This is a genomic window from Ornithinimicrobium flavum (assembly GCF_004526345.1).
Lineage (GTDB): Bacteria > Actinomycetota > Actinomycetes > Actinomycetales > Dermatophilaceae > Ornithinicoccus > Ornithinicoccus flavus.
Genome location: NZ_CP038213.1, coordinates 3,622,125 through 3,679,492 on the forward strand (window position 1 = coordinate 3,622,125; position 57,368 = coordinate 3,679,492).

At 72.0% G+C, this 57,368-nt stretch carries 46 protein-coding genes and 5 pseudogenes (1 of these 51 only partly in view); 21 read left to right on the forward strand and 30 right to left on the reverse strand.

Annotation, left to right across the window (positions count from 1 at the left end):
• Positions 1–434: 434 nt before the first annotated feature.
• The gene (locus E3Z34_RS17140) at positions 435–746 is read right to left on the reverse strand and encodes a putative quinol monooxygenase (RefSeq protein ID WP_003941073.1); all 312 of its coding nucleotides are present in this window, start codon (positions 744–746) and stop codon (positions 435–437) included.
• Positions 747–854: 108 nt separating this feature from the next.
• On the opposite strand from E3Z34_RS17140, the gene E3Z34_RS17145 reads away from it, so the two are divergent.
• Positions 855–1,796, forward strand: coding sequence for a GlxA family transcriptional regulator (locus E3Z34_RS17145; RefSeq protein ID WP_134774582.1), 942 nt, complete (start codon positions 855–857; stop codon positions 1,794–1,796).
• A 442-nt stretch (positions 1,797–2,238) separates the two neighbouring features.
• Here the strand turns inward: E3Z34_RS17145 and E3Z34_RS17150 are convergent.
• From E3Z34_RS17150 to E3Z34_RS17175, 6 genes and pseudogenes are all read right to left on the reverse strand, one after another.
• Positions 2,239–2,743 (reverse strand): annotated as a pseudogene (locus E3Z34_RS17150) (HAD family hydrolase); the annotation flags it as partial.
• A 358-nt stretch (positions 2,744–3,101) separates the two neighbouring features.
• Positions 3,102–4,745: an apolipoprotein N-acyltransferase gene (gene lnt / locus E3Z34_RS17155; RefSeq protein WP_134774583.1), complete on the reverse strand. Its 1,644-nt coding sequence runs from the start codon at positions 4,743–4,745 to the stop codon at positions 3,102–3,104.
• Positions 4,738–5,673, reverse strand: coding sequence for a cation diffusion facilitator family transporter (locus E3Z34_RS17160; RefSeq protein WP_134774584.1), 936 nt, complete (start codon positions 5,671–5,673; stop codon positions 4,738–4,740). Before E3Z34_RS17160 ends, lnt begins: the two co-directional genes overlap by 8 nt.
• Positions 5,670–7,664, reverse strand: coding sequence for a heavy metal translocating P-type ATPase (locus E3Z34_RS17165; protein WP_134774585.1), 1,995 nt, complete (start codon positions 7,662–7,664; stop codon positions 5,670–5,672). The genes E3Z34_RS17160 and E3Z34_RS17165 overlap by 4 nt, the downstream gene beginning before the upstream one ends.
• Positions 7,661–8,089, reverse strand: coding sequence for an ArsR/SmtB family transcription factor (locus E3Z34_RS17170; protein ID WP_134774586.1), 429 nt, complete (start codon positions 8,087–8,089; stop codon positions 7,661–7,663). The genes E3Z34_RS17165 and E3Z34_RS17170 overlap by 4 nt, the downstream gene beginning before the upstream one ends.
• Positions 8,090–8,142: 53 nt before the next feature.
• Positions 8,143–8,514 carry a signal peptidase II gene (locus tag E3Z34_RS17175; RefSeq protein ID WP_134774587.1) on the reverse strand — a complete coding sequence of 124 codons (372 nt, stop codon included), beginning with the start codon at positions 8,512–8,514 and terminating at the stop codon, positions 8,143–8,145.
• Between the two features lie 394 nt (positions 8,515–8,908).
• Between E3Z34_RS17175 and E3Z34_RS17180 the strand changes: the two genes are divergently transcribed.
• The 5 genes from E3Z34_RS17180 to E3Z34_RS17200 all read left to right on the forward strand — a co-directional run bounded on the left by E3Z34_RS17180 (position 8,909) and on the right by E3Z34_RS17200 (position 14,549).
• Positions 8,909–9,505 carry a TlpA disulfide reductase family protein gene (locus tag E3Z34_RS17180; RefSeq protein WP_134774588.1) on the forward strand — a complete coding sequence of 199 codons (597 nt, stop codon included), beginning with the start codon at positions 8,909–8,911 and terminating at the stop codon, positions 9,503–9,505.
• Positions 9,502–10,248 carry a cytochrome c biogenesis CcdA family protein gene (locus E3Z34_RS17185; protein ID WP_134774589.1) on the forward strand — a complete coding sequence of 249 codons (747 nt, stop codon included), beginning with the start codon at positions 9,502–9,504 and terminating at the stop codon, positions 10,246–10,248. Before E3Z34_RS17180 ends, E3Z34_RS17185 begins: the two co-directional genes overlap by 4 nt.
• Position 10,249: 1 nt before the next feature.
• Positions 10,250–11,899, forward strand: coding sequence for a cytochrome c biogenesis protein ResB (gene resB, locus E3Z34_RS17190; protein WP_134774590.1), 1,650 nt, complete (start codon positions 10,250–10,252; stop codon positions 11,897–11,899).
• On the forward strand, positions 11,896–12,921 hold the full coding sequence (gene ccsB, locus E3Z34_RS17195; protein WP_134774591.1) for a c-type cytochrome biogenesis protein CcsB: 1,026 nt from the start codon (positions 11,896–11,898) through the stop codon (positions 12,919–12,921). Before resB ends, ccsB begins: the two co-directional genes overlap by 4 nt.
• A 221-nt stretch (positions 12,922–13,142) precedes the next feature.
• The gene (locus tag E3Z34_RS17200; protein ID WP_134772308.1) at positions 13,143–14,549 is read left to right on the forward strand and encodes an IS1380 family transposase; all 1,407 of its coding nucleotides are present in this window, start codon (positions 13,143–13,145) and stop codon (positions 14,547–14,549) included.
• Between the two features lie 161 nt (positions 14,550–14,710).
• On the opposite strand, the gene E3Z34_RS17205 is transcribed toward E3Z34_RS17200, so the two are convergent.
• Positions 14,711–15,985 carry an IS256 family transposase gene (locus E3Z34_RS17205; RefSeq protein WP_238695474.1) on the reverse strand — a complete coding sequence of 425 codons (1,275 nt, stop codon included), beginning with the start codon at positions 15,983–15,985 and terminating at the stop codon, positions 14,711–14,713.
• A gap of 125 nt (positions 15,986–16,110) precedes the next feature.
• Positions 16,111–16,425, reverse strand: a pseudogene (locus tag E3Z34_RS18040) (hypothetical protein); the annotation flags it as partial.
• Here E3Z34_RS18040 and E3Z34_RS17210 point away from each other — a divergent pair.
• Together E3Z34_RS17210 and E3Z34_RS17215 are read left to right on the forward strand one after the other, a co-directional pair.
• Positions 16,411–17,240, forward strand: a pseudogene (locus tag E3Z34_RS17210) (FAD-dependent oxidoreductase); the annotation flags it as partial. The pseudogenes E3Z34_RS18040 and E3Z34_RS17210 overlap by 15 nt on opposite strands.
• A 166-nt stretch (positions 17,241–17,406) precedes the next feature.
• On the forward strand, positions 17,407–18,378 hold the full coding sequence (locus tag E3Z34_RS17215; protein ID WP_134774592.1) for an arsenic resistance protein: 972 nt from the start codon (positions 17,407–17,409) through the stop codon (positions 18,376–18,378).
• Between the two features lie 58 nt (positions 18,379–18,436).
• Here the strand turns inward: E3Z34_RS17215 and merA are convergent, their stop codons facing one another.
• Positions 18,437–19,804, reverse strand: a complete 1,368-nt coding sequence (merA, locus tag E3Z34_RS17220; RefSeq protein ID WP_134774593.1) for a mercury(II) reductase — start codon at positions 19,802–19,804, stop codon at positions 18,437–18,439.
• Positions 19,805–19,889: 85 nt separating this feature from the next.
• Between merA and E3Z34_RS17225 the strand changes: the two genes are divergently transcribed.
• Complete coding sequence (locus E3Z34_RS17225) at positions 19,890–20,294, forward strand: MerR family transcriptional regulator (RefSeq protein WP_238695257.1); 405 nt, start codon at positions 19,890–19,892, stop codon at positions 20,292–20,294.
• A gap of 285 nt (positions 20,295–20,579) precedes the next feature.
• Here E3Z34_RS17225 and E3Z34_RS17230 read toward each other — a convergent pair.
• The 3 genes and pseudogenes from E3Z34_RS17230 to E3Z34_RS17240 all read right to left on the reverse strand — a co-directional run bounded on the left by E3Z34_RS17230 (position 20,580) and on the right by E3Z34_RS17240 (position 24,451).
• Positions 20,580–21,178: pseudogene (locus tag E3Z34_RS17230) on the reverse strand (cadmium resistance transporter).
• On the reverse strand, positions 21,175–21,534 hold the full coding sequence (gene cmtR / locus E3Z34_RS17235) for a Cd(II)/Pb(II)-sensing metalloregulatory transcriptional regulator CmtR (protein ID WP_066639548.1): 360 nt from the start codon (positions 21,532–21,534) through the stop codon (positions 21,175–21,177). The pseudogene E3Z34_RS17230 and the gene cmtR overlap by 4 nt, the downstream one beginning before the upstream one ends.
• A gap of 259 nt (positions 21,535–21,793) precedes the next feature.
• Positions 21,794–24,451, reverse strand: a complete 2,658-nt coding sequence (locus tag E3Z34_RS17240; protein WP_134774594.1) for a replicative DNA helicase — start codon at positions 24,449–24,451, stop codon at positions 21,794–21,796.
• Positions 24,452–24,823: 372 nt separating this feature from the next.
• Between E3Z34_RS17240 and E3Z34_RS20000 the strand changes: the two genes are divergently transcribed.
• The 5 genes from E3Z34_RS20000 (at position 24,824) to E3Z34_RS17260 (ending at position 28,610) form a co-directional block, all read left to right on the forward strand.
• Positions 24,824–25,258, forward strand: coding sequence for an MATE family efflux transporter (locus E3Z34_RS20000; RefSeq protein ID WP_338043753.1), 435 nt, complete (start codon positions 24,824–24,826; stop codon positions 25,256–25,258).
• Positions 25,147–26,193 (forward strand): MATE family efflux transporter, encoded by a 1,047-nt coding sequence (locus E3Z34_RS17245; RefSeq protein ID WP_338043817.1) that lies wholly within the window; start codon positions 25,147–25,149, stop codon positions 26,191–26,193. The genes E3Z34_RS20000 and E3Z34_RS17245 overlap by 112 nt, the downstream gene beginning before the upstream one ends.
• A 206-nt stretch (positions 26,194–26,399) precedes the next feature.
• On the forward strand, positions 26,400–26,909 hold the full coding sequence (locus E3Z34_RS17250; protein WP_134774595.1) for a flavin reductase family protein: 510 nt from the start codon (positions 26,400–26,402) through the stop codon (positions 26,907–26,909).
• 1 nt (position 26,910) lies between these two features.
• On the forward strand, positions 26,911–28,047 hold the full coding sequence (gene sfnG, locus E3Z34_RS17255; RefSeq protein ID WP_134774596.1) for a dimethylsulfone monooxygenase SfnG: 1,137 nt from the start codon (positions 26,911–26,913) through the stop codon (positions 28,045–28,047).
• Positions 28,044–28,610, forward strand: coding sequence for an OsmC family protein (locus E3Z34_RS17260; RefSeq protein WP_238695258.1), 567 nt, complete (start codon positions 28,044–28,046; stop codon positions 28,608–28,610). Before sfnG ends, E3Z34_RS17260 begins: the two co-directional genes overlap by 4 nt.
• A gap of 56 nt (positions 28,611–28,666) precedes the next feature.
• Here the strand turns inward: E3Z34_RS17260 and mnhG are convergent, their stop codons facing one another.
• From mnhG to rpsF, 10 genes and pseudogenes are all read right to left on the reverse strand, one after another.
• Positions 28,667–29,017 (reverse strand): monovalent cation/H(+) antiporter subunit G, encoded by a 351-nt coding sequence (gene mnhG, locus E3Z34_RS17265; protein WP_134774597.1) that lies wholly within the window; start codon positions 29,015–29,017, stop codon positions 28,667–28,669.
• On the reverse strand, positions 29,014–29,400 hold the full coding sequence (locus E3Z34_RS17270; RefSeq protein ID WP_134774598.1) for an MrpF/PhaF family protein: 387 nt from the start codon (positions 29,398–29,400) through the stop codon (positions 29,014–29,016). Before E3Z34_RS17270 ends, mnhG begins: the two co-directional genes overlap by 4 nt.
• Positions 29,397–30,029, reverse strand: a complete 633-nt coding sequence (locus E3Z34_RS19610; protein ID WP_134774599.1) for a Na+/H+ antiporter subunit E — start codon at positions 30,027–30,029, stop codon at positions 29,397–29,399. The genes E3Z34_RS17270 and E3Z34_RS19610 overlap by 4 nt, the downstream gene beginning before the upstream one ends.
• On the reverse strand, positions 30,026–31,546 hold the full coding sequence (locus tag E3Z34_RS17280) for a Na+/H+ antiporter subunit D (RefSeq protein WP_238695528.1): 1,521 nt from the start codon (positions 31,544–31,546) through the stop codon (positions 30,026–30,028). The genes E3Z34_RS19610 and E3Z34_RS17280 overlap by 4 nt, the downstream gene beginning before the upstream one ends.
• A gap of 29 nt (positions 31,547–31,575) precedes the next feature.
• Positions 31,576–32,184, reverse strand: a complete 609-nt coding sequence (locus E3Z34_RS19310; protein ID WP_238695259.1) for a Na(+)/H(+) antiporter subunit C — start codon at positions 32,182–32,184, stop codon at positions 31,576–31,578.
• A 61-nt stretch (positions 32,185–32,245) separates the two neighbouring features.
• Positions 32,246–35,125: pseudogene (locus tag E3Z34_RS17290) on the reverse strand (Na+/H+ antiporter subunit A); the annotation flags it as partial.
• A 134-nt stretch (positions 35,126–35,259) separates the two neighbouring features.
• Complete coding sequence (rplI, locus tag E3Z34_RS17295; protein WP_134774601.1) at positions 35,260–35,706, reverse strand: 50S ribosomal protein L9; 447 nt, start codon at positions 35,704–35,706, stop codon at positions 35,260–35,262.
• A gap of 24 nt (positions 35,707–35,730) precedes the next feature.
• Positions 35,731–35,967, reverse strand: coding sequence for a 30S ribosomal protein S18 (rpsR, locus tag E3Z34_RS17300; protein ID WP_134774602.1), 237 nt, complete (start codon positions 35,965–35,967; stop codon positions 35,731–35,733).
• Between the two features lie 81 nt (positions 35,968–36,048).
• Positions 36,049–36,690, reverse strand: coding sequence for a single-stranded DNA-binding protein (locus tag E3Z34_RS17305; RefSeq protein WP_134774603.1), 642 nt, complete (start codon positions 36,688–36,690; stop codon positions 36,049–36,051).
• Between the two features lie 71 nt (positions 36,691–36,761).
• Positions 36,762–37,049 (reverse strand): 30S ribosomal protein S6, encoded by a 288-nt coding sequence (gene rpsF, locus E3Z34_RS17310; RefSeq protein ID WP_134774972.1) that lies wholly within the window; start codon positions 37,047–37,049, stop codon positions 36,762–36,764.
• Between the two features lie 218 nt (positions 37,050–37,267).
• Here rpsF and E3Z34_RS17315 point away from each other — a divergent pair, with 218 nt between their 5' ends.
• The 4 genes from E3Z34_RS17315 (at position 37,268) to E3Z34_RS19615 (ending at position 42,954) form a co-directional block, all read left to right on the forward strand.
• Entirely contained in the window at positions 37,268–39,406 is a 2,139-nt protein-coding gene (locus tag E3Z34_RS17315) for an acyltransferase family protein (protein ID WP_134774604.1), read from the forward strand.
• Between the two features lie 119 nt (positions 39,407–39,525).
• Positions 39,526–40,695: a nucleotide sugar dehydrogenase gene (locus E3Z34_RS17320; RefSeq protein ID WP_134774605.1), complete on the forward strand. Its 1,170-nt coding sequence runs from the start codon at positions 39,526–39,528 to the stop codon at positions 40,693–40,695.
• 43 nt (positions 40,696–40,738) lie between these two features.
• Positions 40,739–41,386: a hypothetical protein gene (locus tag E3Z34_RS17325; RefSeq protein WP_134774606.1), complete on the forward strand. Its 648-nt coding sequence runs from the start codon at positions 40,739–40,741 to the stop codon at positions 41,384–41,386.
• Positions 41,362–42,954 carry a glycosyltransferase gene (locus E3Z34_RS19615; protein WP_134774607.1) on the forward strand — a complete coding sequence of 531 codons (1,593 nt, stop codon included), beginning with the start codon at positions 41,362–41,364 and terminating at the stop codon, positions 42,952–42,954. The genes E3Z34_RS17325 and E3Z34_RS19615 overlap by 25 nt, the downstream gene beginning before the upstream one ends.
• Before the next feature lie 22 nt (positions 42,955–42,976).
• Here E3Z34_RS19615 and E3Z34_RS17335 read toward each other — a convergent pair whose 3' ends face one another.
• Genes E3Z34_RS17335 through E3Z34_RS17355 form a run of 5 tightly spaced genes read right to left on the reverse strand, consistent with a single transcriptional unit; the run spans position 42,977 to position 48,478 of the window.
• Positions 42,977–44,245 carry a glycosyltransferase family protein gene (locus E3Z34_RS17335; protein WP_134774608.1) on the reverse strand — a complete coding sequence of 423 codons (1,269 nt, stop codon included), beginning with the start codon at positions 44,243–44,245 and terminating at the stop codon, positions 42,977–42,979.
• A gap of 10 nt (positions 44,246–44,255) precedes the next feature.
• Entirely contained in the window at positions 44,256–45,371 is a 1,116-nt protein-coding gene (locus E3Z34_RS17340) for a glycosyltransferase family 4 protein (protein ID WP_134774609.1), read from the reverse strand.
• Positions 45,372–45,376: 5 nt separating this feature from the next.
• The gene (locus E3Z34_RS17345) at positions 45,377–46,324 is read right to left on the reverse strand and encodes an ABC transporter ATP-binding protein (RefSeq protein WP_134774610.1); all 948 of its coding nucleotides are present in this window, start codon (positions 46,322–46,324) and stop codon (positions 45,377–45,379) included.
• Positions 46,311–47,222 carry an ABC transporter permease gene (locus E3Z34_RS17350; protein WP_134774611.1) on the reverse strand — a complete coding sequence of 304 codons (912 nt, stop codon included), beginning with the start codon at positions 47,220–47,222 and terminating at the stop codon, positions 46,311–46,313. The genes E3Z34_RS17345 and E3Z34_RS17350 overlap by 14 nt, the downstream gene beginning before the upstream one ends.
• Positions 47,219–48,478 (reverse strand): nucleotide sugar dehydrogenase, encoded by a 1,260-nt coding sequence (locus E3Z34_RS17355; RefSeq protein ID WP_134774973.1) that lies wholly within the window; start codon positions 48,476–48,478, stop codon positions 47,219–47,221. Before E3Z34_RS17355 ends, E3Z34_RS17350 begins: the two co-directional genes overlap by 4 nt.
• 88 nt (positions 48,479–48,566) lie before the next feature.
• Between E3Z34_RS17355 and E3Z34_RS17360 the strand changes: the two genes are divergently transcribed.
• From E3Z34_RS17360 to E3Z34_RS17370, 3 genes are all read left to right on the forward strand, one after another.
• The gene (locus tag E3Z34_RS17360; protein ID WP_134774612.1) at positions 48,567–49,631 is read left to right on the forward strand and encodes a glycosyltransferase; all 1,065 of its coding nucleotides are present in this window, start codon (positions 48,567–48,569) and stop codon (positions 49,629–49,631) included.
• Positions 49,632–50,255: 624 nt separating this feature from the next.
• Complete coding sequence (gene wecB / locus E3Z34_RS17365) at positions 50,256–51,356, forward strand: non-hydrolyzing UDP-N-acetylglucosamine 2-epimerase (RefSeq protein WP_238695260.1); 1,101 nt, start codon at positions 50,256–50,258, stop codon at positions 51,354–51,356.
• A gap of 7 nt (positions 51,357–51,363) precedes the next feature.
• Positions 51,364–54,168: a hypothetical protein gene (locus E3Z34_RS17370; protein WP_134774614.1), complete on the forward strand. Its 2,805-nt coding sequence runs from the start codon at positions 51,364–51,366 to the stop codon at positions 54,166–54,168.
• Positions 54,169–54,186: 18 nt separating this feature from the next.
• Here the strand turns inward: E3Z34_RS17370 and E3Z34_RS17375 are convergent, their stop codons facing one another.
• Both E3Z34_RS17375 and E3Z34_RS17380 read right to left on the reverse strand, forming a co-directional pair.
• Positions 54,187–57,252, reverse strand: coding sequence for a glycosyltransferase family 2 protein (locus E3Z34_RS17375; RefSeq protein ID WP_134774615.1), 3,066 nt, complete (start codon positions 57,250–57,252; stop codon positions 54,187–54,189).
• Positions 57,239–57,368 carry the final stretch of a hypothetical protein gene (locus tag E3Z34_RS17380; protein ID WP_134774616.1) on the reverse strand. Its footprint extends 221 nt past the window's final position, so only the last 130 of its 351 coding nucleotides appear in the window; the start codon falls outside the window, past its right edge; the stop codon is at positions 57,239–57,241. The genes E3Z34_RS17375 and E3Z34_RS17380 overlap by 14 nt, the downstream gene beginning before the upstream one ends.

A 57,368-nucleotide genomic window follows, 5' to 3' on the forward strand; every position in this document is an offset into this window, starting at 1 on the left:
CGGGCCAATACGCCTGACTGCCGCGTTCATCGACAGCGAGGGATCCTCACCATCGCCTCCGCGACCAACCGCTGCGCCCGATCACGCAGCTCCTGCGGGTACTTCCTCGGTGCTGGCATAACTCCACCCTTCCGTGGAATCAGACCGTCCACCAGACCCGGGGCGATTCACGGCTCCGGCGAACAGCCCCTGACCTGCGGAAACGCAGGGCAGGGGCGGTTCGGTTCTGGTGGTCGCGCGATGCGCTGGCCTCACGGCTCTGCCCGACACCGACGTCGCTCTCCTCTGCGACGGACCCCTCGCCGACTGAGCGCTCGCGGCCGGCATCCTGTCCGTGTGCCGATAGGCCTCGCACCGCTCGGCAACGCAGCGTGGCGTTGCGTCGCGACCTGGCGACGGCTCGGCGGGGCGCGATCGTCTCGTGCGTTGGCGGACTACGGGAGCTTGGACGCGAGGACGTCGGCCGCCAGGATCTCGGGTGCTGCGCCGAGGAGGTGCTGGTTGGCCATCAGGGCTGCGACGATGGCGCCGTTGGCGTGGGCGTCGCGAGCGGCCTCGTCGGGGAATGCATCGAAGATCCAGAAGGTGTCGGCGTGGGTCCTGACCGCGAACCAGACAATCGTTCCTACTTCTTCGTTGGCGAGCGCGACAGCGCCGGCGAGCAGATCGGCGAGCGCGTCGTGCTGTCCATCGGCCGCGACGATCTTGGCGACGAAGGCATACGGAAGTGATGCGGGTGTGGACATGAGGGGTTCTCCTAGGTGTCGAGGTTTCTTGGTGAAGCGAGTTCAGATTATGACGAGCAAGGGCACGTGAGAAGTGGCGTATACGACAGTATTGCTATTGTTCGCGCCATGCGTATCGGACTCATCGCGATCGACGGCTGCTTCGGTTCGGCTGTCGCGTCGGTCATCGACATCGTGCGGGTGGCCGACGGAGCCCGCGGCGATGTCGACCCGCGGATCGAACCGATCGAACTCGCCATCCTCGGACCGAAACGGAGAGTGACCACGACGGCATCGATGAGCCTGTCGGTGGACCACCCGCTGTCGGAGTCCGCAGAGTTCGACGTGGTCGTCGTCCCTGCGCTTGGAACCCTCACGGCCGCCGCTACCAACGACGCCCTCCAGAGCCGAGATGCTCGTTCGGTCATCGCCTCGCTCGGGCGCCTCGACGACGCGACCACCCGGATCGCCGCGGCGTGCACCGGCGTGTTCGCTGTCGCCGAGACCGGACGGATGCATCATCGGCGGGCGACGACCAGCTGGTTCCTGGGGCCGGAGTTCCTGAAGCGCTATCCGACCGTCGCCCTCGATCTCGACACCATGGTCGTGGTCGACGGGAACCTCGTCACCGCCGGCGCCGCGTTCGCCCACATCGACCTCGCGCTCTCACTCGTGCGATCGATCAGCCCCGACCTGGCCCAACATGTCGCCAAGCTCCTCATCATCGACGAGCGTCCGTCGCAGGCGGCCTTCGTCGCCTACGAACATCTCCGGCACGAGGACCCGATCGTCGTCGAGTTCGAACGCTTCGTGCGCGCCCGCCTGGACGAACCGTTCAACGTCGCCTTCGTCGCGCAGTCGCTCGGCACCAGCCGGCGCACCCTCGAACGACGAGTCCGTGCGGCGCTCAACCTCACTCCGCTCGGCTTCGTCCAACGGCTTCGCATCGAACGAGCTCGGCACCTCTCAGCAACCACGGACCTCACCTCCGCCGAGATCGCGCTACGGGTCGGCTACGCGAACGCCGAGACTCTGCGCTCCCTCCTGCGTAGGGAGCGACGCCGTTCCTGACCTATCGCCATGCCGTTCTTCCGCTGCACCCAGCGGCGCGCATCTGCGGTTCGAACCCCTCCGGGACGTAGGTACTCAACGTCGGAGTCGGTCACTCCTTAAGGTGGCAGGGAATGGTTCCTCACCGGGTTCGTATGTGTCATAAATCGGGTGTTATGGGTAACCGCGATTCTCCGTCGGTTTGTTATCCACGTTGACGGGGTGGATGATCGATGATCGTGATGCCGGCTGGGTCGGCAGACAACCCACGGGGCGGTTGGCGTTGTTCAGCGCGCGGGGGGCTCGTCGTGGTCCTCCGCACGTGCGGCCCCTGGTGATCTGGGGCCGCCGCGCGGCAGCTGGTGGGGTCAGGCGGGCTGGGTCGCCCGTGCCTCCTGGGGGCCCCGGTCCGGCCGGACCCGCCGGTGGCCTGGCGGGCGGCCGGGTCCTCCTTGCGGCGCAGCAGCCGCAGCAGGTTGTCCTTCATCAGGACGATGTCGGCCGTCTCGATGGCGACACCGGTGCCGGCGGCACCCATCGCCACGCCGATGTCCGCAGTGGCCAGCGCGGGGGCGTCGTCGATGCCGACCTGGGCACCGACCGCCCGGGCGACCGGCTCGATGTCACCGGTGAGCATGACGACCTTCTTGACACCGGCGTTGTGCAGCCTGCGCACCATCTCCGGGGCATCCTCGCGGATCTTGTCCGCGACGGCGACCACGCCGATCGCGCGGCGTCGCAGGCGACGACCCGGTCAGCTGCGGGCGACCCTTGGTCAGAGTGCCGGTCTTGTCCAGCGCGACGGCGTCGATCCTGGCGGAGGTCTCGAGGAACTCGCCGCCCTTGATCAGCATGCCGTCCTTGGCGCCGCGGCCGATGCCGGCCACGATCGAGACCGGGATGGAGATGACCAGCGCGCCGGGGCAGGCGATAACCAGCAGGGTCAGAGCCAGGACGACGTCGCGGGTGAACGGGCGCCCGCGCGCCGGCTAACCGTCGGCTAACCGGGGCTCGCCCCTTCCGACGCGCCGGATGCCCCAGTCACCGATCGAGCATGAGCATCAAGATCGGGACAAAGTACCCGGCCGCCAGCAGCGCCACGACCAACAACATCAGACGGGGCGCCCAGGACCGGCCGGTCGGTCGGTCACCCTTGCGCCTCACCATGTCCCGGTCGACGTGCCGTGAGCCGAAAGGGCCACTCGCGACGTCGCACTCTTGGTCATCTACCCTCTTCCGTAGCGCACTGTCCGTGAAGCAAAAGTATCCACCCTCGGGCGCGCCCAGCACCGGCTGGCCACCGCAGCAGGGTCACCTCACGCCTCTTCATCGACCGCCTGCTGTCCGAGGGACCAGCCCGGTCGACGACCCCATCTCTGCCGCCTGGCTCGGACCGGCCAGCTCCGGCCGACGCCTCGCCATCCACACCATGCCCAGGACCACGACGACCGCGGCGGCGGGCACAACCCAGGGGCCCGTGCGGACAGCGAGGGTCTGCTCGGTACGTAGCGGCAGCTGGGCGAGCAGGGTGGCCTGTGTGTACGGGTCGGTGCGTTGGTGCACGACACCGTCGGGGCTGATCAGCCCGGAGACCCCGACGTTGCTAACGTGCGCGACGGAGCGGCCGTACTCGACGGCGCGTACGCGGGAGATGGCCAGGTGCTGCACGGACTGGTCGCCGTCGCCGAACCAGGCGCTGCTCGTGGGAACCACGAGCAGCTGCGCGCCGCCGCCGGTGACGAGGTCGCGCACCGCCCGGTCGACGACGATCTCGAAGCAGATGGCCAGACCCAGGTCCACCGGCCCCACGTCGGACAAAGGAACCGAGATCAGACCGGGACGGTCGCCGGCGCGCAGGTCGACGATCCGGTCCACCCATGGGCTGAGGTGCTTCAGGAGTGGCCGCAGCGGCATGACCTCACCGAAGGGTGCCAGGTAGACCTTGCTGTAGGTCTGGTCGAGCCCGTGCCCGGGCAGGTAACTGAACATCATGTTCGAGGGTGGCCCGGCCCCGCCCTGCCGGGACAGGCCGCCAAGCACCAGCGGGGCTCCCAGGGCTTCCACGGCCGCCATGATCTGGTCGGTGGCGGCCGGGCCGGCCTGCGAGTCCAGGGGGTCCAGGTCGGTGGCGCCCTCGGGCCACACGAGCAGGTCCGCAGGTGCAGCCTCGCCGGCGGTCACACTGGCTGCTAACTCGTGGGTGGGGTCGGTGTACTGGTCCAGCATCGTCCCGGGCTCGGCGGTCAGGGTCCGGGAGTAGCCCTCGGGGATGTCGCCCTGGACCGCGGCCACGGTCACCGGCTCGCCCGCGGTCGGCCGCGGGACCAGCACCGGGGCGACCACCACAGCGGTGGCACCAGCCAGGGCAACGGCGGCCCGGCGCAGGTCGGTGCGTCCCGGTGCGAAGATCTGCTGGGCGGCGACGGCGAGGAGCCCGCCGGCGAGGGCGACCAGGAACCCCAGGCCCGCGACCGCGAGAAGGCTGACGGCGCCGAGCATCGGCGAGTCCGCCTGGCTGAAGCCCAGCCGGGCCCAGGGAAAGCCGCCGAACGGGGTGACCGAGCGTGCCCATTCCATGAGCACCCACGCCGCGGCACCGACGACCGGGCGGACGCTGCCCGTGCGCTGGACCAGCGTGAGCAGCACACCCAGAGCCCCCGGGTACAGGGCCGAGGCCGCGCTCATGGCCAGCCACGCCGGGGCACCAGCGTAGGTGCCGGCCCAGGTGAACATCGGCGTGAACCAGGCCAGTCCCAGCAGCAGCCCGCACAGACCACCCGCCCACCAGGACGACCCGGCGGTGGCCAGCGCCAGCGCAGCGCACCCGAGGATCGCCAGCCACCACACGTCGTACCCGGGGAACGCCAGCCACAGGGCGACACCACCCAACAGCCCGAGCAGCATGCGTGCCGCGAGCACCCGCAGCCGGGACTCGTGGCCCGTCCGAAGCGGACGGGCCAGCCTAGGCATGGGCGGCGTGCTCGCGTGCGGCGTGGTCGGGTGGTTCGAGCTGGAAGGTGGAGTGCTCGATGCTGACGGTGAAGTGGGCGGCGACGCAGTCCTGGAGCTGGGCGAGCATCTCGGCGGCGTGGCCGTCGGTGAAGCACTCGTCGTCCAGGACGACGTGGGCGCTCAGCACGGGCAGTCCGGTGGCGATGGTGGAGGCGTGCAGGTCGTGGACTTCGCGCACGTGCTCAAGCTCCAAGATATGGGCTCGGACCTGGTCCAGGTCGAGCCCCTTGGGTGTGAACTCCATCAGGACGCTCGTCGTCTCGCGGATCAGGAGAGCGGCGCGGGGAATGATCATGAGGGCGATCGCCAGGGCAGCGATGGTGTCGGCACGCTGGAAACCCGTGGTCATGATGAGGACGGCCGAGGCGATGACCGCCAGTGTGCCCAACGCGTCCATGAGGACTTCCAGGAAGGCAGCGCGCATGTTGAAGTTGGCGCCGCGACCGGACGCCAGCACAGAGATAGCGACGATGTTGAGCACGAGCCCGATGACCCCGAACACCAGCACCTCGGACCCGGGCAGCTCTGGTGGATCGGCCCAACGGTCCAGGGCTTCCAGGAGCGCATAGACGCTGACTCCGCTCAGCAGCACCGCCTGTCCGAGTGCGGCGAGCACCTCGATGCGGCGGAACCCCCAGGTGCGCTTGCTGCTCGCTGGTCGGCCCATCAGCACGGCCGCCACCAGGGCGACCAGCAGACCGATGGCGTCGGTCAGGGAGTGGACGACGTCGACGAGGAGGGCCAGGCTGCCGGTGAGCCAGGCGCCGACGGCTTGCGCAACGACGATGGAGAGCACCAGGGCGAAGGCGATGCCGAGGCGGCGACGGAAGTTAGGTTCTGTGGCGGCTTCGTCGGGGCTGGGTCGGTGGTCGTGACCGGCACTCATGCGGTGGCTCCTTCCATGGGGGTCTCCTGGAGGGCGGTGGTGCCGAGCGTGGGCAGGTGCTTGGCGCGCCCGGCGCGCACGCCGTTGGCGATGACCAGGACCTCGGCCACCTCGTGGATCAGGACGACAGCTGCCAAACCGAGGACGCCGAGCAGCGCCAACGGGATGAGGACCGCGATGAGGGCCAGGGAGGCCACGACGTTCTGCAGCATGATCGCCCGAGTACGGCGGGCGTGGTCGAACGCGAACGGCAGCAGCCGCAGGTCGTCGCCCATGAGTGCGACGTCCGCGGTCTCGATCGCGACGTCGGTGCCCATGGCGCCCATCGCGACGCCGACGTCGGCGGTCGCCAGCGCAGGTGCGTCGTTGACGCCGTCCCCGACCATCGCGGTCGGACCGTGGGAGCGGAGCCCGCGGACCGCTTGCGACTTGTCCTCGGGCCGCAGGTCGGCGTGGACCTGCGTGATCCCGGCCTGCGCGGCCAGCGCCCGCGCCGTGACCCCGTTGTCGCCGGTGAGCATGGCCACGGAGTAGCCGTGCTCAAGGAAGCGATCGACGACCTCGGCCGCCTCGGGCCGCAGCTCGTCCCGGACGGCGATCGCACCGACCACGTGACCGTCCACCTCGACCACGACCGCGGTCGCGCCCGCCTGCTGCATACCCCTCACCTGCCCGGTCAGGGTGCCGGGGTCGACCCAGTCCGGCTTTCCCAGCCGGACCCGGGCACCGTCCACGGTCCCGACCAGGCCCGCGCCGACGACGGCGTCCACGTCCTGCGCGGCGGGAACCTGGCCGGTGGCGGCAAGGATCGCTGCGGCCAGCGGGTGCTCGCTGCGCGCCTCCAGCGCCGCCGCCCAGGCCAGCACCTGCTCCCGGTCGGTGCCGGAAACGGTGGCCACGTCGATCACGGCCGGCTGGTTGCGGGTCAGGGTGCCGGTCTTGTCCAGGGCGACCGTGCGCACCCTGCCCAGCGCCTCCATCGCGGCTCCGCCCTTGACCAGGATCCCGCGCCGGCTGGCCGCGCCGATCGAGGCGACCGCCGTGACCGGTACCGAGATCGCCAGGGCGCACGGGGAGGCGGCCACCACCATCACCAGGGCCCGCTCCACCCAGACTGACGGGTCACCCAGGAGCGCACCGAGGAACGCGGTCAGTGCGGCGGTGACCAGGATGCCCGGCACCAGCGGCCCGGCGATCCGGTCGGCCAGCCGCTGGGTGGCGCCACGGCGGGATTGCTCGGCCTCCACCACGTGCACGATCCGAGCCAGGGAGTTGTCCTCCGCGGCGGAGGTGACCTCCACCTCCAGCGCTCCGGTGCCGTTGACCGACCCGGCGAAGACGTCCTGACCCGGCCCGGCCTCCACCGGCATCGACTCACCGGTGATCGCCGAGGTGTCCAGAGCACTGCGGCCGGTCCGCACAGTCCCGTCGGTCGCCAGCCGTTCCCCGGGCCGCACGATCATGACGTCGCCGACCACTAGCTGTGCCGGGTCCACCACTAGTTCCCGGCCGTCGCGGAGCACGCTGGCCTCCTTGGGCACCAGGTCCAGCAGCGCCCGCAGGCCGTGCCGGGTCCGGACCAGGGAGTACTCCTCCAAGCCCTCGCTGAGGGAGAACAGGAACGCCAGCGCCGCAGCCTCCTCCACCTGCCCCAGCAGGGTCGCCCCGACCGCACCGATCGTCATCAGCAGACCCACCCCGAGCTTGCCGCGCGCCAGGCGGCGCAACGCACCCGGCACGAACGTGGAACCACCCACGACCAATGCCGCTGCAGCGAGCACCAGCCCGAGCGTGTCCCATCTGGCGAGCCCGGCGAGGAACCCGGTACCCAGCAGCGCACCGGAGAGCAGCCCCAGCTGGACCTCCCGCACCTGCCACAGCCGAGTCGCCGGCTCCTGGGCCTGTCCTGCAACAGCTGGCGACCCGGCGGCCACTTCGCACCCGCACGCGTCCACCCCCACCTCCCGCTGCGGCGTCTCCGACCCGCTCACGCCCCCGCCTCCTGCCCGGCGTGCGTGCGCAGCTCCTCCGGGGCCGGATTCCCCGCGGTCCCCACCCCGTAGTTCGGGCACAACGCCACCGCATACCCCGACGCCGCGAGCAGCCGCTCCGCCGCGTCCAGCACCCCCAGCAGCTCAGCGGCACTGGTCAGCGAGAACATCGAGGCCCGACCCTGCGGGCGCGAGACCACCAGGCCACAGTCCCGCAGGCACGCCAGATGCGCACTCACCGTGGACTGCGCCAGCCCCAGGTGCTCCGTCAGCTCCCGCACCTTGTGCTCCCCCAGGCTCAGGCGCTGCAGGATCGCCAACCGCGACGGGTCCGACAACCCGTGGAACAGCGCCGCCGCGACGTCCAGGCCACCGACTCCAAGGTCACTGTCCGCCCCACCCGGGCTCTTCGCTGTGATCGCCATAGAGCGATGATAGCGCAGGAGACAGGTAGGCGGCCGCCCGCCCGGGAATCTTCTCACCCGGTATGCAGGTAGTCGGTGACCACACCGTCCAGGGCCCGGTCGATGAGGTTGGCCAGGGCGCCACCAAGGATCGCCGCCACGGCGATCACCTGCCACTGGGTCCACGTCCTGGCGGCCTGCCAGGCGAAGACCGCGACCCCGGCGGTGACCAGTCCGGTGACGGTGAGCACTAGGGCGGCTGGTGCAGCGGCGCCTACCGAGAACGCCACCCCCGGGTTGTAGGCCAGTACCAGGTCCACCGGGCCGACCTCGACGCTGCCGTCGCCAGGCAGCGCCCGCTCAGCCCACGCCTTGATCGTCAAGTCGACCACGGCCACCACGCCAGCCGCGGCGTACACCGCGGCGACTGGCGGGAAGCGTCTCATCCAGGAGTCCATCAAGGCTGTCGGCCGGACCCTTCGGGGTAAGGGGTCACCGGGCGGCACTGGTCGACTGCGACACTGAGGCTGGCGTCGCGCTCGATGTTCGGGCCGACGCGGCACGCGAATGGCGAACCCGTATAATCGTCACACCCAGATAGTAGCGGCACAACATGATGAGAAGTTGGTGGCGGTCCGGCCCCGGTGAAAGCGTGCACACCCTCGAGGTCCGTACCAAAGACACACCGTCACGTCCTTGAGGCGGAAGGCGAAAGGCACTGACCATGGGCCACACACAGTGGACCGACGCGGCAGACGATCCCGAGGTCACCGGGCTCACCGCCATGCGGGCACGCCCGCCTGCAGGAGTCAACAAAGAGCCTCTCGCCGAGGTGGGCCGATGAACCGAGCACGCGTCATAGCCCTCTTCGTTGCCGCTTCCTTAACCCTCGCCGGCTGCAGCGGGGAAGAGTCGAGCATCAACGAGCAGATGCGCCAGGGAGACCAGAAGGGTTACGTCGCCGGTGACGGCACCGTGCAGGCCTTGGCGCCCGCGCAGCGCGAGACGGTGATCACGCTCGAGGGCACCACCTTGGAGGAGGAGCCCTGGTCCTCTGCGGACCACCGTGGCGAGGTCGTGGTGATCAACGTGTGGGGCTCCTGGTGCGGTCCGTGCATCGAGGAGGCGCCCGACCTGGAGCAGGTTGCCTCCGACCTGCGCGAGGCGGGTGAGCCGGTGCAGTTCATCGGCGTCAACAGCCGTGACTCGGTATCGAACGCCCTGGCCTTCCAGGAGGCTTACGACGTCTCCTACCCCTCGCTGCAAGACGACGGCGGGCGCACCCGTGCCCAGCTCGGCGGGCTGGCTGTGGCGACCCCGTCGACGATCCTGCTGGATGGGCAGGGCAGGGTGGCCGCCCGCGTCAGCGGACAGGTGGACGCCTCGACACTGCGCGGCCTGGTCGATGACGTGCTCGACAGCGAAGGCCGGCGATGAGTGAGGTCGTGCTCACCGGCCCCCTGCTGCTGGCCGCCGCGATCGCGGCCCTGGCCGGCCTCGTGTCCTTCGCCAGCCCGTGCGTGCTGCCGCTGGTCCCCGGCTACATCGGCTACCTCTCCGGCATGAGCGGCGGCGCCCCCCGGACCCCGGCCCCGCCCCGGTGGCGCCCCGTCGTCGGCTCAGGACTGTTCGTGGCCGGGTTCTCCGTCGTGTTCATCGCGATGAGCGTGGTGATCTCCTCCCTCGGGATGGTCCTGGCCGCCAACCAGGACCTGCTGCTGCGCGTGGGCGGCCTCATCGTCACCGGGCTGGGTCTGGTCATGCTGCTGCAGGTCTCCCCCCGTTTCTCCGTGCGCTGGCGCCCGGCGTCCGGGCTGGCCGGCGCTCCTCTGCTGGGCGTCGTCTTCGGGCTGGGCTTCTCCGCCTGCACCGGGCCCGCGCTCGCCGCGATCCAGACCCTGGGCACCTCGATCCTGCCCGGTGACGGCGCGCTCGGCCGGGCGGTCGTGCTCGCCGTGGCGTACTGCGTCGGCCTCGGTCTGCCGTTCGTCCTGGTCGCGGCCGGCATGGGGTCGGTCAGTCGTGGCTCGCGCTGGCTGCGCGGCCACTACCTGCTCGTGCAGCGGGCCGGCGGGGTCCTGCTGATCCTGCTGGGCGTGCTCATGGTCCTCGGCGTCTGGGCCGAGGCGATGGCCTGGGTCCAGACCCGACTGACCAGCAACTTCACCACGGTGATCTGACATGGCCAGCACGCGAACACCGGAACGGATCGAGCCGTCCTATCCCAAGGACCGCACCACCTTGGGCGGCCCCCGGCTCGGCGCACTGGGCTGGGCACGTTGGGCCTGGCGGCAGCTGACCAGCATGCGCACCGCCATCTACCTGCTTCTGCTGCTGGCGGCCGCGTCCTTCCCCGGCTCAATCTTCCCGCAACGTTCCGTGGACCCGGTGCAGGTGCGCACCTTCTTCGAGAACAACCCCGACCTGGCGCCCTGGCTGGACCGGTTGTTCCTCTTCGATGTGTTCTCCTCCCCGTGGTTCGCCTCGATCTATCTGCTGCTGGTGATCAGCCTGGTCGGTTGCATCATCCCGCGGATGCGCCAACACTGGCGTTCGATCCGAGCCCAGCCGCCGCCGGCACCCCGGCGCCTGGCCAGGCTGCACGCCCGCGCCGACGGAACCCTCACCGCCGAGGCACCCGAGGTACTGGCCGCAGCCCGGCAGTCGCTGAAGGCGAAGGGCTACCGGCTGCGCGAGGCCGAAGACGGCGATCTCTGGGTCACTGGCGAGAAGGGGTACCTGAAGGAGACCGGAAACCTGCTCTTCCATCTGGCTCTGCTGGGTGTGATCGTCGCCTTCGCCGCCGGTAACCTGTTCGGTTGGCGCGGGGAGATCATCATCCAGGAGGGGCAGTCGTGGACGGCCACTGCCGGCAGCTTCGACACGCTCAATTTCAGCCCGTTGGCCGATGAGGGAGACATTCCCACGTTCACCGTGGAACTCAACCAGCTCGACGTAGCCTTCGAAAGCCAGGCCGACGGCGCCCAGTTCGGCCAACCCCGCAGGTTCGACGGGTTGGCCACCGTCGAGGTCCCCGGCCAGGAACCCGAGCAGCAGGAGTTCGCAGTCAACCACCCGATCTCCGTGGCCGGAGACTCCATCTTCCTGCTCGGCAACGGCTACGCCCCCATCGTGACCATCCGCGACCCCGACGGAGAAGTCCTCTACTCCGACGCGGTCACCTTCCTCCCACAGGACAACAACTACGCCAGCGAGGGCGCCATCAAGGTCACCGCGCGAGACCCCGGCCTCGGTCTGGTCGGCGGCTTCCTGCCCACCCTGCGCATTGATCCCGAGCTGGGGATGACGTCCTCCTTCCCCGGCCTGGTCGACCCCGTGCTGGCACTGACGGCATTCGAGGGAAACCTGTTCCCCGACGGGCGCCCGCAGTCGGTCTTCAATATCGACACCGACCAGATGACCCAGCTCACCGACGAGGAGGGCAACCCCGTCGCGATGCTGATCCGCCCGGGCGAGTACTTCGAGCTACCCGACGGCACCACCGTGGAGTTCGACGGCATAATCCGCTGGGCCGGGCTGCTGGCGCGGCACGACCCGGGCCGGATGCCCGCCCTTGGCTTCGCGATCGCCACCACCGTCGGCCTGGCCCTGATGCTCGGTATCAAGCGGCGCCGGATCTACGTACGGATCAACCCTGAACACCCCATCAATGGTCCGATGCAGACACTAGTGAGCATCGGTGGCCAGTCCAAGGGCAGCGACCCCGGACTCCAGGCCGTCGTCGACGACGTCCTGCTCCGGATCACCGGGACCACGGGTGGCCGGACCAATACTCCTAAAACCCACCATCGAGACAAGGACACGGTATGACCGACCCACAGCTGGCCCTGTCCAGCGACATCGCCATCTGGGCAAGCCTGGCCGTGCTCGCGCTGGCCCTCATCTCCTTCTCGGCACACCTGGCCGTCACCGGAACCGCCAGGGAACGCGCCGCCTCCGTCAAAGTCGCAGAGAGGGTCCGCGTTGGGGCCGGCACCGACTCTCAGACGGAAGCCAGAGACGGCCGCGAAATCGACGCTCCGGAGCCAACCGGGCCGACCACCACCGCCGTCGAGCCACCAACAGTCAGTCATCCCGCCGAGGTCACCCGCCGCTGGGGCATCATCGGGGTGCAACTCACCTGGCTGGCGACCTTCGGAGTCGTCGGCGGCACGATCTTGCGCGGGGTGTCGGTACAACGCTGGCCGCTGGGCAACATGTACGAGTTCGCGATCGTCGCCGCATCCTTCGCCCTCATCGTCTACTCCACGTGGAGCCTGAAACGCGACCGGCTGTGGCTTGGTCCCTTCGTCGTGTTGCCAGTCATGGCCGTCCTTAGCGCTGGCAAGATCTGGTACACCGAGGCCTCCCAACTCATGCCCGCCCTCGACAACACCATGTGGCTGACAATCCACGTCACCCTCGCCACGCTGTCCGTGGCGCTGTTCATCATCGGGGCCGCCCTCGGTGTCGCCTTCCTGCTGCGCGACTCAGCCGAGAAGAGAAACCGCATCCGGGGCTGGCTGGCCGGCCTGCCCCAGGCAGACAAACTGGAGACGATGACCTACGGGATCCACATCTTCGCCTTCCCGCTGTGGACGTTCACCCTCATCACCGGCGCGATCTGGGCCGAGGTGGCCTGGGGCCGCTACTGGGGCTGGGACCCCAAGGAGATCTGGACCTTCATCATCTGGGTCGTCTACGCCGCCTACCTGCACTCCCGCGCCACCAGTGGCTGGACCAAACGACAGGCCACCTACGTGGCGCTCGTCGGCATGCTGTGCATCATCCTCAACTACACCGTCGTGAACCTGCTCATCACCGGCCTGCACTCCTACTCCGGAGTGGCCTGATGACAAACCGGAATCGGTGAAGGGACCGCCCGCCAATGACGGCGCTCAGTGCTCCCTGCCTGACACACGGCATCTGCTGGCGCAAGCTCCCGTCTTAGCCTGGATCCACCGATCGGGTGAGCCGGTGAAGCGGCGTGGGAAAGCGAGAAATGCCCTTCTGACCTGGGAAGATACGACTTGTCTAGAGCACGTATCACCCAAACCGGAAGGGCATCTCGTAGATGCAACTCTCTCACACCCTCCCCGTGGTCTCCGCGACGTTCGATGACCCCAACCTCGTGTCTGCCGCCGGGCTTGTCCCGCTGATGACGCTGGCCGAAGAAGCCGGCCTGCACGCCCTGGGCGATGAGCACCTGAGCCTGCCGACCGACAAGGGCGCCAACGCCGGCGCCAAGCTGGCCGCCCTGGTGGCGGGTATGGCCGCCGGCGCGGACAGCATCGAGGATATGGGGCTCTTGCGCCACGGCGCGATGGGCAAGCTGTTCGAACGGCCCTATGCCCCCTCCACGCTCGGTTCGTTCCTGCGCACGTTCACCTTCGGCCACGTCCGCCAGGGCGACGCGGTCGCCTCCCGCTTCACCCTCGCCCTGGCCGGGCGCACCGGGCTGCTGGGCCGGGCCGGCGACACCGGGACGGTGCTGCTCGACCTGGACGACACCATCGTGGAGGTCCACGGCTACGCCAAGCAGGGCGCCGGGTTCGGCTACAGCGGGGTCCGAGGGTTGAACGCGCTGCTGGCGACCGTGTCCACCGAGCAGACCGCCCCGGTCATCGCCGCCCAACGCCTGCGCAAGGGTTCCGTGGGTTCCTCCCGTGGCGCGGCCCGGTTGACCACCGATGCCCTGGCGCTGGTCCGGCGCAGCCACCTGGCCGGGCGACCGGTGCTCCTGCGCGCCGATTCCGCGTTCTACTCCGCCGCCCTGGTGGGCGCCGCCGACAGGGCCGGTGCACAGGTCTCGATCACCGTGCGGCTGGACCCGGCGGTCAAGCGCGCCATCGCCGCGATCGCCGAGGACGCGTGGACCACGATCAGGTACACCGACGCGATCTACGACCAGGCCACCGGCAGGTGGGTCTCGCGGGCCGAGGTCGCCGAGATCGACTACACCGCGTTCACCTCGGCCAAGAAGTCCGAGCAGGTCACTGGCCGGCTGGTGGTGCGCCGCGTCCCGGACCTGAACCCCAGGGCCAAGGACGGGCAGGAGTCGATGTTCGACACCTGGCGCTTCCACGCGTTCTTCACCACCACGCCCGCCACCGAGCGGGACACCGTGGCCGCCGACCAGGTCCACCGGGGCCACGCGGTCATCGAGAACGTCCACGCCGACCTGAAAGCCTCGGCCCTGGCGCACCTGCCCTCGGGCAAGTTCGCTGCCAACGCCGCCTGGCTCATCGCCGCGGTCATGGCGTTCAACCTCACCCGCGCCGCGGCCACCCTGACCGGCAGCACCCGCCTGGCGCGGGCGACGACGCCCACGATCCGCCGCAAGCTGGTCAACCTGCCAGCCCGGGTCGCCTCCTCCGCCCGCCGCCTGCACCTGCACCTACCCCGAGACTGGCCCTGGGAGCACGCCTGGACCGTCCTCTACGACGCGCTCCGCCCCGGCCGGGCCGCAGCACCCGCCTGACCCCAGCCCCCGTCCCTACCAGCAGGAACCCAGTGGAAAAGCCGGGCAGACCGGCAGTTCACGCGCGCCCTCACGACCCTCGCCCCGTCACAGACCTGACCCCGTCCTACAGCGGCCCATCCACCGGGTCCTGTCGATGAACGGTGTTTCTGGCGTTCATCTCAGAGGTTCTCCGCGGCCGGCATGCGGTCGGCGAAGGTGACGGCGAAAGCGTTGAGCGCGGGCTTCCACCGCATGGTCCATCGTGCCTGCCCCGTGCCCTTGGGGTCCAGCCCGCGGGTCACCAGGTAGAGGCACTTCAGGGCGGCCTGCTCGGTCGGGAAGTGCCCGCGCACGGTGACCGCGCGCCGGTACCTGGCGTGCAGGGACTCGATGGCGTTGGTGGAGAACAGCACGCGGCGGATCTCCACGTCGTAGGCCAGGAAGGGGATGAACTCCTCCCACGCTGCTCTCCACATCTTGGGGATGGCTGGGTAGGGCTTGCCCCATTTTTCCTCGAGCTCCTCGAACGCCGCCCACGCCGCCTCGACCGAGGGGGCGGTGTAGATGCGGCGCAGGTCCTTGGACAGCTGGTCCCAGTACTTCCGGCTGGCGTAGCGCAGCGTCGCCCGGATGAGGTGGATCACGCAGGCCTGCACGATCGCCTGCGGGAAGACGGCGTTGACGCTGTCGGGCAGTCCTTTGAGGCCGTCGCAGACGATGAAGAACACGTCCCGCACGCCGCGGTTCTTCAGGTCGGCCAGCACATTCATCCAGAACTTCGCCGACTCACCACCGCCCTGCCCTGCCCACAGCCCGAGGACGTCTCGCCGGCCGTTCAGGTCGACACCGATCGCGGCGTAGAAGGGCTGGTTGCCGACCTGCCCGTCGCGCACCTTGACGTAGATCGCATCGATGAAGATGGCCGCGTACACCGGTTGCAGCGGACGGGAGGACCAGGCGGCCATCTCCTCCAGCACCTTGTCCGTGATCCTCGAGACCGTGTCCTTGCTGATACTGGCGCCGTACACCTCGTGGAAGTGCGCGCTGATCTCACCGGTGGTCAGGCCCTTGGCGAACAGGCTGATCGCGACCGCGTCCACGTCCGAAAGCCGCCGTTGTCGCTTCTTGACGATGACCGGCTCGAACGTGCCGGCCCGGTCCCGCGGGACGGCGATCGTCACCTCCCCGGCGGCGTCAGTGAGGACCGTCTTGGGGCGGGTGCCGTTGCGGATGTTGCCGTTCCCGGCGGTGGGCACCTGGTGCTTCTCGTGGCCGAGGTGCTCGGTCAGCTCCTCCTCCAGCGCGGTCTCCAGGACGGTGGCGGTGATCGACTTGAGCAGCCCGTCCGGGCCGGTCAGGTCCTCACCGCGGGCCCGGGCGGCCTTGACCAGCTCCCGGACCGCCGCCTGTTCTGCCTCGCTGCGCGAGGTCGTCTTCTTCACCTTCTTGGGCATCGAGCTCATGCTCGAGATCTTCTCGGTCATCTCATGACCTTCCCCGCCAGCTGAGCCGGCGCGTCGGGCCAGAAACACCGTTTAGCGGACAGTCCCCATCCACCTGCCCATCGGTGGATCGAGGCTTAGCTTAGAGGTTCCGCGGATAGGTCATGGGCGTCGGCGGGGCGAGTGTCCCAGCGGTGGGGGTGGTCCAGGCCTGGTGGATGAGGCGTTGGGTGAATGATGACGGCGTTGGCCAGGGCGATGGAGGCCTCGATCACCCGGGTGCGGCGTTCGGTGCAGATGGCGAGCATCTTGAAGCTTCGGTTGTGCCAGGAGTTGGTCCGTTCGACCACCCACCGCTTGCCTACCTGGAGGGGGAACCCCTTGATGCTGATGACGCCGGCGCAGCCGAGCTCGGTGAGCAGGTCACGGGTCTTTCCCGAGTCATAGCCGGCGAGGCACGGTTCGACGGCAGCACCGAAGACCCGATCCTGCGCGTCCACCCCGGACGGGGCAGTTGAGAGCGTCCACGCCCAGCACTACCTGGTCGCCACCGGCAGCCACCCCTGGGTGCCGCCGATCGACGGGCAGGGTCACACGGACTACCTGACATCGACCACGGCCATGGAGCTCGCAGCCGTTCCTACCTCACTGCTCGTCCTCGGCGGCGGGTACGTCGCCCTGGAACAGGCCCAGCTGCTCCGGCCGGCTCGGTTCGCAGGTGACCATGCTGGTCCGGTCCCGACTGGCCTCGCACGAGGAGCCCGAGGTCACCAGCACCATGAGGAAGATCCTCACGGACGAGGGCATCCGCGTCGTCGACGGCGCCCACGTCACCCGGGTCGTGCGAGACCCCGGCACCGCAAAGGCGGTGGCCACCGCTACCGTCGCCGGCGAGCAGCGGTCCTTCGAGGCTGAGCACCTGCTCCTCGCCGTCGGCCGTCGCCCCACCACCGCGCGCCTCAACCTGGCACAGGTCGGGGTCAGCACAGGCCACCTGGGGCAGGTCGCCGTCACCGATGAGCTCACCTCGACCAACCCGAGAGTGTGGGCGGCGAGAGCGACGTGACCGGCCACCCGGCGTTCGTCTACGTCGCCTCCCGACACGGCACGCTGGCGGTCGAGAACGCCTTCGCCGGCGCTCACCGCTCCGTCGACTACTCCCGCCTGGCCCAGGGTCACCTTCACCAGCCCCGCGATCGGCGCCGCCGGACTGAGCGAGCAACAGGCACTGGCCGCCGGCATCAGATGTGACTACCGCGTCGTCCCGAGCAATGATCGACATCACTTTACGTTATGTAGGAGTTGGCTGTACGGGCTCAGGGTCCTCCCGGTGCGTGCTGCGATCCAGCGAGCCGCCGAGGCGAGTTCATCTCTGACTGCCTCCCGTCGATTGCTGATTTCGCCGCAGCAGGGCTAGCGAAGAGACTGTGGAGGTGTCAGTCCTGCATCGTCTCCAAAGCGTCTTCGTCGCTGCGGCCGCGGTGGCGGGGTTGGCGGTCGGTGCGTGGTTGCCGGTCGGGGATGTGGCCGGTCATCTGGTGCTGCCGTTGCTTTTGGTGATGATTGCGGCGGTCTTCGCACAGCTCAGCGCCTCGCGGCTGCGCGAGGCAGGCCAAGCTCGGGCCGTCCTGGTCGCCAGCCTGGTCCTGAACTTCGTGTTCACACCCGTCCTGGCGTGGGCTCTGGGTGCCGGCCTCCTGGGTGACGTACCGGATCTGCGAATCGGGCTCCTGTTGCTGCTGGTGACCCCGTGCACGGATTGGTACCTGGTGTTCACCGCGATGGCGCGCGGCCATGGAGGGATCGCGGCAGCGTTGCTGCCGGTCAACCTCGTCCTGCAGTTGTTCCTGCTCCCGCTGTATGTGCTGCTGTTGGGTGGCGAGGCTGCCATGGTGGACGCCTCGACGCTGACCGAGGCAGCGCTGATCGCTCTGGTCGTGCCCTTCGCCTTGGCACTAGCCGTGCGGTGGGCCGCCCAACGCACGAAGGGTGCAGCGTGGCGCGACCGGGTCGTGGTGGGGACGGCTAGCGCGGTGGTGCTCCCGTTGTTGTGCCTGGCGGTGTTCGCGATGTTCGCCTCCCAAGCTGAGACGGTTGTGGATCACAGCGGGCAGCTCATACGTCTCCTGGTGCCCTTGGGGGTGTTCTTCTTGGTGGCGCCACTGATGGCCACCGCGGTGGCCAAGGTACTGAAGTTGCCGGCAGACCAGCGGGTGACGCTGACCATGGTGACCACAGCCCGTAACTCACCGATCGCGCTGGCGATCGCGGTGGCCGCCTTCCCCGACCGACCACTGATCGCCGTCGCCCTCGTCGTGGGGCCATTGCTGGAACTACCGATCTTGTCGCTCCTGGCTCACATCGTCCGCGCTCCGGCTCCGGCCGAAGCACGTCGATCCGCGTAGTCCAGCCAGCCGTCGGAATGTGGCGGAACTACTGCACCGACCGTCTCACCGGCTCTCCTCAGGCGCAGCAGCTGGTGGGCATGGTCGAGCGGAATAGACCGGCTGCTATGCGCAGGGCTTCGCTCATCGTGAGGTAGGGCGCCCACGTGTCGGTCAGGTCGTCGACGGTGAGGCCGAACTTGATGGCGTACGTCGCGGCAAGCATGAGCTCCCCGGCACCGTCGAGCGCAGCATGCACCCCCAGGATCTTGCGGGTCTGGGTGTCGATGACGAGCTTGAGGACCCCGCGGGTGTCCTGGTTGACCAGGGCGCGCGGAATGTCCTGCGCGCTCAGGACCCGGCTCTCAGCGTGGTGGCCGAGTTCCAGGGCGCGGGCTTCGGTCAGTCCGGCGCTGGCGAGCTGGGGAGTGGTGAACGTGATTCCGGGCAGGCCGCGGTAGTCCACGGTAGACAACTCGCCCAGCGCACCGGACGCGGCGACCCGGCCCGTTTGCGCGGCAACGTAGATGTACTGCGGAACACCGCAGACGTCCCCGGCGGCGAACACCCGCTGGTTGGTCGTGCGCTGGTTCTCATCCACGACGATGAAGCCGCGGGCGTCCGTGCCGATCCCGGCGGCATCCAGTCCCAGACCGGTGGTGTTGGCGTAACGGCCGGTGGCGACCAGCAGGCGCTGGCCCTGGACCTGCTCACCGGTGACCGTGGTGACCTTGACCCCTTCAGCGGTGGGGGCCACTTCTCGCCCGTGCTCCTCGACCACCGTGATCCCGTCCTCCTCGAAGACGGTTCGCAGCACGTCAGCGACCTCGGGCTCGGCGTAGGGGGCCATCCGGCCCACGAGGGTGACGTCAACGCCCAGCTGGGCCCACAGTTGAGCCTGCTCCAGACCGACATAGCCCCCACCCAGCACGACCATCGAGACGGGCAGGTCCTGCTGCTCCATGGCGGTGCTCGAGGTCAGGTAGTCGATCTCGCTCAGGCCGGCCAGGTCCGGGATGTGCGGGGCTGCTCCGGTGGCGATCACGTACGCCGCCGCGCGCAACGTCTGGTCCTCGACCTGCAGCGTGTGCTCATCCAGAAACCGCGCATGCCCGTACGTGATGGCAAACTCGTGCGCCTCGGCGACATCGACGTACTTCGCCTGACGCAGTTGCTCGACCAACCCCTGCTTCTGGTTCATCAGCTCCCCCACCTCGGGGGCATCAGCACTGGTGGGCACACCCCGAAACGGGCTGTTCAACGCCCGGTGGCGCTGGCCTGCCGCCGCGAGCAAGCTCTTGCTCGGGATGCATCCCACGTTCAGACAGGTACCGCCGAGCGGACCATGCTCGACCAGCAACACGCTCTTCCCGCGGGAGCGCGCCTCGATCCCGGCGGCCATGGCCGCACCCCCGGTGCCGATGACGATCAAGTCGTACTGGACCATGACTGCTCTCTTCCGATCGTGACGCAGGGCCGCTTCGACCGTAAGCCTTCCAGTGCACTGGAAGGTCAAGGGCTACGGTGCAGGTATGCGCATCGGAGAGTTGGCCGCGGCAACCGGCGTCAGCACCAAGACCATCCGGTTCTACGAAACGGCCGGCGTGCTACCGGCGCCCGCACGGACCACATCGGGCTACCGGCAGTACGACGCCAGCGCGGCGGACCGGCTCGCGTTCATCAGAGCCGCACAGACAGCGGGACTGACCCTCGCCCATATCCGGGATGTCATCTCAGCCCGCGACATCAGCGAAGCACCCTGCCACCACGTCGCCACCCTGCTGGCCGACCACGCCGCCGCACTCCAAGCACGGCTCGCTCAACTCAGCGAACTGCTCTCGAGCATGTGCGCTGGCTCAGCCATCGGGCGACCACGCTGGATCCCGGCCAGTGCCTCCCCCAGCATGTCTGCCACGCCATCCCGACCAGCCAACTGACGGACCGCTCCTCCAGCCGCTGAACACCACATCCGGTATGCCGATCCCGCGACTACTCCACCGCACCCTCCTGCTGCGCGTGACACTGCACACCTTCGGCATCCCTCGGGTACGCCGGCAGCCCCGCGACCCGCTCTGACACACCCTCCGATTCTTCGGTGGCCAGCTGGAGGTTTGGCAGTCTGCCGCTACTGCGCTCCGTCGGCTCTTCCAGGGAACCTCAGGAGTGCTCGGCAAGCGGAGGCCGGGTAACTGGTGCACGGTCGTAAGTCCCGACGGCTCTGGTCAGAGGCCGAAGGCTCCGCCACTGACCAAGATGGCGATGCCCAGTCCGATGAGGACGATGGGGAACAGGATGTGCTCCCACCGCTCAAGGACTTCGGCGATCGGGGGCGGGTGGCCACGAACTTGGCCAGCATGACAAGGACCGCGACCAGCCCGAGGAAGACGATGCAGTAAGCCACCACGGCCGCCGGTCCCACGCTGAGGAAGACCGGGACGTAGACGCCGATGTTGTCCCCACCGTTGGCGAAGGTGACCCCCGCGACCGTCCAGACGGCGACGTTCTTGCCGGTGACCTTGGCATCGTCACCATCGTCGTCGTTCCCGCGCCAGGCCTCCCATGCGGCCCACAGACCCAAGACCAACGGGATGAGTCCGAAGTACGGGATGACTGCCGAGGGCAGGAACGCGTCCGCGCCCAGGGTGACGAGCACTGCCGCGCCAAGGATGCCCGCGAACCCCAGGTACTGGCCCAGCACGATCCGGGCCGTGGTTCCGGACTGTCCTGCGCCGCGCGCGAAGAACAGCGAGAGCACGATGATGTCGTCGATGTTGGTCGCGATGAACAGGCCGATCGCCTGCAGGACCGAGGACAGGATCATGCGCCAGCCTCGGCGGCGCAACATCTGGCGATCGAGCAAGCCGGATCGAGACACGGGGCGTTCTCGTCCACTGCGAGGGCAACCTCGACCAGCGCGGTCAGCGCCCGCGCCAGGTGCGGATCCGCGATCTCATAGCGTGTGCGGCGGCCTTCGAGCTCGGCGACCACGATGCCGCAGTCTCGCAGGCAGGTCAGATGGTTGGACACGTTCGAGCGCGTCAGGCCAAGGTCGCGCGCCAACTCCGCCGGGTAGGCAGGCCGCTCAAGCAGCACCAGGAGAAGCCGTGACCGGGTGGGATCCGCCAGCGCCCGGCCCAGCCGGTTCATCACATCCAGACGAGAAGCAATGGTCAGCACGCGCTGAACTATACAGCACTGACTGTACCAATAACGGTGACTGCAGCGCCTCCGATGCGTCGCTCCGCTCCGTTGTCAGGGGCCCCAGCCTGGCGCCTCCGCCAATGCGGACCACGTGGGAGGTGAACCACGCGCCCCCCTGGCGTGTGGCCCTACTTTGCGCGGATCGTCGGTTTGAGCGACAGTCGCGCAAGATCGACCCCTCACGATCGTGCAATCTTCACTGCATCTCGACAACATCTCGACATCGAGGGCTCGGTCAGAAGTTGCTGGCCATGTTGGTGAACTTGCTGTAGTGACCCTGGAACGCGACGACGACGGTGTCCGTAGGGCCGTTGCGGTGCTTCGCCACGATGACGTCCGCCTCCCCCTCGCGAGGTGACTCCCGTTCGTAGAGCGACTCCCGGTGCAGCAGGATGACGACGTCGGCGTCCTGCTCGATGGAGTTGTGGACGGCGATGCCGTTGGCCACGAAGTTGTGATTGCCCAGGACGGTGGCGTCGTAGACCTCCTCGACGCCGTCCAGCTCGATGCTCGCAACCTCGTCCCAGAAGACGTCGTTCACGGCGAAAAGCTCCAGCTCGGCGCTGTCGAGGACAGCGGCGACCCGCCTGAGACGCTCGCGGGAGGGGGCGCTGTTGGACAGCGCGGATCCGCAGGACGACATCCCCAGCTCCTTCTGGAACTGACGCGCCGTCATGCCCTTGTCCACGATGACCTGCCGCACGTCGTCCCAGACCTGCGGCGGCACGGTGTCCACGTTGGTGTTCCCCTGGCGGTCCCGGATGATCCCCAGGAGTTGGGCGGCAGAGGCCGACCGGCCCCCGAACACACCGATCTCCTGCAGGAAGCGACGCTGGCTGTCGGCGCCCGAGATGTCCAGGGTGTAGCCGTTGCGGTAGCCCTCCTTTCGCACCGTCCTGAGGCGGGTGCTGATCCCGAAGCGCAGCAGGAGCTGCGAGACGTCGTCGGCCAGTCGCCGACTCGTCGTCGCGTAGTAGATCCGCCCCCCGTTCTGCGCCCTGTTCACCGTGACCGAGCCGTCGGTGGCCCAGAGGTGGTGCAGGAAGAGGGCGATCTGCCGCTTGGACGCGTGGAACAACGACTCGGGGACGAACTTCTCGTGGCTGCGCAGGCCGAAGACACCCAGCTCGTCCAGCCAGGCCACGATCGGGTGCCTCCGTCCCCGAGCGAGCGGGAACGGAGCCCGGAGACGCAGGCTGGTGCAGCGGGCAGCGGGGTGGTCGTCGCGGACGGCCACGACACCGAAGGAGAGCGCAGCCTGAGACACCGCACGGAGGTTCTCCTCGTCGACCGAGGCGTACCGGAGAGCTTGGCGTCGCACCATCGAACCGTCCCCCAGCATGTGGGCCAGCAGAACGACGCGGTCGTCCTCCGTCCAGGGCTGGTGCGTCTCCGGCGCCGGCACGTGCCGCGGGACAGCGAGCCGGTCGCCGGGGCGCAGGTCACCCAGCGGACGCCACCCGTCATAGGTCAGGAAGGGGTGGTTCTCCGTCGCGCGGACCGTCTTGCCGGAGGTGAGCGTCAGGCGGAACACCGGCTTGGTGCCCGTCGGGAAGACGTGGGTCAGGTGCCTCCGTACGTAGCGCAGGGAGTCGTCCAGCGACCAGACCGGCACGTCCCGTTCACCCGTCCGGTGGAGCTCACCCATCGTCACCTCGGCCCCGGTGTCGGCCCTCAGGACCCGGGTGTCCGCCGTCAGACAACCCGACTCCCTCAGGTCGCTCATCTGCGGCTTCTTGTCCGTCCGCTGCTCCGGGCCACGGTTGAGCTGGGAGAGCGCGATGAGCGGGACCTCGAGCTCCTTGGCGAGCAGCTTCAGCGCACGGGAGAACTCGGCGACCTCCTGCTGGCGGGACTCGACGCGCTTGCCCGAGCTCATGAGCTGCAGGTAGTCGACGATCACCAGCTTGAGGTTGTGCCGCTGCTTGAGCCGGCGGCACTTGGCGCGGATCTCCATCAACGACATGTTGGGGCTGTCGTCGATGAAGAGGGGCGCGTTGGTGATGCGGCCCTGCGTCTCGGCCAGCTTGGTCCAGTCCCGGTCGCGCATGTTGCCCTTGCGCATGTTCTGCAGCGCGATCTCGGACTCGGCCGAGAGCAGACGCATCGTGATCTCCGTGCGGCTCATCTCCAGGCTGAAGACGACGGTGGGCATGTTGGCCTTGATCGCGGCCGCCCGCGCGATGTCCAAAGCGAAGGTCGACTTGCCCACAGCTGGCCTCGCCGCGACGATGATCATCTGCCCCGGGTGCAGGCCGTTGGTCAGCTCGTCCAGGTCGGTGAAGCCGGTGGGCACCCCCGTCATGTCCCCCGACTGACCGGCGGCGTGCTCGATCTCGTCCAGGGTCGGCTCGATCAGGTCGGACAGCGGGTGGTAGTCGTCACCACCGCGCTTGTCGGCCACGGCGTAGACCTCGGCCTGGGCCTGGTTGACGACGTCCTCGACGTCACCCCCGGCGTAGCCGATCTGCACGATGCGCGTGCCGGCGTCCACCAACCGGCGCAGCACCGCCCGCTCGGCGACGATCTCGGCGTAGAACGAGGCGTTCGCCGCGGTCGGCACCGCCGCGATGAGCTGGTGGAGGTAGGCCGAGCCTCCGATGCGCTGCAGGTCGCCGCGCTTGGTCAGCTCGTCGGCGACCGTGATCGCATCCACGGGCTCGCCCCGCGAGTAGAGGTCGACGCAGGCCTCGTAGATGCGCTCGTGGGCCGGGCGGTAGAAGTCCTGCGCCGTGACGATCTCCGAGCACTCGGCGATCGCATCCTTGGAGAGCATCATCGAGCCCAGGGCGCTCTGCTCCGCCGCGACGTCCTGCGGCGGCAGCCGGTCCTCCGGACCCCCGGACGGCCCCTCCTGCGGCGGTCCGTAGACCTCCATCTCGCTCAGTGCCATACCCTGCTCCCTCACGCTCGTCGGACGCCTGTTCGCATGACACCACCGGCCACCGACACACCCTCGCCGGCGCTCGGAGAGCCTCGGGACGGCCTCCCCCGGGCGCGGGACACCCCACCGTACGTCCTCCTTGACGACCGTGCAGCCATCCCCTGTGGACGAGGTGTGGACCACGTGTGCACGGACGGTGGACGCTCCCACGCCACGCGCGGCAGGCCTGTGGACAACGATGTGGACTCAGCGGGAACTTGCGTCACATCAGGCCTCTGACCAGTGTGGACGCGACACACAGGCTGTGGACGGGAAGAAGTTTCGTCCACGGCACCACCCGGGTCCCACCCGCCTCCCCGGGCGGCTGAGACACTGACCCGCGTGACGGCGGACGAGGACGAGGGGGCAGAGCCGGGGGCGGAGACAGAGCCGGGCCCACGGCATCCTGCTCCGGCGCGGGAGATCCTGCGCCTCGCGGTGCCGGCCTTCCTCGCTCTCATCGCCGAGCCGCTCTTCCTCCTGGCCGACTCGGCCATCGTGGGCCACCTCGGCACATCGGCCCTCGCCGGGCTGGGCGTGGCCAGCGCCGTCCTGCTCACGGCGGTCAACCTCTTCATCTTCCTGGCCTACGGCACCACCGCCGTCGTGGCCCGCCGCCTCGGCCCGGGGACGAGCGCGGCGCGGTCAGCGCGGGGGTGGACGGCATCTGGCTGGCCCTCCTGCTGGGTGCCGTCGGCACCCTCGTCGTCCTGCTCGCCGCCCAGCCGCTCGTGGAGCTCTTCGGCGCCAGCCCCGAGGTCGTCACCGAGGCGGTGACCTACCTGCGCTGGTCCGCGCTCGGCATCCCGCCCATGCTCGTCGTGCTGGCCACCACCGGGGTGCTCCGGGGGCTGCAGGACACCCGGACCCCGCTGGTCGCCGCGGTCGCCGGCTTCACCGGCAACGCCGTCCTCTCCCTCCTCCTCGTGCACGGGGTGGGCTGGGGCATCGCCGGCGCCGCGATCGGGACGGTCGTGGCCCAGACGGGTATGGCGATCGGCCTGGTCCTGGTCGTCGTGCGGGGGGCCCGACGGCTGGGCGCGACCCTCACCCTGCACCACGCGGGCGTGCTGCGGGCGGCCCTGGACGGGGTGCCCCTCATCGTGCGGACGGTCGCGCTGCGGGCGGCCCTGCTGCTCACCACCTGGGCCGCGGCCGGGCTGGGGGACGCCCCGCTGGCCGCCCACCAGGTCGCGATGACCGTGTGGACGGCCCTGGCCTTCGCCCTGGACGCGCTGGCGATCGCCGCGCAGGCCCTGACCGGGCGCTCGCTGGGCGCCGGGGACGTCGCGAGCACCCGGGAGACGACCGCGCTCATGGTGCGGTGGTCGGTGTGGTTCGGGGTGATCCTCACCGTCCTCATCGTCGCGCTGCACCGCGTCGTGCCGCTCGGCTTCAGCCAGGACCCGGACGTGCGGACCGCCCTGGCCGCCGCCCTCCTCGTCGTCGCCGTGGGGCAGCCGGTCGCCGGGATCGCGTTCATCCTCGACGGCGTCCTCATCGGGGCGGGCGACACCCGCTGGCTGGCCGGGGCCCAGACGATCGCCACGCTCGCCTACGTCCCGATGGTGCTCGGCGTGGTCCTGTCGGGCGTCACCGGCGCGACCGGCCTGGTCTGGCTGTGGGTCGCCTTCACCGGCTTCATGGCGGTGCGTGCCGCCCTGCTCTGGGGGCGATCCCGGGGCGACCGGTGGATGGTCGTCGGCGCCTGACACCACGGTGCCATGTTTGACATATCCGAAGAATCTGTGATCTAGTCCTGCCATGCGTTCTCCGGAAGCGATGCGGCTGATGCCCTGGGCGGTTCGCGCCCAGGCCGCCTGTCTGCGCTGACCGCCGCCTCCGACCTCCCCCTCCCCGCCGCCGACGTCCACCTCGGCCGCTGCCGCATACCCGAAGATTCTTCTGGAGAACCGTTATGTCCGTCACCGCCCTGCATCCACCCCCCGCCGACCTGCGCAGCCTCTTCCGGCGCCCCACCGCCAGCACCTGGGTCATCACCTCGGCCGCCGCCGACGACGCCGATCCGGTGGGCTTCACCGCCATCTCCGTCGTCTCGGTCAGCCTCGACCCGCCGCTGGTGAGCTTCAACGTCGCCAAGACCTCCTCGTCCCTGGTCACCCTGGCCCGCAGCCGACGAGCCGCCCTGCACCTCCTCGCCTCCCACCAGGACGTCGTGGCCGCGCGGTTCGCCGCCGACCGCACCCGACGCTTCGTCGAGGACGGCACCTGGGGCTGGCAGGACGGCCTGCCCCGCCTCCACGACGTCAACGCCCGGCTGGTCACCACCCTGACCGACCTCGTCGACGCCGGGGACTCCTTCGTGGCCATCGCCCGGGTGCACACCACCTCCGTGGCCTCCCCCGCCCAGCACACCCTCCTTCACCACGCCGGGCGCTTCGCCGCCCCGCACCAGATCGGAGCCTGAGATGTCCGTTCACGACCAGCCGCTGTCCTTCGCCTACTGGGTGCCCAACGTCTCCGGGGGCCTGGTCGTCTCCACCGTGGAGCAGCGCACCGACCACGGACCCGCCTACAACATCGACGTGGCCCGCACCGCCGAGCGGGTCGGCTTCGACTACGCCCTGACCCAGGTGCGCTACCTGGCCAGCTACGGCGCCGACGCCCAGCACGAGTCGGTGAGCTTCTCCCTGGGGCTGCTCGGCCGCACCGAGCGCCTGCGCGTCATCGCCGCCGTCCACCCGGGCCAGTGGCCGCCCCACATCCTGGCCAAGCTCGCCGCCACGGCCCAGGAGCTGCACGGCGGCCGGCTGGCGCTCAACGTGGTGTCCGGCTGGTTCAAGGACGAGTACACCCGGCTCGGCCTGGACTGGCTCGAGCACGAGGAGCGCTACCGGCGGGCCGAGGAGTTCATCGAGGTGCTCCGGGGTCTGTGGGCGGAGGAGCCCTTCACCTTCCGCGGCGACTTCTACCGCACCCGGGAAGCCGTCTTCCGCCCCGCCCCGTCCCGCGCCCCCGAGGTCTTCCAGGGCGGCAACTCCAGCGCCGCCCGCGAGATGGCCGGCCGGCTCTCGGACGTCTACTTCATGAACGGCAACTCTGTCGAGGGCGTCCGGGAGCAGGTCGTGGACGTCCGCGCGCGGGCCGCCCGCCATGGTCGGGAGGACGACGTCCGCTTCGGCCTCAACGGCTTCGCCGTCGTGCGGGACACCGAGGCGGAGGCCCGGCGGGTCGTCGAGGAGATCGTCGAGCGGGCCGACGTCGAGAAGGTGCACGCCTTCGGCGAGGCGGTGCGGCAGGCTGGGCGGTCGACCCAGGACCGGAAGGGGATGTGGGTCGACTCCGACTTCCGCGACCTGGTGCAGTACAACGACGGCTTCCGCACCGGTCTCGTCGGCACCCCCGATCAGGTCGCCCGCCGGGTCCTGGACCTCAAGGCGGCCGGGGTGGACGTGCTGCTGTGCGGCTTCCTCCACGTCCGCGAGGAGGTCGAGCGCTTCGGGGAGCAGGTGATCCCGCTGGTCCGCGAGCTCGAGGCGCAGGGGTATGGCGTCGAGCCCCGCACCGCGGCGGCCACCGCCGCAGCGACGGGGGCGGTGGCGTGAGCGTGCCGGACCCGGCGGGGACGACACCCCTCGACGTCGCCGCGCTGGGTGCGAGCCTGCGCCAGCAGCAGCGGCCGGTCAAGGCGCGCTACCGCGACGACCCGGCCAGCGCCGTCATTCCCGCGGAGGCGTCGGCGACGGTGGACCAGCGGTCCCTCACGGCGACGGTGCCGACGTGGGCCGGTGACCTCGTCGCCGGGCTCCACCCCGGTGCGGGCGGGGACGGCTCCCGCGCGTGCTCCGCCGACCTGGTCCTGCAGGCCCTCGTGGCCTGCGCGGGGGTCACGCTCGCCGCCGTCGCCACCGCCCTCGGGCTGGAGCTGCGTCGGGCGCAGGTGCGGGCCAGCACGACCTGGGACGCCCGCGGGACCCTCGGCCTGGACCGGGAGGCCCGGGTCGGGCTGGGCGACGTCGAGCTCGTCCTGGACCTCGAGGTGCTCACCGCGGACGGCCGCCCGGCCGCCCCGGAGCAGGTGGACAAGCTGGTCCAGCTCACCGAGCGCTACTGCGTCGTGGCCCGCACGCTGACCGAGCCCGCGGGGCTGAGCGTCCGGCTGGCGTGAGCGTCCGGCTGGCGTGAGCGTGCGGCCGGCGTGAGCGTGCGGCCGGCGTGAGCGTCTCAGGTGCTGTCGTGCTGGGCCCCGCTGGAACGCCCCAGGTGGATGTCGGTCGGCGCGATCTGCCCGGTGCGGAAGCCGGCCCGGCCCACCATGTGCGCACCGGCCGGGATGGTGAGCAGCTGGAAGACGCCGATGAGCACGAGCATCCCGACGTCCAGACCCGAGCGGGTGCGCAGGCCCACCCCCAGGATCACGAGCAGGACGCCCAGGACCTGGGGCTTGGTGCCCGCGTGCATGCGGGTCAGGAGGTCGGGGAAGCGCAGCAGCCCGACCGAGGCGGCCACGCACAGCATGGCCCCCAGCAGCAGGCAGACCAGCCCGGCGACGTCGAGCACGTCGGTGAGGCTCATGACGCACCCCCCGTCCGCCCGCCCGGTTGCGGGGCCCGGGTGGCTCCCCGGCCCAGCGAGCGGGGGTCGTCCTCGAGCCGGTCCGGGGCCGGCGGGATGAAGGGGGTGTCGCGGTCCCGGGCCACGAAGCGGGCCACCGCGACCGAGCCCATGAAGCCCACGAGGGACAGCGAGATGAGCAGCGGCAGGGTGGTCCACGCCTCGGTGAGCGCAGCGTAGGCGCCGAGCGCGCAGACCACGATCGAGACCATGGTGTCCGAGGCCACGACCCGGTCCAGGACGCTGGGGCCGATCGTCACCCGGATCAGCGTGAGGAAGGCCGAGAGCGCCAGCAGCCCACCGATGATCCAGGTGAGGACGGTCTCGATGCTGTCGACGCTCATCGGATCTCCTCGTCCTCGGCGGGGGTGGCGGCGGGGGTGGCGGGGGTGCCTGCCCCGTCCCGCTCGGCGAGCCGGGCCTGGGCCTCGCGGCGCCGCCGGGGGTGCAGCAGCTCGGCGGCGTCCGGGTGCAGCGCACGCAGCACCCGGGCCTCCTGGCCCCGGACCCGGTGCCGGACCCGCTCCGCCTCCGCCCGGGTGCGCACCCCCAGGGCGTGGATGGTCAGGACCCGCTCCCGCGAGTCGAGGTCGATGACCACCGACCCCGGCACCAGCGCGACCATCTCCGCGGTGAGGGTCTGCAGCAGGACGTCGTCGCCGACCAGCTCCATGTCCATGACGACGCCGCGCGCCGGCCTCCCGGGGCGGACGGCCAGCCACGACACCTCGACCGAGGAGCGTACGACGTCGTAGAGGAACCGGACGACCAGCACCACCACCCCCCAGGGGCGGGGTCGCAGCCGGAAGTTCACCCGGGGCAGCGGGAAGAAGGCGAGCACGAGGTAGCCGAAGACCAGTCCGCCCAGAACGTTGCCCCAGCTCAGGCTCCCCCACAGCAGCACCCAGACCGCGGCCAGCCAGGCGAGCCCACCCAGGGAGACCCGCAACCGGCGCAGGGAGGACAGGTTCACAGCATCGCCCCCGCTCCCAGGACGGCCTCGAGGTAGGGCGTGCGCAGCATGAGGTCCACCGCCGCCCGGGTGGTGATCTCGAACAGGGGCCCGGCGACCACCGTCAGGCCCACCCCGACCAGGACCAGGGCGGTCGTGGGCACCAGCACGCCGGCGCCGAGCGCCTCGTGGTAACCGCCGCGCAGCGGCCCCTGCCCCGTCAGCCCGCGGGCGTTCTCGGACCAGAAGGCCCGGCCCCAGACCTTCGCGACGGCATACAGGGTGAGCAGGGAGTTGGCCACGGAGCCGACGACGACCGTCAGCGCCAGCCACCCCCCGTCGGCCACCCCCGCCTGGAGCAGGCCGACCTTGCCCAGGAAGCCGCTGAAGGGCGGGATGCCGGCGAGGTTCATCGCCGGCACGAAGAAGAGGATGCCCACGACCGGGGCGATCCGGGCCAGGTCGCCGAGCCGGGTGGAGTCGGAGGAGCCGCCCACCCGCTCGACCAGCCCGACGACGAGGAAGAGCGTGGTCTGGATGAGGATGTGGTGGGCGACGTAGAAGATGGCCGCCCCCAGGCCGTGGGTGCTGCCCAGCGCGATCCCGAAGAGCATGTAGCCGATGTGGCTCACCAGCGTGAAGGACAGCATCCGCTTGATGTCGTCCTGGGCGATCGCGCCCAGGATCCCGACGAGCATGGTCAGCAGGGCCGCCCACAGCAGCAGGTCCTCGAAGCGCCCGCCGGGGAAGAGCAGCGTCTGCGTGCGGATCATCGCGTAGATGCCGACCTTGGTGAGCAGGCCGGCGAAGACGGCGGTGACCGGGGCCGGCGCCGTGGGGTAGGAGTCGGGCAGCCACCCGGACATCGGGAAGACCGCGGCCTTCACCGCGAAGCCGACCAGCAGCATGAGCTGCAGCAGCGCCGCCGTCCCGGGCGAGATGTCCCCCAGGCGCTGGCTCAGCAGGGCCAGGTTGACCGTGCCGGTGGCGGCGTAGACCATGCCGATGGCCGCCAGGAAGATCATCGAGGACAGCAGCGAGACGAAGACGTAGGTGGTGCCCGCTCGCACCCGCTCCGCCGTGCCGCCGAGGGTCAGCAGCACGAAGCTGGCGGCGAGCAGCATCTCGAAGCCGACGTAGATGTGGAACAGGTCGCCGGAGATGAAGGTCGTGGTGACCCCGGCCGCGAGCACGAGCAGCGTGGGGTGGAAGACCGGCAGCGGCGCGTGCCCGTCGCTCTCGTCGTCGAAGCTGCTCGCCCCCTGCCCGATCGAGTAGGCCAGGACCGCCATGGTCACGGTCGTCGAGACGATGATCATGATCGCCGAGAGCCGGTCGACGACCAGGATGATGCCCTCCTCGGGCAGCCACCCCCCGACGTGCATCACCTGCGGGCCCAGGGTGTCCGCCGCCCACAGCAGGACACCGGCGGTGGCCAGCATGCCGGTCAGGACGGTCATGCTCACGGCACGCTGCACCCAGGTGCGTCCCGCGGCCGCCAGGGTGAGGCCGGCCCCGACCAGCGGCAGCAGGACCATGAGCGGCACGAGCACGGAGAACTCGCTGGTCACGACCGCTCACCCCCCGGTGCGGGCGGCGGGTCGGTCTGCGTCGGCTCGCTCCCGGCGCCGGCGTCGACGACGTCCTGAGGGTCGTCGGTGCCCTCCCCGGGGCCGGCGACGGCGTGCTCCTCGCGCTCGGTGGTGGGTGTCCACGGGTCACCGGGTATGCCGTAACGCCGCTCGCTGCGCTCGCTCTCGGCGGTGATCTCCGCGGCCCGCTCCTTGGCGGAGCGGTCGTCCCCGGTGTCGTCGGCCTCGGCGCGGGCGTGGATCCGCGCCGACTCGGTGTCGTCGTCCACCAGGTCCTGGCGGCCCAGCTGCCAGGACCGGTGCGCCAGGGCCAGCACGAAGGCCGTCATCGCCAGGGTGATGACGATGGCGGTGAGGACCAGGGCCTGCGGGACGGGGTCGGCCAGCGGGGCGCCCTCGTCGTTCGACCCGATGATCGGCGGGGCGCCGGCGTCGCCGGAGCCGATGACGAAGATGAGGTTGATGCCGTTGCCCATGAGCAGGAAGCCCATGAGGGCGCGGACCATCGAGCGGGAGAGGAAGAGGTAGACCCCGGTGCCGACCAGGATGCTCGAGACCACGACGAGGGTGAGGTTGGGGGTCATGAGCCGACCCCTCCCGCTGGCGCTCGCGGCTGATCTGCTCGTCGATCCCCGAGCCCAGGCTGCGGAGGATGTCGAGCATGAGTCCGAGGACGACGAGGTAGACGCCGACGTCGAAGAGCAGGGAGCTGACGAGGGGGACCTCCCCGATGAGGGGGACCTCGACGTAGGTGTGCCAGGTCCGCAGGGCCGGGCTGCCCAGGGCCATCGGGATGAGCGCCGAGCCGGCGGCGACGAAGAGCCCGGTGCCGAGCAGCACCGCCGGCATGACCGGCAGGGCGGCCCGCAGCTCGAAGCCGCGGCCGGCCAGGTAGCGCAGGCACAGGGCCAGGCCGCCGACGATACCGGCGGCGAAACCGCCACCGGGCTGGTTGTGCCCGGCCAGCAGCAGGTAGATCGACCAGAGCAGCACCGTGTGGAAGACCAGCCGGGTGACGATCTCGAAGATCGTGGACCGGCGCTGGGGGTCGAGCTGGTCGCCGACGCTGATCCACCGGGTGGGGTCGGAGGCCAGGGAGGTCGTGGGCTTGCGGTCCCGCATGGTGGCCAGCCGGCCCCGGGTGGTGCGCAGCCCCTCGCGGACGCCCTCGACGACCTCGTCGCGCAGGAAGACCAGGCTGGCCACGCCGGTGGCGCAGGCCAGCACGACCGACAGCTCACCCATGGTGTCCCAGGCGCGGACGTCGACCAGGATGACGTTGACGATGTTGTAGCCGCCGCCGTACTCGACCGCACGCTCGGGCAGCCCCACCCCGGCCGGCTCGTGCACCCGGGAGGACGCGGCGATCATCGCGACCACCCCGACGATGCCGCCGACCGCGACGCCCACCAGGCCGCGGACCCGCCGGGTCATCGGGCTCGGGTCGTCCGGGAAGCGGCCGGACAGCCGGCGCAGCACGAGGACGAGGACGACGAGGGTGACGGTCTCGACGAGGACCTGGGTGAGCGCGAGGTCCGGCGCGCCGTGGAGCAGGAAGAGCAGCGCCGTGCCGTAGCCGGCGACGCTCACCAGGAAGACGGCGCGGAAGCGGCGCCGCGCCCGGGTCGCGAGCACGGACGCCAGCACCACGAGGACTGCGACGGCGACCTGCGCGGCACTGTCGGCCAGCCGCACCTCCTCCGGCCAGGTTGCCCCCGCGGTGAGCAGCTGCACCGTCGGGAGCACCACGAGGACGGCCAGGATCGTGCCGAGCAGCACCGGGAGGGAGCCCCGCTGCAGGAAGCCGGTGATCTCCAGCGAGGCGCGGTCCAGGGTCCGCATGATCTGCTGGTAGGTCCGGCCGAGGTCGACCGGCGACAGCGGGATGGGCACCTCGACGGGGCGCCGGGCCTGCAGGCCCCACCACAGCGCGCCGCCTGCCCAGATAAGGGCCGACACCGCCAGCGGCAGCCCCCACCCGTGCCACAGCCCCAGGTGCACCTCCGTGGTGTCCGCCACGGCCGTCACCGCCGCGGTGTGCGGCTCGAGGACGCCCTCCAGCGCCTTCGAGGTGACACCCAGGGCGAGCCCGCCCACCGCCAGCAGGAGGGGTATGCCGACCAGCAGGGCACCCGGCGGGTGCCAGTCGGTCTCCGGCTGGATGGCGACGGGGGTGGCGCCGCCGTCCTCGGCGTCGGGCGTCGCGGGCTGGGTCGGCCCCCGGGACCCGTCGGTGAAGGCGCCCCACACGAAGCGCAGGGAGTAGGCCATCGTCAGGACCGAGCCGAGGACCACCGAGCCGAGCGCCAGGCCCTGGAGCGACCAGAGGCCGTCCGGCGGGGAGAGCAGGGCCGTGACGGCGGCCTCCTTGCCGACGAAGCCGATCAGGACCGGCAGTCCGGCCATCGACATCGCCGCCAGGGTCCCCGCGAGCGCCAGCAGCGGAGCCTTGCGGCGCACCCCGACCAGCTTGCGGATGTCCCGGGTGCCGGCGGCGTGGTCGATGGCCCCGGTCGTCAGGAAGAGAGCGGCCTTGAACAGCGAGTGGGCCACGACCAGGGTGAGGCCGGCCAGCATGGCGCCCGTGCTGCCGTAGCCCAGGAGCAGGGTGAGGAAGCCCAGCTGGCTGACCGTGCCGTAGGCGAGGAGAAGCTTGAGGTCGGTCTGCCGGGTGGCGCGGAACGCCCCGAGGAGCATCGTGGCCGACCCGAGCACGAGGATCGTGACCTGCCAGGCCGGCAGGTCGGCATACCCGGGCGCCAGCCTGGCCACGAGGTAGACCCCCGCCTTGACCATCGCGGCGGCGTGCAGGTAGGCGCTGACCGGGGTGGGCGCGGCCATGGCACCGGGCAGCCAGAAGTGGAAGGGGAGCAGCGCGGACTTGGTGATCGCCCCGACGAGCAGGAGCACGATCCCCCAGGTGACGGCGGTGCCGGTGTGCGGGGAGCCGACGATCTCGCTGATGCGGTAGGTGCCGGCGTCCTGACCGATCAGGACGATGCCCACGAGCATCGCCAGCCCGCCGAAGGTGGTGACGATGAGCGCCTGCTTGGCCGCGCGGGTGCTCGCGGCGCTCGTGGTGAGGTAGCCGACGAGCAGGTAGGAGAGCACCGTGGTGATCTCCCAGAAGATGTAGAGCACCAGCAGGTCGTCGGTCGTGACCAGCCCGAGCATGGCTCCGGCGAACCCCACGAGAGAGCCGGCGAGCAGCGACAGGTTGCCGTCGTCCTCGTCGAAGTAGGAGGCGCAGTAGAGCAGGACGAGCGCCCCGATGCCCGAGACGATGAGCGTCATCACCCAGGCGAGGGTGTCCATCCGGAAGACGAGGTCCATGCCGAGGTCACGGACCCAGCGGAAGCCCTCCTCGTGCGCCCGGTCCGCCGACGGGATCCGGGTCGCGGCCCACACCGCGGTGACGGCGGGTGCGAGGGCCAGCACGTAGAACGCGCGGGTGCCGAGCAGGCGCAGGAGGACGGGGGCGAGGACGGCCGCCACCAGGTGCGCCACCAGCAGGGTCGCGATCATGTGCGGCCCTTCCTCGTGTGCGTGACGTGTCCTCCAAGATTACCCGACCGAGCGGCCCGTCCGGACCGCCCGGGAGGGGACGGCGGAGAGCCCCGGCCCACCGTGGGTGGGTCAGGGCTCTCCGGTGTCGGTCGTCAGGAGGCGACGACGGTGACCGTGACGTCTGCGGCGACCTCGTCGTGCAGACGCACGTGGACGGGGTGCTCGCCGAGGCTGCGGATCGGGGTGCGCAGCTCGATGCGGCGCTTGTCGACCTGCGGGCCCCCGGCGGCCACGATCGCGTCGGCGATCTCGGAGGGCGTGACGGCGCCGAAGAGGCGGCCGCCCTGCCCGGCGCGGGCGGTGACGGTGACGGCCGAGCCCTCGAGCTTCGCCTTGGCGGCGGAGGCGTCCTCGGCGGAGCGCAGCGCGCGCTTGACGCGGCCGGCCTTGATCGAGTCGACCTGCTTCTGGCCGCCCTTGGTCCACGGGGTGGCGACCTTCCGGGGCAGCAGGTAGTTGCGGGCGTAGCCGTCCTTGACGTCGACGACGTCACCGGCCTCGCCGAGGCCGGACACGGGCTGGGTCAGGATGATGCGCATGATCTTCTCTTCTCCGTTCCGTGATCAGCGGGAGGAGCTGCTGTAGGGCAGCAGCGCCATCTCGCGGGCGTTCTTGACGGCGTTGGCGATGCGACGCTGCTCCTGGACCGAGACACCGGTCACCCGGCGGGCACGGATCTTGCCCCGGTCGGAGATGAACTTGCGCAGCAGCGCGGTGTCCTTGTAGTCGATGGACTCGATCTTGGCGGACTTGAGCGGGTTCGCCTTCTTCTTGGGCTTACGAATGACGGGCTTGGCCATCGTGGTGCTCTCCCTTTCCTGAAGAGCCCGAGCTGAGCTCGGGATGGGTGGGTCGTGCTGTGTATGGGGTGGTGCCGGGGATCAGAACGGGGGCTCGTCGTAGGACGGGGCCCCGCCCCATCCGCCACCGGACTGGCCGCCACCGGACTGGCCTCCGCTGGAGGCGCCGCCGCTGGCCCACGGGTCGTTGTCCGGGGTGGACTGGCCACCCGCGGAGGAGCCGGACGACTGCTGGCCGCCGGAGGGCTGGTTGCCCCAGCCGCCCTGACCGCCCTGACCGCCCTGACCGGCGGACTGACCACCTCCCTGGCCGCCGCCCTGCCAGCCGCCGCCGCCCTGACCGCCCTGCCCACCCTGGCGCTGGGCCTTGGTGACCGAGGCGGTGGCGTAGCGCAGCGAGGGGCCGACCTCGTCGACCTGCATCTCCATGACCGTGCGGTTCTCCCCCTCCGGCGTCTGCCAGGAGCGGGAGACCAGCCGGCCGGTGGCGATGACGCGGTCGCCGCGGTGCAGGCTCTCGGCGGCGTGCTCGGCCGCCTCGCGCCAGACCGAGCAGCGCATGAACAGCGTCTCCCCGTCCTTCCAGTCGTTGGTCTGACGGTCGAACGTGCGGGGCGTCGAGGCCACGGTGAAGTTGGCGACGGCCGCACCGCTGGGGGTGAAGCGCAGCTCGGGATCGGCGGTGAGGTTGCCGATCACGGTGAGGGGAGTCTCTCCGGCCATGTCAGGTCATCCTTGATCCGTGAGGGTTACGTGTGGTCGGTGCCGGTGGCGGGGACGTCGGAGGACGAGCCTCAGGCGTCGCGACGGAGCAGCTTGGTCCGCAGGACGGACTCGTTGAGCCCCAGCTGGCGGTCCAGCTCCTGGACGGTCGCGGGCTCGGCGGTCATCATGACCACGACGTAGATGCCTTCGGCCTGCTTCTTGATCTCGTAGGCCAGGCGCCGACGACCCTGGACGTCGATCTCGTCGACGGTGCCACCGTCCTTGGGGACGACGGCGAGCATCTTCTCCAGCGTGGGCTGGAGGTTGCGCTCGTCGGTCTCGGGGTCGAGGATCATCATCATCTCGTACTGACGCATGCGGGAACCCACCTCCTTCGGTCTCATGCGGTCACGGTCTCTCCGTGACAGGAGGGCTTCATACGTCTCACCGCCACCCGGGGCCAGCCTCCCACCGACGAGGGCGACGGCGCAGAAGTTGTCCACAGGCATTGGACGGCGGTGAACTCCACCACGATACCGGGCGCGCCGCTCGGCGGCCTAATCCCGGCGCGGGGCTCGCGGTAGCGTCGGGCAGCGTGACCGCCACCGCCCTGCCCACCGCCGACGGCCGCGCCGCCGCCGCGGGCCGGGCCCCGCTCCGGGGGGACATCGAGGGCCTCCGCGCGATCGCGGTCCTCATGGTCCTCGCCTACCACGTCGGGCTGCCGGGGTCGGGCGCCGGCTTCGCCGGGGTGGACGTCTTCTTCGTCATCTCCGGCTACCTCATCACCAGCCAGCTCGTCCGGGAGGCCACTCGCACCGGGCGGATCTCCGTCCCCCGGTTCTACGCCCGCCGCGCGCGGCGGCTGCTGCCCGCGGCCACCGTGGTGCTGGTCGCCACGACGCTCGCCGGGATGCTCGTCCTGCCACGGGGCCGGCAGTCCGAGCTGGGGGCGGAGGTCCTGGCGGCCACCGGGTATGTCGTCAACTGGCTGCTGGCGGGGCGGGAGGTCGACTACCTCGCCGAGGACGCCGACCCCTCCTGGGTGCAGCACTACTGGTCGTTGTCCGTCGAGGAGCAGTTCTACGTCGTCTGGCCGCTGCTCGTCATCGCGGTGCTGTGGGCCTCGGCCCGGCTGCGCCTGCGCTTCCTGCGGGTGCTCACCCTGGCGCTCGCGGTCGTGGTGCTCGCCAGTCTGGTGTGGTCGGTCCTCCGCACCGCCGAGGCACCCGGGCCGGCCTACTTCTCGACGCTGACACGGGCGTGGCAGCTGGGCACCGGGGCTCTGCTCGTGCTGCTCACCCCTGCCCTCGCGCGGCTGCGTCGACCCGTCGCGGCGGGGACCGCCTGGGTGGGGCTGCTGCTCGTCGGGCTCACCGTGGTGGTCGTGGACGGTCGGACGCCCTGGCCCGGCTCCGCGGCGCTGCTGCCCACCCTGGGCACGGCCGCCGTGCTCGCCGCCGGGATCGCGTGGGCCGACAGCCCTCCGGCCCGGTTGCTCGGCCTGCCGCCGCTGCGCTTCCTCGGGGGCCTGTCCTACGGCCTCTACCTGTGGCACTGGCCGGCCCTGAGCCTGCTGGCGCAGGTGCGGCCCGACCCTCCTCTCGCCGAGCGCGTCGCGGTCGCCCTGGCGTGCGTGCTCCTGGCCTGGGGCACCCTGCGGCTGGTGGAGGACCCCGTGCGGTTCGCCCCCGCGCTCGCCCGGGACCCTCGCCGGACCCTCCTGCTGGGGGCCGGGGCGATGGCCGTCTCGGCGGCGCTCGCCGGGTCGCTCGTGCTCACCGCCCCCCGCCTGGACACCGCGCTCGGGTCGCAGCAGGGGGCGCTGGCGCTGGTCGACCCGGCCGGCAGGGGCACGGGGTCGCTGCGGCCGGTGGCGGACCCGGGCGCTGCCGTCGCCCCCCGCGACGAGCTGGTCCCGGACCCGGCCACCGCCGAGGAGGACCTGTCGCTGGCCTACCGCGACGGGTGCCAGGTGAGCGCCGAGGGCACCGGGCGCCTCCCCGACGACGCCTGCTGGTACGGCGACCCGGAGGGTGGCACGACTGTGGCCCTGGTCGGCGACTCGAAGGCCGAGCAGTGGAGCTCGGCGCTGCACGCGGTGGCCGCGGCGGAGGGGTGGCGGCTCAAGGTCTACACCCGGTCCGCGTGCGGCTTCGTCGACGAGGGCCGCTCGCCGGCCTGCCACGCCTACAACCGCGAGCTCTCGCAGCACCTGGGCGACCCGGAGCACGCGCCCGACCTGATCGTCACCTCGGCCGGTGCCGGCTACCCGGCTGCGACGGTGGGCTCGGCCGAGCGCCTGCTGGGGCCCGCGATCGAGGCCGGCGCCCGCCTCGTGGTGCTGGCCGACACCCCGCGGCCGGTCCCCCGCGGGGCGGGGCCGGACGTGACGGTCTACGAGTGCCTCGACGAGCACCGGCAGGACCCCACCCCGTGCTGGTCGGAGCCGCGGGCGGCGCCCGGCGACGAGATGCTCCGGCCGCTGGCGGAGCGGCTCGGGGCGCCCTTCGTGGACCTGGGCGCCTGGATCTGCCCCTCGCCCGAGGAGCTGGGCGGGTGCGCGCCCGCCGTCGGCGGGGTGGTCGTCAACCGCCAGGGCAGCCACCTGACCGGCAGCTACGTCCGGTCCCTGACGCCGGTGCTCCACCACGCCCTGGTCACGGCGGGCGTCGCCACGACACCGGTGGAGGACATCGTCTGGGCCCCGGCGGTGGACCCCCCGCCGCCGTGACGGGCGCACCTCCGCCGCAGCGAAGGGTGGACCTCCGGCCCGGCGCGGAGGGGCGGCTCTCATCCGGGCCTCACCGGGCCCGCGCCATACTGGACCCGGTCCATCCCCGAAGGAGTCCCATGAAGATCGCGATCGTCGGCACCGGTTATGTCGGCCTGTCCAACGCGGCCGTGCTGGCCCAGCACCACGAGGTGGTCGCCCTGGACATCGACCCCGCCAAGGTCGACCTCATCAACCAGCGCCGATCCCCCATCGTGGACCCCGAGCTGTCCGAGCACCTGGCCACCAACCACCTGCACCTGCGCGCGACGACCGATCCGGCCGACGCCTACGACGACGCCCGGGTCGTGGTCATCGCCACCCCCACCGACTACGACACCGAGACCAACTTCTTCGACACCTCGACCGTGGAGACCGTGGCCGCCGACGTCCTGGCCCACACCCCGGACGCCACCCTGGTCATCAAGTCCACCATCCCGGTCGGCTTCACCGAACGCCTGCGCTCGGAGCACCCGGGCGCCACCATCCTGTTCTCCCCCGAGTTCCTGCGCGAGGGCCGCGCCCTGCACGACAACCTGCACCCCTCGCGCATCATTGTCGGCGACACCGGCCCCGCCGGCCGCCTGGTCGCCGACCTGCTCCTGGAGGGAGCCGTGGACAAGGACGTGCCCGTCCTGCTCACCGGGTCTACCGAGGCCGAGGCCATCAAGCTGTTCGCCAACACCTACCTGGCCATGCGGGTGGCCTACTTCAACGAGCTCGACACCTACGCCGCCACCCGCGGCCTGGACACCGCCCAGATCATCCAGGGCGTCAGCCTCGACCCCCGTATCGGCGACCACTACAACAACCCCTCCTTCGGCTACGGCGGCTACTGCCTGCCCAAGGACACCCGCCAGCTGCTGGCCAACTACGGGGACGTGCCCCAGACCCTCATCACCGCGATCGTCGAGGCCAACCACACCCGCAAGGACTTCATCGCCGCCGACATCCTCGACCGCGACCCCCGCACCGTCGGCATCTACCGCCTCATCATGAAGGCCGGCTCCGACAACTTCCGCGCCTCCTCCATCCAGGGCGTCATGTCCCGCCTGCAGGCCTACGGCGTCCAGATCCTCATCTACGAACCCACCCTTCCCGACGACACCTTCCAGGGAGCCCGCGTCGTCCGCGACCTCACCGACTTCACCACCCGCTCCGACGTCATCATCGCCAACCGCCTCGACCAGCACCTCCAGGACCTCGCCGGCGACAAGGTCTACAGTCGCGACATCTACCAGCGCGACTGACCCGACCACCCCTGCCCCCGGCCGCCCCGCGACGAAGGACAGCGTGAACCCCACCCCTCGGCACCGCACCCAGCCCCCGTTCCGGGAGACGCAGCCGCAGGAGCAGCCCGGGGAGCCGCCCCGCACCTGGCTGCTGCTGGCCTCCCGGGCCGCGGTCGTCGAGGAGCACACCGAGCGGATCCGTCAGCTGGCCCGCTCCGGGCACGTCGTGAGGCTGGGGTATGCCGGGGGCCGGCTGCCTGCCGGGCTCCTCCGGGGGAGCCACCGGCTCGGCACCCTGCGGCGGGGCCCCTCCAGGGTCGTCAGCGCCGCCCTGACCGGCCCGCTGCCCGTGGCCCGGCGGCTCGAGCTCGCCGCCCGGCACGACCGGTGGCTCAGCGAGGTCGCCGGGGCCGCCGACGAGGTCGTCTTCCTCGACGTCCTGGCGGCCCGGCAGCTCGGTGACCGGGTGCGGGCGCTCGCGCCGCGAGCCCGGCAGTGGCCGGTGCGGGAGAGCGCCCGGCTGCTCACCGAGGCGGCGGCCTGGCGGACACTGAGCGTCGGCGCACGCGAGACCGACACCCGGCTGCCCGGTCGGGGCATCACCCTGAGCCCGGTCGTCGAGGCGGCCGGCACGCTGGCCGGGCTCGCGGCCACCACCCCCTGCGGGAGGAGCTGGCCCGGGACGTGCGCCCTCAGCTGCGGCGGCTGACCCGCTGGGCGGTGCGGCGCGGCCGGTTCGAGCAGGCGGACGACCTGCTGGCCGCGGTGGACCTGCTGCGCAGCCTCTTCGGACCCGACCCGCGCGAGGACGCGGCGGCCGAGGCGCTGCGCATTCACGTCGCCCTCGTGCGCGGCGAGGACCGGGGGGCCGAGGTCGGCGAGCCGGCCCGGCGGCTGCTCGTCGAGGCCGATGCCGCGCTGGAGGCCGGGGACCTCCGGGAGACCTCGGAGCTGGGGGCGATCGCCCTGGGCCTGCTCTTCCACCAGCAGCTGCACACGGCCCGCGAGCGCACCCCCCTGGTGGAGGACCCGGACGGCTTCCTCCGCCCGCTGCGCGAGAGCCGGGTGGGACAGCTGCTCGCGGCCCGGGGCGTGCCACCCCTGGGGCCGGACTCCCTCCTGGTCGACCGGGCCGAGGGTGAGGGCACCGCCGGGCTCGACGACGGGGCCGACCCGGGTGCGGGCGCCCGCCCGGCAGGACTGCGGGTGAGCCTGCTCCCGGGCGTCTACGGCCACCACGCCGCGCCGCTGATCGCGGCGCTCGACCGGGACGAGCGGGCCGAGCTGACGACGGTGCGCCCGGCGACGAGCAGCTTCCGGGGGATGATGATCGACGCCCCGATCCTCCAGCACCGCCTCGAGCACGCCCTGGGCCGCGTCCCCACCGTGGGCCTGGACGTGGACCGGGAGGACTACGACGCGGTGGTCGGCGCCGACGTCGTGGTCGCGGACTGGGCGGACAAGGGCGCCGTGTGGACCTCGACCGTGGTCCCGGAGGGCACCCGGATGGTGGTGCGGGTCCACAGCGTCGACGCCCTGTCGGCGCCCGCCCAGCTGGTGGACTGGTCGCGGGTCGACGACATCGTCTTCGTCGCCGACCACATCCGGGACCTCTTCGTGCGCATCCTGAGGGAGCGCATCTCCCACGCGCGCCTGCACGTGGTCACCAACATCGTCCCGCCCGCGAACTTCCCCGACCCCCTGCTCCCGGACGCCTCGCGCACCCTGGGCGTCGTGGGCTGGGCGCAGGTCGTCAAGGACCCGGCCTTCGCCGTGGAGGTGCTCGCGCACCTGGCCCGCGAGGACGACCGGTGGCGGCTGCGTCTCATCGGCAGCGACTTCGGCGACCACCACGCCGCGGCGGACGTCGCCTACGCCCGGGCCTTCCGGGAGCGGGTGCTGCGCGAGGACGTGGTGGACCGGATCGACTACACCGGGTTCACCCGCGAGCTGCCCCGCCACCTGCGCCACGTCGGCTTCGTCCTGAGCACCAGCCTGCGGGAGGGGTGTCCCGTCGGGACCCTCGAGGCGACGGCCGCCGGGGCCTTCCCCGTCGTCCGCGACTGGCCGGCCTTCGCACCCCTCGGCGCCGCCCGCGGCCTCTTCCCCGGACGCTGCGTCGTCCGGACCCCCGCGGAGGCCGCCGAGCTCATCCGCTCCCTGGCCGAGGATGAGGACCGTCGCCGGGCCGTCGCCGAGGTCCGGGAGGCGATGGCGGAGCAGTTCTCCGACGCCGGGACCACCGACCGGCTGCTGGATATCGTCCTCGGGGGCTGACCGTGGTCGGACGGGTCCGCCGTCAGGCGGTCCGGGCGGTGCCCGGGCGGGCTGCCTCGCGGTCCGGTGCCCGCACCCCGCGGGCCAGCTGCGACAGCAGCTGCGCGGCGGCGGTCGCGTGCCCGACCGGGGTCCGGTACTGCAGGGCGGGGTCGTCGGTCGCGGACAGGACGCTGCTCTCCTCCAGGATCCCCCAGACCGGCGTGCCGCTGCCCCGGTAGTCCCCCCACTTGGACAGCAGGAAGGGGTTGCGCTCGGCCCCCTGCGGCAGCGGGTAGTCGACGACGAGCAGCAGGTCCATGCGCCGGGCGATCTCGAGGAACTGCAGGAAGGGGAGGAACTCCTCCACCAGCACCACGCCCTGCAGCCCCATCTCCTCGACGACCCCGCGCAGGGTGGCCGTCGGCTGGGTGAAGAGGTGGAGCCGCAGCCGCGCCCGTTGCTCCGCGGGGAGCTGGGCCATCGCCTCGACCGCCGCCACCGGGCTCTGCTTGCCGTAGAAGTTGCCGAAGTAGGCGATGTGCAGCACGCCCTCCTCCAGCTCGACCGGCGCGCGGTCCATCGCGTAGAACTTCTCCGGCAGCATCGGGTGGTGCGCGGCCACGGTATGCCGACGCAGCCGGTCGGCGAGCCGCGGGTCCGCGCAGCGGCCGGCCATGTAGTCGGCCTGCTGGGCGTTGGTGAAGAGGATCTCGTCGGCGAGGGCGTAGACGAGCACCTCGGCCCACTCGTAGACGTTGTCGCCGGCCGGGGGCTCCCACCCGGCCTCGCGCAGCAGGCTCGTGAACCGGTCCCGCAGGGGGGAGTCGTGCATCGGTGCGTACCGCTCGGCGCCCGTGGCGTCGGCCGAGCACGGGTCGGAGAACTCCGCCTCCCAGACGATGTCGGGATGCTCGGCCTTGACCAGGGCCGCCAGGAAGTGCGAGGCGACGAAGTGGGACCGGGAGAACATCGAGGACCACGGCACGCCGTGCCCGAGGAGGTCCCCCGTCCGCGCCGACTCGTCGGTCCAGCGGTCCACCACCTGCATCCCCTCCTCGCACCACGCCACGATCGAACGCCAGGACGAGAAGTAGGTGGGGGTGTCCAGGACGGCGCGGCGTCGGACCTGCCCGTCGGCCACCCGGTCCAGGCCGGGGTCGATGGCGCGCAGGCCGCTCATCTCGTTCTGGATGACGTCCACCGGCTCCCCCCGGAGGCAGACCCGCTTGGCCGCGACCGTGCCCGAGGTGTCGACGTAGGGGACGAAGCAGTAGGCGACGACCAGGCGGCGGGCCACGGAGCTCGACATTCGCGTCATCCTAACGACCGGCCGCGGCCACGCCCTCCAGCGCCGAGACGAAGCCGGCCCGCTGCGTCCCCCAGTCGTGGTGCTCGGCGACGAACTGGTGCCCCCGCCGCCCGAGCTCGCGGGGGATCTCCGGGTCGGCGGCCCACCCGGCCAGCACGTCGAGCACCTGCGTGGTCGCCCCGAAGGGGACCACGACCCCGGCGCCGCTGCGTCCCACGAGGTCGGCCTGCAGGGGCAGCGGAGTCACCACGGCGGGGATCCCCCGGCCGAGGTACTCGACCACCTTGGTGGCCATGCTGGGGCGGAAGTTCGGCTTGTCGTGCAGCAGGCACAGGCCGGCCAGCGCGCCGTCGAGGCGGGCCACGGCGCGGTCGGAGGGCAGGAAGCCGTGCCAGTCCAGCAGCCCCTCCTCCCGCGCCCGGGCCAGCACGGCCTGCGCCGGGCCGTGCGCGGGCCCCACGACCTCCAGCCGCAGGCCCGGCGGCAGCCCGCGGGCGACCTCGACCATCTCCGCGGCCCCCCGCTCCAGGGTGACGCTGCCCAGGTAGACCACGCGGAGCACCCCGTCCACCGGCTGGGCCGCCGGGGCCGCCCGCTCCGGGACGGTGGTGACGTTGGGGACCACGGGGTGCGGGCGCCGGAACCGCGAGGCGTAGTGGTGGTCGGCCAGCAGCAGGTGCACCCGGCGCTCGGCGGCCCGCTCCACCCCGCGGACGGCGGCGGCCGCCACGCGGCGCAGCGGGCGGGGGATCCAGGCCTTGACCTCGACGGCGGCGGCGGTGTCCTCGTGCACGTCCCAGACGACCGGGGGCAGGTGCAGCCCCGGGAGGGCGAGCAGCAGCTCGGGGTCGTGCAGTAGCACCAGGTCGTGCCGGGGTCCGTGCTCGCGCAGCAGCCGGCGGGCGCCCCGGAGGGCGGCGCCCCGGTGTCGCCCGCGGGAGCGGGGCAGGTCCACGGTGCTCAGGCCCGGGACCGTGGCGGGCAGGTCCAGGTCGTAGCCGGACCAGGGGGCGGCGTAGGTGACCTGCCAGCCGGCGTCCAGCAGGGCGGCGACCTGACGGTGCCGGATGCGGCTGTCGTCGGGGTGGTGGACGACGGTGAGCACCAGGACGGACCTGCTGCGCACCCCGCTCACGTCCGCCGGAACCGGGCGTTGGCGCGCTGCTCCCACAGCGCGAGGTACTCCTCGGCGGCCTCCCGGCCCTCGGTCTCCTCCAGCATCTTGGCGTGGTCGAAGCGCTCGCGCCACGTGTGCCGGTGCTTGCCGTACTTGCGCCCGTAGAGCCCGTAGACGTGCGCGGGCGCCCCGTCGGCGAGCAGGCGCCCGTCGTCGACCCACAGGACCCGGTCGCACATCGTCTCGATGGAGGACCGGCTGTGGCTGACCATGAAGACCGTCCCGGCCTGCTCGCGGAACTCGGCGATCCGGGCCTGCGCCTTCTCCTTGAACTCCGCGTCCCCGGTGGCCAGGGCCTCGTCGACGACGAGGATGTCCGGGACGGTGGCGGTCGAGATGGCGAACCGCAGCCGGGCGCCCATACCGCTGGAGTAGGTGTTCATCGGCAGGTCGATGAAGCGGCCGATGTCGGCGAACTCGACGATGCCGTCCATCGCGGCATCCACCTGGGCCGGCGTCAGGCCCTGCGCCAGGCAGCCGATCTCGATGTTCTGCCGTCCCGTGAGCTTGGGCAGCAGGACCGCGCTGACGCCGAGCAGGGCGGCCCGGCCGTCCAGCCAGATGGAGCCGGCCGTCGGCGGGACCAGCCCCGCGATCGAGCGCAGCAGGGTCGACTTGCCCGACCCGTTGCGCCCGATGATGCCGATCGACTCCCCCCGGTAGGCGACGAAGGAGACGTCGCGGACGGCATACACCTCCTGCTTGCCGACCCCGGCTCGACGGGGGGACAGCAGCTTGCGGACCAGGCCGGCCTCGTCCTGCGGCTCCTCCTCGCCGCCGCTGCCGTAGACGCGGTAGGTGACGTCGACGTGGGAGGCGACCACCGAGGGTCGCCGGTTCCCGTCGACCAGCTCCCCCGCCGGCAGCTCGACCGGCGCGGCGCGGTCCTCAGGCCCGGCCATAGGACCCCTCCCCCCGCCAGAAGACGACGAAGCCGACGACGAAGAAGAGCACCGCCCAGCCGCCGGCGACCGCCCAGGTCACCGGGTCGGGCGCGGCAGGGTTCCAGATCGTCTCCCGCACGACGGTGAGCGCCACGGCCGCGGGCTGGTAGGCCAGCACCGCCCCGACCACGTCGCTGGCCCCGAGCCGGTCGACCTGCAGCTCGATCGAGAAGAAGACGCCGGAGACGTAGCGCAGCAGCCGGACCAGCAGCGGCATGAGGTTGGCCAGGTCCCGCACGGCGTGGACGATCCGGGCGGTGAGCATCGCGATGCCCAGCCCCATGACGAGGACGATGAGCAGCGCGACCGGGTAGAGGAGCCAGGTCCAGCTCACCCGCCCCTCCTGGTCCCACAGGGCGATGATGAGGAGCACGGCGAAGGCCGGCAGCTGGCTGACGAAGGCGGACAGCACCGAGACCAGCGGCGGCAGCACCCGGGGGAACTGCATGGCCCGGATCAGGCTCATCTTGCTCAGCAGCGACTTCGAGCCAGACGTGAGGGCCGTGGAGAAGAGGGCGTAGGTGAACAGCCCGGCGGTGAGGAAAGTGATGAAGTTGTCGATCCCCCGGCTGGTGCCGAGCAGGATGCCGAAGATGAGGAAGTAGGCCAGACCCAGCAGCAGCGGGTTGATGACCGCCCAGACGAACCCGAGGTAGTTGTCCCGGTGCTCGCTGGCGAACTCGCCCTTGGCCATCGCCCACATGAGGTGGCGGTGGCGCCACACGTCGCGGACGTAGCGACGCAGCGGCGGGCGCGAACCCACGGGCTCCAGACCGTGCCGGGCCGCGAGCGCGGCGGCGTCCGCCGGGCTCAGCACCGGGGGGAGGTCCCGGGGGTCGGGCCCGACGTCGGTCACAGCCGGGTGACCTTCTCCGCCTCGGTGGCCTTGCCCCGGGTGTCGAAGAAGACCTGGGAGGCGCCGGCCAGGGCGTCCAGGTCGTACTCCCGGTGGTTCTGCACCAGGATGGTGAGGTCCGCCTGCGCCACCGCGGCGGCGGCGTCGTCGACCCGCTGCGCCTCCGGCACCGCACGCCAGTCGGCCACGTGCGGGTCGTGGAACTGCACGACCGCGCCCTTGGCCATCAGCTGGCGGGCCAGCGGCACCGCCGGGGACTCCCGCTGGTCGGCGATGTTCGGCTTGTAGGTCACCCCCAGCAGCAGCACCGTCGAGCCGTTCAGCGGCTTGCCCTCGGAGTTCAGCAGGTCCTGGGCGCGGGAGACGACATACCCCGGCATGCTGGAGTTGATCTCCTGCGCCAGCTCCACGAACCGGAACGGGTAGCCCAGCCGGGCCCGCACGTTGTGCGACAGGTAGTTCGGGTCGATCGGGATGCAGTGCCCGCCCACCCCCGGCCCCGGGTAGAACGCCTGGAACCCGAACGGCTTGCTCTTCGCCGCCTCGATGACGTCCCACAGGTCGATCCCCAGCTCGTGGCAGAACCGCGCCATCTCGTTCACCAGCGCGATGTTGATGTGCCGGTAGGTGTTCTCCAGCAGCTTGGCCGTCTCCGCCTCCCGCGTCCCCTTGGCCCGCACCACCGTGTCCACGAACGAGCCGTAGAACGCCGCCGCCGCCTCGGTGCACGCCGGCGTCTGACCACCCACCACCTTCGGGGTGTTCTTGGCCCCGAACTGCTCGTTGCCCGGGTCGATCCGCTCCGGGGAGAACGCCAGGTGGAAGTCCTTCCCGGCGACCAGCCCGCCCGCCTCCAGCCGGGGCCGCACCACCTCGTCCGTGGTGCCCGGGTAGGTCGTCGACTCCAGGACGACCAGCATCCCCTCGTGCAGGTTGCGCGCGACCGCGTCCACCGCGGACTCCACCGCCCGCAGGTCCGGACCACCCTCCTCCGACAACGGCGTCGGCACGCAGATCACCGCCACGTCCGCCTCACCGATCCGCGACTCCTCCGTCGTCGCCTCGAACCCCCCGGCGATCATCTCCGCGATGTCGGCGTCGGACAGGTCGTCCACGTGGCTGCGCCCCGCGTTCAGGTCGGCCACGACCCCGGCGTTGATGTCGAAGCCCAGGACCCTCCGGCCCGCCCGGGTCGCCTCCAGGGCGAGGGGCAGACCGACATAACCCAGACCGATGATGACAGCATCCACAGCCACGTTGAGGTACTCCTTGAGGGGTGGCGGGCACAGGAACAGCGCTGGCAGCGCGTCGGCAATGGTATCGCGCTGTGCCATGATCGCCGGTATGTCGTCCGTCCTGCTCGTCTCCAGCAACGGAGCGGGCATGGGGCACCTCACCCGGCTGCTGGCCTACGCGCGGAGGATGCCGGCGGGGACGCGACGTCACGTGCTGTCCCTCTCGCAGGCGGTCCCCGTGGTCGGCGACGAGGGCATCCCGTGGGAGTACCTCCCGAGCCAGGGCGCCAGCGGGCTGCGGCCCGCCGCCTGGCGCACGCTCTTCGCCGAGCGCGTCACCGAGATCCTGCACCGGCTCGACCCGGACGTCCTGGTCTTCGACGGCACCCACCCCTACAGCGGGCTCGACCGGGCGCTGGCCGCCCACCCCCGCACCCGGGCGGTCTGGAGCCGCCGCGGGATGTGGCTGCCGGGGCGCAACGTGGACCAGCTGGAGAAGTCCGCCTGGTTCGACGCCGTCGTCGAGCCCGGTGACCTGGCCGCGCCCGCGGACCGCGGCGCGACGGCCACGGCCGAGGGGGCCGTCCGGGTGCGCCCCGTGACGCTCGTGGACCGCGCCGCCCTCAGCGACCGCGCCACGGCGCGGGCCGCCCTCGGGCTGCCGGCCGAGGGACGCCTGGCCCTGGTGAGCCTGGGCGCGGGCAACATCAACGACACCGACGACGAGGTGGGCGCGGCCGCGGCCGCGCTGCAGGCCCGCGGCGTCGGGGTCTGCGTGACCGCGCCGTCGATCGCCGAGCGCGCCTACGCGGGCAGTGACGTGCACCTCGTGCGGCACTTCCCCCTCTCCGAGCACTTCGCGGCCTTCGACGTGGCGGTGGCCGCGGCCGGCTACAACTCCTTCCACGAGGCCCTGCGCCTGGGGGTCCCGACGCTCTTCGTGCCCAACCGCGGTACGTCCCTCGACGACCAGGTCGCCCGGGCCCGGCACGCCGCGGACCGGGGGTGGGCCCTCGTCGCCGACACGCTCACCGGCGGCGCGGCCGGGGCGGCCGTCGAGGAGCTGCTGGACCGCGGCCCTGCCCTGGCCGCCCAGGCCCTGGAGGCCGACCCCGGCAACGGCGCGGACGAGGCCGCGCAGGAGATCCTGCGGGTGGCGGGACGGGCCGCATGAGCCTGTCCCCGGGCGTCCGGCGCCGTCAGCAGCGGCTGGCGCGCTGGGTCCGGCGGACCCCGGGCTACCGCCTCGCCCTGGAGGAGGTGCTGCCCCGGGTGCGCCGCAGCGCCGTGCTCACCGACCTCGCGTGGCGCGTCTTCGCCCCCCGGTCGGGCGCCGGTCACGTCGACGTGGCCCTCCTGCCCGACCGGCAGCTCGCCGGGCCGGACGTCCGGCGGGTCCCCGTCGTCGGCGTCCTGGCCACCGGGTTCACCGACGCCGGGGTCGAGGCGCTGATGGACCAGCTCGTCCAGCTGCAGCGCGCGACCGCCGCCTTCCGCCCCGTCCTCGTCCTGGACCGCCCGCTCTTCGCGAGCGCCCGGCGCCACGGTTACGTCGTGGAGCACGTCGTCCGCAGGAGCGGTGGGACGGCGGGGACTTCGGCCGGACCCCCTGGCAGGACTACCTCGCCCGGCGCCTGGCCTCCGTCGTCGACGCCTACCAGCTGTGGCACCTCGCGCGGGCGGTGCCCGGCGTCGGGCTCGACCCCGTCGACGCGGCCATCCTGCGCTCCCTGCCCGAGCGGCTGGACCTGGCAGCATGGACGACCGACCCACCGACCACCCAAGGAGATCCCTCAGCGTGACCCCCAGCCAGCCTCTCGTCGTGCACATCACCGGCGCCCGCCCGAACTTCCCCAAGGCCGCACCGGTTCTCGCCGCGCTGGAGGGGTACCCCGTCGAGCAGCTGCTGGTGCACACCGGCCAGCACTACGACGAGCGGATGAGCGAGGTCTTCTTCCGCCAGCTCGGGCTCCCCGAGCCCGACGTCAACCTCGGCGTCGGCTCCGGGGCGCACGGGGCCCAGACGGCAGCGACCATGGTCGGCCTGGAGGAGCTCTTCACCGGCCGCCGCCCCGACCTGGTCGTGGTCTACGGCGACGTGAACTCCACCGTGGCCGCCGCCCTGGTCGCCAGCAAGATGGGCATCGCCGTCGCCCACGTCGAGGCCGGCCTGCGCTCCTTCGACCGCACCATGCCCGAGGAGATCAACCGGGTCCTCACCGACCGGATCAGCGACCTGCTGCTCGTGACCAGCGTCGACGCGGCCGCCCACCTGGGTCGCGAGGGCGCCGACCCCGACACCATCCACTTCGTCGGCAACCCGATGATCGACACCCTGCTGCGGCACGTGGGGTCCCTCGACGTCGAGGGCGTGGCGGCGCAGGTCGGGGTGGACACCTCCCGTCCCTACGTCGTCGCCACGCTCCACCGCCCGGGCAACGTGGACGACCCGGCCGACGTCGCCGAGCTGGTCGACAGCGTCCACGCCGTCGCCGACCAGGTCCGGGTCGTCATCCCCCTGCACCCCCGGGGCCGCCAGCGGCTGGCCGACGCCGGCTTCCTCGACCACGACGACCTCGTCGTCGTCGACCCGCTGGGGTATGTCGAGTTCCTCTCCCTGGTCAAGGGCTCGGCGGCCGTCGTCACCGACTCCGGCGGGGTCCAGGAGGAGACCACCGTGATGGGGGTGCCCTGCCTCACCCTGCGCCCCAACACCGAGCGTCCGGTCACCATCACTCACGGCACCAACCGGCTCGTGACCCGGCAGACGCTGCCGGAGGCCGTGCGGGAGGTCCTGGCCGCCGGTCGGCAGGACACCTGGCCGGTGCCGCCGCTGTGGGACGGGCAGGCCGGGCCGCGGATCGCGGCCGTGCTGGCCCGGCACGTGGGAGCGGGCTGAGGTCCGCATGAGCGGCGCAGGGGGTGCGCACCCGGACGGCGGCGCGGACGGGCGTCACGACGAGCAGGTGCTCGACGGGGCGCACCCGCACGGCTACCTGCTGGTCGGCCCGGGCGTCGCACCGCCCCCGGACGTCGCCGGGTGGCCCACCCGCGCCGACCTCGTCCCGGGCGCCACGCTGCACCTGCAACCGCGGACCGTGCTGTCGTGCGAACGGGGCGCCACAGGCACCGTCATCCTGCTCGGCCACCCGGTCGACGTCGGCGCGGGCATCACCGACGGGCACCGGATCGCCTCCCGGCTGGTCGGGACCTGGGACCTGCGGGGCGACGACGCCCTGGTCCGGGAGGCGGCCGGGCTGGGCGGCCGGTGGACCCTGCTCGCGGTCTCCGCCCGGGGTCCGGAGGGCCCCGTGCACGGCTCCGACCTGCTCGTCGTCCCGGACACCCATGCCACGCAGCCGGTCTTCCACGCCGTCGCCGCCGGTCGTCTCGGCCTGGGGAGCACCCCGGCGCTGGTCGCCGCGGCCCTCGGCCTGCCCGTCGACGAGCGGGCGCTGGCGCTGCTGGCCGAGCTGCGGGAGCTGCGCCGGGGAGCGGTGACCTACCTGCCCGGCCGGCTGACCCCCTACGCCGGCCTCGACCCGCTCCTGCCCAACCTGCTGCTGCGGGTGGATCTCGGCGACCGCCCGGGGCTGCGGCGGGAACGGTTCTGGCCGTGGCACGAGCGCGTCGGCACCGACGACGTGGCCGCGGTCCACGCCGCGTTCCGGGAGCGGCTGACCGCCCACACCGAGCTGCTCGCCGGGCTCGGACGACCGGCGGTGAGCCTCACCGCGGGCACCGACAGCCGGGTCACCGCCGCCGTCGCCCGGCACACCCTCCGGGCCCGGGACGGGTTCGCCTTCACCTACGTCAACCCCCGTGACGCCCGCAACGGCCGCGCGGCCCTGGCCGACGTGACCGCCGCGAGCGCCGTGGCGGCCCGTCTGGGCCTGCCCCACCGGGTCCTGCGGTGGCGCGCCCCGGCCGAGGGCGGCACGTTCGACCGGCTGCACCGACGGACCTACGCCCCGCTCGTGCCGTCCCGGGGGGCCGCGCACGCGATGTGGGCGGACCTGCCCCGCGACCTGGTGCAGCTGCAGTCCAACTGCGCCGAGACGGGGACGACGTTCTACCGTCGGCGGACCGCCGAGCCCCTGTCGTCGCTTCGCCTCACCCGGATCATGATGAACGCGACCGAGGGCTACGAGGACCTCGCCGACGACCTGTTCGGCGGCTACCTGGACTTCGCGTCGCTGACGCCGGACCGGCTGCTGGGCCACGACCACCACGACCTCCTCTACTGGGAGCAGCGGATCGGCCGGTGGGGGTGGCAGAAGTTCACCGACGGCGACCTGGGGCACCGGATCCTGCTGCCCTTCAACGACCGGGTCCTGCTGGAGACCATGCTCTCCCTGCCCTATCCCCTGCGGGAGGGCAAGGTCCTCCTCGAGCGGATCCTCACCGAGGTGCCGGCGGCGCGCGTGCCGGCCCGGAGCGCACCGCTGGGCGAGTCGGTCGCCCGGTCGGTCACCGGTCGGCTCCCCGGGCGCCTGGGCCGGGCGGCGGGCAGGCGGATCGAGAGAGCCGTCACCGGTCGGGCCCGACGCTCCGACCACGAGCGGCTCGCCTGGGCCCGCGGCTACGCCCTCCTCCCCCCGCCGGAGCTGCCGGTCCCGGCGGGGTGGGCCCAGGTGGCGCTGCCCGGGCAGCTGCTCACCCTCGTCACCCACCCGCGACTGCCGCACGCCGTCCGAGAGGCGGGCCGGTCGTGGGTCCTGGTGCTCGGCGAGCCGGCCTGGGTGGAGGAGGGCCTCGTCGGGGCGGGCCCGGTCGCCGAGCGGCTCGGGACGATGCTGGCCACCGTCTCCCTGCACGACGTCCAGGCGGCAGCCGCGACGCTGGCCGGCAGCTGGGTCGTGGCGCTCAGCACCCCGGGCCGCTCCGCCGTCATCACCGACCCCCTCGTCAGCCTGGGAGGGCACCTCACGCCCGACGGTCGGGGCGTCGTCTCGCACGCGACCCTGGCCGGCACCGATCCGACCGCGGACCCCGGGGCAGGGTCGGTCAGCAGCGACGAGCTGCTCGCGGCGAGCGGGCCGCTGGGGCTCGGCCTCCTGTCGCGGGTCCCGCTGGGCGCGGCGGTCGACCTGCCCGAGCGGGCCGGCGAAGCGGCCTCCTCGGGGCTTACCCGGGGCGAGCGCCTGCGCCGGCACGTCGCGCTGCTGCACCGGCGTGGACCCGCCTGGCTCGGGCTGGCCGACGACCCCGGCAGCACGCGGCTCCTGGAGCTGCTGGGCCAGGCCCGTGGCGAGGGTGCTCCGCCGGTCACCGCGCTGACGTGGTGGGACCGGCTCGCCCCGGACCGGGTCGCGCAGACCGTCTTCACGGCGGGCGGGCTCGCCACGCGGCAAGGCGTCCCGCACCACGTCGTGGGCCTGCGCGAGGACGTCGACGGCACCGACTCCCCCGCCGGCCGCGCCGCCCGGGCCGCTGCCCTGGACGCCCTGGCCACCACCTGGGGTCCCGCCGTGAGCCGCACCACCCCCGAGGGCGCCGAGCTGCTGCCGCTCGGCGACGCGATCGACCAGGTCGTGCCGAGGGCCGGCGTGCTGTGGCTGGGCGCCACCCCCCGGAGCCCCCGTGCCCTCGGCACCCCCGGCGGCGCGCACGACACCGACCGGCCGGCCGTCCGGGACCTGGTGCAGGGCGTGCGTCCGCTCGCCCTCCCCCTCAGCGACCGACTCCTCGACCTCCTCCCCGAGGGGTAGCGAGCCCGGACGGTCGCGCTAGCCCGGCCGCCCCCCGGGCGCTGAGAGTCGCAGCACGACCGGCCCGGCCGCCAGGGGCCACCCGTCGAGCTCGGCCCTCCCCGCGGGTGTCGTCCCGCCGTCCGGAGTGCCGACGTCGACACCCTCGCCGGAGACCGCGCGCACCCACCCGTCGCGCACGAGCAGCAGCAGCACCACGTCGGGGCAGGCCCCCACGGCGCCGACGAGGGCGTCGTCGACGTCGCCGTCCGCGGGGACCGCGAGCGCTGCGGCGAGGCGGGCCCTCGTGCCCGCCGAGAGGGCCCGCCGGTGCAGCAGGACCAGCTGGTCGGCCCGGCCCGCGTCCGCGGCCGACCGCAGCGCGGTGGTGTGGACCGCCGGGGGGTCGCCGACGACCGGCGTCACCACGACGGCGGCGGGCAGTCGCGGGTCGCCCGTCGGCAGCACCTCGACCTCCGCCTCTCCGGACCACGGCGTCACCGGCCCCGGCCCTGCCGAGGACGACCCGGAGGGCGACCGTCCGTCCTGTCCTGGCCCGGCCCCCGGCGCGGGCCCGAGGCGACGCAGGAAGGAGGCGTGCGAGTAGCGTTCGGCGACCAGGCGCTGCATCTGGGCCACGCGGGCGGCATACCGCTGCGGGTCGGCGAGGTAGGAGCCGATGACGGCGCGGGACCCGGTCGGCTCGGCGTAGTCCAGCAGGTCCCCGAAGACCCGCTCGTGCTTGGGGTGCGCGACGACGACGACACCGGAGGCGGCGGCCTCGAGCAGCACCCGGCCGAAGGCCTCGTGCCGGTCCGGGTGGTCCTGGTAGAGGAAGAAGTCGAGGTCCCGCAGCAGGTCCTTCGGGTCCATCGAGCCGGCCCGCAGCATCGTCCAGCCGGCCGGGACCGGCGTGTCCTCCGCCAGCCCCGCCTCGAGCTGCAGCCGCTTCCAGGTGGCGCGCGAGCCCATCAGCCGGACGTCGAAGCCGGGCCCCAGGTCGTAGGCGGCGACCATGTCGGCGTGGGTGGCGGGGTGCTTGAGCGGGTGGTCGCGGGAGTAGCGGCCCACCACGACCGGCGAGCCCCCCGCGTCCGGCACCCGCGCCGGGTCGCGCACCGCCCACCCGTCCAGGTCGATGAGCCCCGGGTTGTCCCAGTCGGTCAGCGCCAGGGAGGGGTCCTGGGCGAGCAGCACCTCCCGGATGACCGGGCCCTGCGGCACCCACACGGGGTCGGTCCCGAAGGTCTCCCGAGCCCGGGCGGTGACGTCGGCGACGACGTAGCGCTGGTCGGTGCCGTCCGGCTCGAGCGGGGCCTGGTTGGCCACGACGAGCAGCCGCCGGGGTCGCAGGGTGCGGCCACCCGGGACGGTCGGGGGGTGCTGCAGCACGAGCGGGTAGCGCACCATGAGGACGTCGACGTCCACGTCGTCGTCCAGGTGCACCCACTCGACCTCGCGACGGCGCAGCAGCTCGGTCACCGGGGCGCAGAGCGGCAGGTCCTTCGTCGTCGCGAAGCGCAGGGCCTCGAGGTGCAGGATGCCGACCGTCCTCCCGGCCTCCCGGGCGGCGCGCAGCTCCTCGAGCATCGAGCGCTGCGGGCCGCCGTAGCGGCGCCAGTCGCCACCCAGCACCAGGTCCAGGTGCCGCGGCGGCGGCAGGGCCGGGTCGCGGGGTGCCCCCGCCGTCCACCGGCGGGGCTCGGGGACGGGCCGGTCCGCGACCGGGTCCAGGTATGCCGCCGCCCCGGCCCGGATCTCCTCGTGCCAGGGCGCGTAGAGGCTCTTGTAGGCGTGCCGGGCGCCGTGCCGCCACATCCGGCTGAACTCGGCGGACGACAGGGTGTCCTCCCCCGAGCGCAGCAGGAGCAGGCACTCGGGGACGGTGAGCACGCTGCGCTCGCCGAAGGCGGCCTCGATCCGGCGGGCGTACTCGGTGTCGGCGGACTTGCGGGCCGGGTCGAAGAAGCCGACCCGGGACAGCACCGGGTCGAGCCGGACCAGGAGCGTGGGGGCGGCCACCGCCCGGTGGCGGTAGCCGAGCCGGACCAGGCCGAGCTCCTCGGACACGCGGGCCCCCAGGGCGCGCGTGGCCATCCGGGCGGGGTCGTCCTCAAGCGCCCGGACCAGGATGGCGACGGCCTGCGGGTGCAGCCAGTCGTCGGAGTCGAGGGTGGTGAGGTAGTCGCCGCGGGCCTGGCTCAGGGCGGTGTTGCGCGCGCGGTAGGTGCCGCCGTTGACGCCCTTGCGGATCACGCGGACCCGCGGGTCGAGGGCCTCGGCCGCGTCCAGCCACGGCCCGGCGGCCTCCTCCTGCGAGGCGTCGTCGACGACGAGGATCTCCAGGTGCCGCCAGGTCTGGGCGAGCAGGGAGCCGACGGCGGTCAGCAGGGCCGGGCCGGGCCGGTAGGCGCTGACGACCACCGTGACGAGCGCGTCCCCGGGCCGGTCGGCCCGGGGCAGGGGCTCGGTCGTCAGCCGGTCCAAGGGGGTCACCCCCTCCTCGGCGAGACGCAGCGGGGCCAGGGCCGGCGAGACCAGCGCGTGGGTGAGCCGCGCCAGCCACCCCTGCGTCGGACGGTCGTCCTCCGCGCCGCCGGCCAGGAAGGGGTTGGCCAGGTCGGCCCGCACGGCGTCCGCGACGTCCGGGGGGACCGACGGGTGCTCCAGCAGGGCCGCGGACCCCTCCACGTCCCGGTCCCGGCACCGCAGGTGGAGCAGGATCTGCACGGCCTGGGGGTGCAGGCGGTCGTCCGCGCCGCTGGCGAGGAGGGCCTCCAGGACCGCGCGCCCCCGGGCGACGTCGGTGGCGTCAGGGGTCTGCAGGCACAGGACGCGGGCGTACTGCCCCAGGTGGTAGGCATCGGCGCCCTCGGGGAGCGTCGTGGGCCGGCCCGGCCCGCCCGCCCAGTCGTCGACGTCCGCCGCGGTGCGCCCCGGCCACGCGGCCTCCACGAGCACCTCCCGGGCGTGCAGGGACCGGGTCCGCAGCGCCGTCGCCGCGAGGGCGTCCGGGGCGTCGAGCAGGATCTGGTTGCGTGCGGTGTCGCGGGAGACACCGGCCCGGGTCGCGACCGGGTGGCCCGAGGGGTCAGCCGTCGCCATCACGGCGGCGCAGCGAGGCCTCGAGGGTGTCCTGCAACCGGTCGAGGCGGCCGGTGTACTGCGCCTGCAGCGCCCGGACCGTCCCGACGACGTCCTCCTGGCTCGGGGCCGCGCGC

Excerpts from the sequence above, each read along its gene's own strand:
- E3Z34_RS17280 (WP_238695528.1), bottom strand. The coding sequence starts at position 31,546 with ATGGTCCTGCTGCCGCTGGTCGGGGCCGGCCTCACCCTGGCGGCCGCG.
- E3Z34_RS17205 (WP_238695474.1), bottom strand. The coding sequence starts at position 15,985 with ATGCCCAAGAAGGTGAAGAAGACGACCTCGCGCAGCGAGGCAGAACAG.
- E3Z34_RS17250 (WP_134774595.1), top strand. The coding sequence starts at position 26,400 with ATGTCCGTCACCGCCCTGCATCCACCCCCCGCCGACCTGCGCAGCCTC.
- E3Z34_RS17175 (WP_134774587.1), bottom strand. The coding sequence starts at position 8,514 with ATGAGACGCTTCCCGCCAGTCGCCGCGGTGTACGCCGCGGCTGGCGTG.
- E3Z34_RS17160 (WP_134774584.1), bottom strand. The coding sequence starts at position 5,673 with ATGAGTGCCGGTCACGACCACCGACCCAGCCCCGACGAAGCCGCCACA.
- E3Z34_RS17240 (WP_134774594.1), bottom strand. The coding sequence starts at position 24,451 with ATGGCACTGAGCGAGATGGAGGTCTACGGACCGCCGCAGGAGGGGCCG.
- E3Z34_RS17170 (WP_134774586.1), bottom strand. The coding sequence starts at position 8,089 with ATGGCGATCACAGCGAAGAGCCCGGGTGGGGCGGACAGTGACCTTGGA.
- rpsF (WP_134774972.1), bottom strand. The coding sequence starts at position 37,049 with ATGCGTCAGTACGAGATGATGATGATCCTCGACCCCGAGACCGACGAG.
- E3Z34_RS17320 (WP_134774605.1), top strand. The coding sequence starts at position 39,526 with ATGAAGATCGCGATCGTCGGCACCGGTTATGTCGGCCTGTCCAACGCG.
- E3Z34_RS19310 (WP_238695259.1), bottom strand. The coding sequence starts at position 32,184 with ATGACCCCCAACCTCACCCTCGTCGTGGTCTCGAGCATCCTGGTCGGC.
- rpsR (WP_134774602.1), bottom strand. The coding sequence starts at position 35,967 with ATGGCCAAGCCCGTCATTCGTAAGCCCAAGAAGAAGGCGAACCCGCTC.
- E3Z34_RS17375 (WP_134774615.1), bottom strand. The coding sequence starts at position 57,252 with ATGGCGACGGCTGACCCCTCGGGCCACCCGGTCGCGACCCGGGCCGGT.
- E3Z34_RS17270 (WP_134774598.1), bottom strand. The coding sequence starts at position 29,400 with ATGAGCGTCGACAGCATCGAGACCGTCCTCACCTGGATCATCGGTGGG.
- E3Z34_RS17305 (WP_134774603.1), bottom strand. The coding sequence starts at position 36,690 with ATGGCCGGAGAGACTCCCCTCACCGTGATCGGCAACCTCACCGCCGAT.
- mnhG (WP_134774597.1), bottom strand. The coding sequence starts at position 29,017 with ATGAGCCTCACCGACGTGCTCGACGTCGCCGGGCTGGTCTGCCTGCTG.
- sfnG (WP_134774596.1), top strand. The coding sequence starts at position 26,911 with ATGTCCGTTCACGACCAGCCGCTGTCCTTCGCCTACTGGGTGCCCAAC.
- lnt (WP_134774583.1), bottom strand. The coding sequence starts at position 4,745 with ATGCCTAGGCTGGCCCGTCCGCTTCGGACGGGCCACGAGTCCCGGCTG.
- ccsB (WP_134774591.1), top strand. The coding sequence starts at position 11,896 with ATGACCGACCCACAGCTGGCCCTGTCCAGCGACATCGCCATCTGGGCA.
- E3Z34_RS17225 (WP_238695257.1), top strand. The coding sequence starts at position 19,890 with ATGCGCATCGGAGAGTTGGCCGCGGCAACCGGCGTCAGCACCAAGACC.
- E3Z34_RS17370 (WP_134774614.1), top strand. The coding sequence starts at position 51,364 with ATGAGCGGCGCAGGGGGTGCGCACCCGGACGGCGGCGCGGACGGGCGT.
- E3Z34_RS17145 (WP_134774582.1), top strand. The coding sequence starts at position 855 with ATGCGTATCGGACTCATCGCGATCGACGGCTGCTTCGGTTCGGCTGTC.
- merA (WP_134774593.1), bottom strand. The coding sequence starts at position 19,804 with ATGGTCCAGTACGACTTGATCGTCATCGGCACCGGGGGTGCGGCCATG.
- E3Z34_RS17345 (WP_134774610.1), bottom strand. The coding sequence starts at position 46,324 with ATGGCCGGGCCTGAGGACCGCGCCGCGCCGGTCGAGCTGCCGGCGGGG.
- E3Z34_RS17140 (WP_003941073.1), bottom strand. The coding sequence starts at position 746 with ATGTCCACACCCGCATCACTTCCGTATGCCTTCGTCGCCAAGATCGTC.
- rplI (WP_134774601.1), bottom strand. The coding sequence starts at position 35,706 with ATGCGCATCATCCTGACCCAGCCCGTGTCCGGCCTCGGCGAGGCCGGT.
- E3Z34_RS17200 (WP_134772308.1), top strand. The coding sequence starts at position 13,143 with ATGCAACTCTCTCACACCCTCCCCGTGGTCTCCGCGACGTTCGATGAC.
- resB (WP_134774590.1), top strand. The coding sequence starts at position 10,250 with ATGGCCAGCACGCGAACACCGGAACGGATCGAGCCGTCCTATCCCAAG.
- E3Z34_RS17360 (WP_134774612.1), top strand. The coding sequence starts at position 48,567 with ATGTCGTCCGTCCTGCTCGTCTCCAGCAACGGAGCGGGCATGGGGCAC.
- E3Z34_RS17335 (WP_134774608.1), bottom strand. The coding sequence starts at position 44,245 with ATGTCGAGCTCCGTGGCCCGCCGCCTGGTCGTCGCCTACTGCTTCGTC.
- E3Z34_RS17185 (WP_134774589.1), top strand. The coding sequence starts at position 9,502 with ATGAGTGAGGTCGTGCTCACCGGCCCCCTGCTGCTGGCCGCCGCGATC.
- E3Z34_RS17180 (WP_134774588.1), top strand. The coding sequence starts at position 8,909 with ATGAACCGAGCACGCGTCATAGCCCTCTTCGTTGCCGCTTCCTTAACC.